This window comes from Achromobacter sp. Root83 (assembly GCF_001428845.1).
Lineage (GTDB): Bacteria > Pseudomonadota > Gammaproteobacteria > Burkholderiales > Burkholderiaceae_B > Achromobacter.
In genome coordinates, this window is record NZ_LMIU01000002.1 from 111,927 (window position 1) to 168,840 (window position 56,914).

Annotated in this window: 47 protein-coding genes (2 of these 47 only partly in view); 32 read left to right on the top strand and 15 right to left on the bottom strand. The window is 66.7% G+C overall.

The window, feature by feature from the left end:
• The 6 genes from coaE to ASE30_RS06005 all read left to right on the top strand — a co-directional run.
• A protein-coding gene (gene coaE, locus ASE30_RS05980) for a dephospho-CoA kinase (protein ID WP_057283380.1) crosses the window boundary here: on the top strand, window positions 1-200 show its 3' portion. The gene continues 418 nt to the left of window position 1, outside the view; 200 of the gene's 618 nt are visible here — the last part of the coding sequence; its start codon lies beyond the left edge, outside the window; its stop codon occupies window positions 198-200.
• Between the two features lie 73 nt (window positions 201-273).
• On the top strand, window positions 274-1,026 hold the full coding sequence (gene zapD, locus ASE30_RS05985) for a cell division protein ZapD (protein WP_057283381.1): 753 nt from the start codon (window positions 274-276) through the stop codon (window positions 1,024-1,026).
• Between the two features lie 130 nt (window positions 1,027-1,156).
• The gene (locus ASE30_RS05990; RefSeq protein ID WP_057283382.1) at window positions 1,157-2,434 is read left to right on the top strand and encodes an MdtA/MuxA family multidrug efflux RND transporter periplasmic adaptor subunit; all 1,278 of its coding nucleotides are present in this window, start codon (window positions 1,157-1,159) and stop codon (window positions 2,432-2,434) included.
• Window positions 2,435-2,446: 12 nt separating this feature from the next.
• Entirely contained in the window at window positions 2,447-5,545 is a 3,099-nt protein-coding gene (locus ASE30_RS05995; protein WP_057283383.1) for an MdtB/MuxB family multidrug efflux RND transporter permease subunit, read from the top strand.
• Window positions 5,542-8,655 (top strand): multidrug efflux RND transporter permease subunit, encoded by a 3,114-nt coding sequence (locus tag ASE30_RS06000; RefSeq protein WP_057283384.1) that lies wholly within the window; start codon window positions 5,542-5,544, stop codon window positions 8,653-8,655. The genes ASE30_RS05995 and ASE30_RS06000 overlap by 4 nt, the downstream gene beginning before the upstream one ends.
• Window positions 8,652-10,130: an efflux transporter outer membrane subunit gene (locus ASE30_RS06005; protein WP_057283385.1), complete on the top strand. Its 1,479-nt coding sequence runs from the start codon at window positions 8,652-8,654 to the stop codon at window positions 10,128-10,130. The genes ASE30_RS06000 and ASE30_RS06005 overlap by 4 nt, the downstream gene beginning before the upstream one ends.
• Window positions 10,131-10,154: 24 nt before the next feature.
• Here the strand turns inward: ASE30_RS06005 and ASE30_RS06010 are convergent, their stop codons facing one another.
• From ASE30_RS06010 to ASE30_RS06040, 7 genes are all read right to left on the bottom strand, one after another.
• Window positions 10,155-11,573: an amidase gene (locus tag ASE30_RS06010; protein ID WP_057283386.1), complete on the bottom strand. Its 1,419-nt coding sequence runs from the start codon at window positions 11,571-11,573 to the stop codon at window positions 10,155-10,157.
• A 185-nt stretch (window positions 11,574-11,758) separates the two neighbouring features.
• A complete protein-coding gene (locus ASE30_RS06015) occupies window positions 11,759-12,721 on the bottom strand; it encodes a Nudix family hydrolase (protein ID WP_057283387.1) in 963 nt (320 codons plus the stop codon).
• A complete protein-coding gene (locus ASE30_RS06020) occupies window positions 12,714-13,580 on the bottom strand; it encodes an ATP-binding protein (protein ID WP_057283388.1) in 867 nt (288 codons plus the stop codon). The genes ASE30_RS06015 and ASE30_RS06020 overlap by 8 nt, the downstream gene beginning before the upstream one ends.
• Before the next feature lie 6 nt (window positions 13,581-13,586).
• A complete protein-coding gene (gene argJ / locus ASE30_RS06025) occupies window positions 13,587-14,813 on the bottom strand; it encodes a bifunctional glutamate N-acetyltransferase/amino-acid acetyltransferase ArgJ (protein WP_057283389.1) in 1,227 nt (408 codons plus the stop codon).
• A gap of 111 nt (window positions 14,814-14,924) precedes the next feature.
• Entirely contained in the window at window positions 14,925-15,965 is a 1,041-nt protein-coding gene (locus ASE30_RS06030) for a hypothetical protein (protein ID WP_057283390.1), read from the bottom strand.
• A gap of 46 nt (window positions 15,966-16,011) precedes the next feature.
• Entirely contained in the window at window positions 16,012-16,506 is a 495-nt protein-coding gene (locus ASE30_RS06035) for a MarR family winged helix-turn-helix transcriptional regulator (protein ID WP_057283391.1), read from the bottom strand.
• Entirely contained in the window at window positions 16,499-17,419 is a 921-nt protein-coding gene (locus tag ASE30_RS06040; RefSeq protein WP_057283392.1) for an alpha/beta hydrolase, read from the bottom strand. Before ASE30_RS06040 ends, ASE30_RS06035 begins: the two co-directional genes overlap by 8 nt.
• 265 nt (window positions 17,420-17,684) lie before the next feature.
• Here ASE30_RS06040 and ASE30_RS06045 point away from each other — a divergent pair, with 265 nt between their 5' ends.
• The 10 genes from ASE30_RS06045 to ASE30_RS06090 all read left to right on the top strand — a co-directional run bounded on the left by ASE30_RS06045 (window position 17,685) and on the right by ASE30_RS06090 (window position 29,121).
• Window positions 17,685-18,851: an ABC transporter substrate-binding protein gene (locus ASE30_RS06045; RefSeq protein ID WP_057283436.1), complete on the top strand. Its 1,167-nt coding sequence runs from the start codon at window positions 17,685-17,687 to the stop codon at window positions 18,849-18,851.
• A gap of 196 nt (window positions 18,852-19,047) precedes the next feature.
• Window positions 19,048-19,968, top strand: a complete 921-nt coding sequence (locus ASE30_RS06050) for a branched-chain amino acid ABC transporter permease (RefSeq protein ID WP_057283393.1) — start codon at window positions 19,048-19,050, stop codon at window positions 19,966-19,968.
• Window positions 19,968-20,933, top strand: coding sequence for a branched-chain amino acid ABC transporter permease (locus ASE30_RS06055; protein WP_156407559.1), 966 nt, complete (start codon window positions 19,968-19,970; stop codon window positions 20,931-20,933). Before ASE30_RS06050 ends, ASE30_RS06055 begins: the two co-directional genes overlap by 1 nt.
• 20 nt (window positions 20,934-20,953) lie before the next feature.
• A complete protein-coding gene (locus tag ASE30_RS06060) occupies window positions 20,954-21,730 on the top strand; it encodes an ABC transporter ATP-binding protein (RefSeq protein WP_057283395.1) in 777 nt (258 codons plus the stop codon).
• Complete coding sequence (locus ASE30_RS06065) at window positions 21,730-22,434, top strand: ABC transporter ATP-binding protein (RefSeq protein WP_057283396.1); 705 nt, start codon at window positions 21,730-21,732, stop codon at window positions 22,432-22,434. Before ASE30_RS06060 ends, ASE30_RS06065 begins: the two co-directional genes overlap by 1 nt.
• 313 nt (window positions 22,435-22,747) lie before the next feature.
• Window positions 22,748-24,733: a biofilm regulation protein phosphatase SiaA gene (siaA, locus tag ASE30_RS06070; protein ID WP_200964393.1), complete on the top strand. Its 1,986-nt coding sequence runs from the start codon at window positions 22,748-22,750 to the stop codon at window positions 24,731-24,733.
• Window positions 24,734-24,755: 22 nt separating this feature from the next.
• Complete coding sequence (gene siaB / locus ASE30_RS06075; RefSeq protein WP_057283398.1) at window positions 24,756-25,295, top strand: biofilm regulation protein kinase SiaB; 540 nt, start codon at window positions 24,756-24,758, stop codon at window positions 25,293-25,295.
• A 38-nt stretch (window positions 25,296-25,333) separates the two neighbouring features.
• Entirely contained in the window at window positions 25,334-25,711 is a 378-nt protein-coding gene (gene siaC / locus ASE30_RS06080; protein ID WP_057283399.1) for a biofilm regulation phosphoprotein SiaC, read from the top strand.
• Window positions 25,708-26,505 (top strand): biofilm regulation diguanylate cyclase SiaD, encoded by a 798-nt coding sequence (gene siaD, locus ASE30_RS06085; RefSeq protein WP_057283400.1) that lies wholly within the window; start codon window positions 25,708-25,710, stop codon window positions 26,503-26,505. The genes siaC and siaD overlap by 4 nt, the downstream gene beginning before the upstream one ends.
• Window positions 26,506-26,544: 39 nt before the next feature.
• Entirely contained in the window at window positions 26,545-29,121 is a 2,577-nt protein-coding gene (locus ASE30_RS06090; protein ID WP_235515190.1) for an EAL domain-containing protein, read from the top strand.
• Between the two features lie 630 nt (window positions 29,122-29,751).
• Here the strand turns inward: ASE30_RS06090 and ASE30_RS06095 are convergent.
• The 3 genes from ASE30_RS06095 to ASE30_RS06105 are packed head-to-tail and all read right to left on the bottom strand — an operon-like array spanning window position 29,752 to window position 34,809.
• On the bottom strand, window positions 29,752-31,320 hold the full coding sequence (locus ASE30_RS06095) for a type VI immunity family protein (protein ID WP_057283402.1): 1,569 nt from the start codon (window positions 31,318-31,320) through the stop codon (window positions 29,752-29,754).
• Window positions 31,317-32,147, bottom strand: a complete 831-nt coding sequence (locus ASE30_RS06100; RefSeq protein ID WP_057283403.1) for a VRR-NUC domain-containing protein — start codon at window positions 32,145-32,147, stop codon at window positions 31,317-31,319. Before ASE30_RS06100 ends, ASE30_RS06095 begins: the two co-directional genes overlap by 4 nt.
• 16 nt (window positions 32,148-32,163) lie before the next feature.
• Window positions 32,164-34,809 (bottom strand): type VI secretion system Vgr family protein, encoded by a 2,646-nt coding sequence (locus ASE30_RS06105; RefSeq protein ID WP_057283404.1) that lies wholly within the window; start codon window positions 34,807-34,809, stop codon window positions 32,164-32,166.
• Window positions 34,810-35,127: 318 nt separating this feature from the next.
• Here ASE30_RS06105 and ASE30_RS06110 point away from each other — a divergent pair, with 318 nt between their 5' ends.
• From ASE30_RS06110 to ASE30_RS06140, 7 genes are all read left to right on the top strand, one after another.
• Complete coding sequence (locus ASE30_RS06110) at window positions 35,128-37,479, top strand: bifunctional salicylyl-CoA 5-hydroxylase/oxidoreductase (RefSeq protein ID WP_057283405.1); 2,352 nt, start codon at window positions 35,128-35,130, stop codon at window positions 37,477-37,479.
• Window positions 37,476-38,267, top strand: coding sequence for an SDR family NAD(P)-dependent oxidoreductase (locus tag ASE30_RS06115; RefSeq protein ID WP_057283406.1), 792 nt, complete (start codon window positions 37,476-37,478; stop codon window positions 38,265-38,267). Before ASE30_RS06110 ends, ASE30_RS06115 begins: the two co-directional genes overlap by 4 nt.
• Before the next feature lie 40 nt (window positions 38,268-38,307).
• Window positions 38,308-39,165, top strand: a complete 858-nt coding sequence (locus tag ASE30_RS06120; protein ID WP_057283407.1) for an enoyl-CoA hydratase family protein — start codon at window positions 38,308-38,310, stop codon at window positions 39,163-39,165.
• A 2-nt stretch (window positions 39,166-39,167) separates the two neighbouring features.
• Entirely contained in the window at window positions 39,168-40,337 is a 1,170-nt protein-coding gene (locus tag ASE30_RS06125; protein ID WP_057283408.1) for an acyl-CoA dehydrogenase family protein, read from the top strand.
• Between the two features lie 62 nt (window positions 40,338-40,399).
• Complete coding sequence (locus tag ASE30_RS06130; protein WP_057283409.1) at window positions 40,400-42,040, top strand: AMP-binding protein; 1,641 nt, start codon at window positions 40,400-40,402, stop codon at window positions 42,038-42,040.
• A 20-nt stretch (window positions 42,041-42,060) separates the two neighbouring features.
• Window positions 42,061-42,486 carry a thioesterase family protein gene (locus ASE30_RS06135; protein WP_057283410.1) on the top strand — a complete coding sequence of 142 codons (426 nt, stop codon included), beginning with the start codon at window positions 42,061-42,063 and terminating at the stop codon, window positions 42,484-42,486.
• A 51-nt stretch (window positions 42,487-42,537) separates the two neighbouring features.
• On the top strand, window positions 42,538-42,945 hold the full coding sequence (locus ASE30_RS06140) for a RidA family protein (RefSeq protein WP_057283411.1): 408 nt from the start codon (window positions 42,538-42,540) through the stop codon (window positions 42,943-42,945).
• A gap of 595 nt (window positions 42,946-43,540) precedes the next feature.
• On the opposite strand, the gene ASE30_RS06145 is transcribed toward ASE30_RS06140, so the two are convergent.
• Window positions 43,541-44,527, bottom strand: a complete 987-nt coding sequence (locus tag ASE30_RS06145) for an AraC family transcriptional regulator (protein WP_057283412.1) — start codon at window positions 44,525-44,527, stop codon at window positions 43,541-43,543.
• A gap of 279 nt (window positions 44,528-44,806) precedes the next feature.
• Here ASE30_RS06145 and ASE30_RS06150 point away from each other — a divergent pair, with 279 nt between their 5' ends.
• The 6 genes from ASE30_RS06150 to ASE30_RS06175 are packed head-to-tail and all read left to right on the top strand — an operon-like array spanning window position 44,807 to window position 50,567.
• Window positions 44,807-45,985: an ABC transporter substrate-binding protein gene (locus tag ASE30_RS06150; RefSeq protein ID WP_057283413.1), complete on the top strand. Its 1,179-nt coding sequence runs from the start codon at window positions 44,807-44,809 to the stop codon at window positions 45,983-45,985.
• A 32-nt stretch (window positions 45,986-46,017) separates the two neighbouring features.
• Window positions 46,018-47,262 (top strand): dienelactone hydrolase family protein, encoded by a 1,245-nt coding sequence (locus ASE30_RS06155; RefSeq protein WP_057283414.1) that lies wholly within the window; start codon window positions 46,018-46,020, stop codon window positions 47,260-47,262.
• A gap of 9 nt (window positions 47,263-47,271) precedes the next feature.
• Window positions 47,272-48,618, top strand: coding sequence for an aromatic ring-hydroxylating dioxygenase subunit alpha (locus tag ASE30_RS06160; protein WP_057283415.1), 1,347 nt, complete (start codon window positions 47,272-47,274; stop codon window positions 48,616-48,618).
• A complete protein-coding gene (locus ASE30_RS06165; RefSeq protein WP_057283416.1) occupies window positions 48,609-49,142 on the top strand; it encodes an aromatic-ring-hydroxylating dioxygenase subunit beta in 534 nt (177 codons plus the stop codon). Before ASE30_RS06160 ends, ASE30_RS06165 begins: the two co-directional genes overlap by 10 nt.
• The gene (locus tag ASE30_RS06170) at window positions 49,139-49,750 is read left to right on the top strand and encodes a cysteine hydrolase family protein (protein ID WP_057283417.1); all 612 of its coding nucleotides are present in this window, start codon (window positions 49,139-49,141) and stop codon (window positions 49,748-49,750) included. The genes ASE30_RS06165 and ASE30_RS06170 overlap by 4 nt, the downstream gene beginning before the upstream one ends.
• Before the next feature lie 13 nt (window positions 49,751-49,763).
• Entirely contained in the window at window positions 49,764-50,567 is an 804-nt protein-coding gene (locus ASE30_RS06175; protein ID WP_057283437.1) for a glucose 1-dehydrogenase, read from the top strand.
• 10 nt (window positions 50,568-50,577) lie between these two features.
• Here ASE30_RS06175 and ASE30_RS06180 read toward each other — a convergent pair whose 3' ends face one another.
• On the bottom strand, window positions 50,578-52,356 hold the full coding sequence (locus tag ASE30_RS06180) for a DUF342 domain-containing protein (protein ID WP_057283418.1): 1,779 nt from the start codon (window positions 52,354-52,356) through the stop codon (window positions 50,578-50,580).
• Between the two features lie 269 nt (window positions 52,357-52,625).
• Here ASE30_RS06180 and ASE30_RS06185 point away from each other — a divergent pair, with 269 nt between their 5' ends.
• Window positions 52,626-53,375 carry a lytic transglycosylase domain-containing protein gene (locus ASE30_RS06185; protein WP_235515191.1) on the top strand — a complete coding sequence of 250 codons (750 nt, stop codon included), beginning with the start codon at window positions 52,626-52,628 and terminating at the stop codon, window positions 53,373-53,375.
• A 33-nt stretch (window positions 53,376-53,408) separates the two neighbouring features.
• On the opposite strand, the gene hemL is transcribed toward ASE30_RS06185, so the two are convergent.
• From hemL to ASE30_RS06200, 3 genes are read right to left on the bottom strand one after another with little or no spacing between them, the layout of a single operon-like run.
• Entirely contained in the window at window positions 53,409-54,686 is a 1,278-nt protein-coding gene (gene hemL / locus ASE30_RS06190) for a glutamate-1-semialdehyde 2,1-aminomutase (protein ID WP_057283420.1), read from the bottom strand.
• A gap of 5 nt (window positions 54,687-54,691) precedes the next feature.
• The gene (gene thiE, locus ASE30_RS06195; RefSeq protein WP_057283421.1) at window positions 54,692-55,357 is read right to left on the bottom strand and encodes a thiamine phosphate synthase; all 666 of its coding nucleotides are present in this window, start codon (window positions 55,355-55,357) and stop codon (window positions 54,692-54,694) included.
• Window positions 55,354-56,163, bottom strand: a complete 810-nt coding sequence (locus ASE30_RS06200; RefSeq protein ID WP_156407556.1) for a hydroxymethylpyrimidine/phosphomethylpyrimidine kinase — start codon at window positions 56,161-56,163, stop codon at window positions 55,354-55,356. Before ASE30_RS06200 ends, thiE begins: the two co-directional genes overlap by 4 nt.
• Before the next feature lie 154 nt (window positions 56,164-56,317).
• Here ASE30_RS06200 and ASE30_RS06205 point away from each other — a divergent pair, with 154 nt between their 5' ends.
• Complete coding sequence (locus ASE30_RS06205; protein WP_003814980.1) at window positions 56,318-56,482, top strand: rubredoxin; 165 nt, start codon at window positions 56,318-56,320, stop codon at window positions 56,480-56,482.
• 149 nt (window positions 56,483-56,631) lie between these two features.
• On the top strand, window positions 56,632-56,914 hold the beginning of the coding sequence (locus tag ASE30_RS06210) for a YqgE/AlgH family protein (RefSeq protein ID WP_057283423.1). It continues 305 nt past the right edge of the window; 283 of the gene's 588 nt are visible here — the first part of the coding sequence; the start codon lies at window positions 56,632-56,634; the stop codon falls past the right edge of the window.

Consider the following 56,914-nt stretch of genomic DNA (forward strand, 5'->3'; position numbering starts at 1 on the left):
CCCGCGTGCAGCAACGCAGCGGGCTGACGGAGTCCGACATCCGGCGTATCATGGCGGCACAGGCTGCGCGGGCAGACCGGCTAGAGGCCGCCGACGACGTCATCGTCAACGACGCATCGACATCGCCGGAACAATTGCGCGTGCGGGCGTTGTCCCTGCATGACCGCTGGCTGGCGCTGGCGAGCACAACGGGCCGGTGAGCCAGCGGCTGGTCCGGCACCCCTGAATACTCTTGGCCCCGCGGCCAACCACTGATAGGGCCTGTAAAAAAGCGTGATCGTTTACGAATATCCCTTCAACGAGCGCATCCGCGCTTATCTGCGGCTGGAATACCTGTTCGACAGGCTCTTCTTCTTTGCTCGCGAGGGTGACTCACGCCAGCATCAGGTCGCCGTCACCTCCCTTTTCGATCTGCTCGACGCGTGTGAACGCACCGACGTCAAAGGCGCGGTCCTGCAAGACCTGGAGCGCCAGCGCATGGCGCTGGTGGGATTGCGCGACCACCCCGGCGTGGCCCAGGACGCGCTGGAAGGGATGCTGCACGAACTGGAAAAAGTGGCCAGCGCGCTGGCCGCGCCCGGCAAGACCGGCCAGTCCCTGCGCGAAAACGAATGGCTGACCAGCCTGCGCGGCCGCCTGTCGGTGCCAGGCAGCGCCACGCAGGTGGACATGCCGTCCTACTACGCCTGGCAGAACAAGCCCGAGGCCGCCCGCTGCGCGGACCTGCAAGCCTGGGTGACGCCTTTCGTTGCCCTTTACGACGGCCTGACCCTGGCGCTTCGCCTGCTGCGCGAATCCGGCCGAAAGACCGATATCGTCGCGGAGCAGGGCGCCTACCAGCAGATGCTGGGTGGCAAGCAGTTCCAGTTGCTGCGCGTCTGGGTGGATCCGGCCCACGGCGCGTTTCCTGAAATCAGCGCCAATAAGTACATGATCTGGATACGTTTTTCCACCCAGGACGGCGAATTCAAACCCCAGCAGGTGGCCCGCGATGTCGCCTTCCAGATGACGCTTTGCAGCTCGTAGGCGCAAGTTACGCTGGGTGTCACTGCCCGGATTCCTGTTGCGGGTAGTTTCAAGTTGACGGCGCGCGGGCTGAAACCGTGACGGTCTAGTAGACAATACGGCTTTCTCCGTCTGTGCCGGAACCGTTTCCATGTCCGAAAGCCGTCTTGTTTCCCCGCCCTCCCGATGGAGCCGCCGCCGTCTCGTCGGACTGGCGCTGTTGCTGCTCGTCGTGGCGGGCATCGCCTGGATGGCGTTGCGGCCCTCGACCAAGCCGGGCGGCGCGGGCGGACCCGGCGCCCGGCCCGGCGGCCGGCCGTCCATGGCCGCGGCCATGGCGAACATGGCCGTTCCGGTGCGCATCGCCACCGCCGCCCAACAGGACATCGACATCTACCTCAGGTCGCTCGGCACCGTCACGGCCTACAACACCGTGACAGTGAGAAGCCGCGTCAGCGGAGAGCTCGTCGACGTCGCCTTCCAGGAAGGCCAGCAGGTCAAGGCAGGCGATCTGCTGGCGCAGGTGGATCCGCGTGCCTACCAGGTAGCGCTGGACCAGGCGCGTGGCACGCAGATGCAGAATCAGGCGCAACTGGAAAACGCCCGCCGCGACCTGCAGCGCTACCAGGCCCTGTTCAAGCAGGACTCCATCGCCAGGCAGCAGGTCGATACGCAAGCCGCCCTGGTGCGCCAGTACGAAGGCGCCGTGAAAAGCGATCAGGCGAACGTGGACAACGCCAAGCTGCAACTGGACTACGCACGCATCACGGCGCCCATCAGCGGCCGCCTGGGCCTGCGCCAGGTCGACCGCGGCAACCTGGTGTCCAGCGCGGATACCAATGGGCTGGTGGTGATCACCCAGACCCAGCCGATCTCGGTGGTGTTCACGCTGCCCGAAACGCAGTTGCCCGAAGTGCGCGCCGAGATCGCCGCCGGCAAGACGCTGACCGTCGAAGCCTATGACCGCGCCGATACGCGCCGCATCGCGACGGGCACGCTCGAGACGCTGGACAACCAGATCGACGTCACGACCGGCACGCTGAAGCTGAAGGCCAAGTTCGACAACACCGACGACGCGCTCTTCCCGAACCAGTTCGTCAATGTGCGGCTGCACGTGCTGACCCGCAAGGACGTCACCGCCATCCCCACGGCGGCGATCCAGCAGGGGTCCGCCGGCGCGTTCGTGTTCCTGGTGCAGGCCGACGGCACGATCGCAGTGCGCCAGGTGAAACTGGGCGCCATCAACAGCGGCATGGTGGCCGTCAACGAGGGCCTGCAGCCCGGCGACCGTGTCGTCACCGAAGGCACCGACCGCCTGCGCGCCGGCGCCAAGGTGGAAATCGTGGGCGGCGCGGAAGTGATCCCCGCCGTTCGCGACAAGTCGCTGGGCGCTGGCGCCCCGGCCGGCACGACCCCGCCGTCCAAGTAAGCAGAGAACGCCGTGAGCCCGTCGCGCCTGTTCATCCTGCGTCCCGTCGCCACCACCCTGTCGATGGTGGCCATCCTGATCGCGGGCCTGATCGCCTACCGGTTCCTGCCCGTTTCGGCGCTGCCCGAAGTGGACTATCCGACGATCCAGGTCGTGACGCTGTACCCCGGCGCCAGCCCCGACGTGATGACGTCCCTGGTCACGTCCCCGCTGGAACGCCAGTTCGGGCAGATGCCGGGCCTGAACCAGATGTCGTCCACCAGTTCGGGCGGCGCGTCGGTGATCACCCTGCAGTTCAACCTGACCCTGCCGCTGGACGTGGCCGAGCAGCAGGTGCAGGCGGCGATCAACGCGGCATCGAATCTGCTGCCTTCCGACCTGCCGGTGCCGCCCACCTACAACAAGGTGAATCCGGCGGACGCGGCGGTGCTGACCCTGGCGATCACCTCGCCCACCATGCCCCTGCCGCAGGTGCGCGATCTGGTGGACACGCGCGTGGCGCAGAAGCTGTCGCAGATTCCCGGGGTGGGCCTGGTCAGCGTGGCGGGCGGGCAGCGGCCCGCGGTGCGGGTCCAGGTGAATCCGCAGGCGCTGGCGGCCAACGGGCTGTCGCTGTCCGACCTGCGCACCGCCATCGTGGGCGCCAACGTGAACCAGCCCAAGGGCAACCTGGACGGCCCGCAGCGGTCCACCACGATCAACGCCAACGATCAGCTCAAGACGCCCACCGACTACAACGACCTGATCATCGCGTACAAGAACAACGCGCCGCTGCGCCTGGCCGATGTGGCGCGCGCCGTGGAAGGCGCGGAAGACACCCGGCAGGCCGCCTGGGCCGGCGACAAGCCCGCCATCCTGCTCAATATCCAGCGCCAGCCCGGCGCTAATGTGATCGACGTGGTCAACCGCATCCAGACGCTGCTGCCGCAACTGCGCGCGGCGCTGCCCGCCACGCTCGACGTGAGCGTCGTGTCCGACCGCACCCAGACCATCCGCGACTCGGTCGCCGACGTGCAGTTCGAAATGCTGCTGGCGGTGGGGCTGGTGGTCATGGTCACCTTCGTCTTCCTGCGCAGCGTGACGGCCACGCTGATTCCCAGCGTGGTGGTGCCGCTTTCGCTGGTGGGCACGTTCGGCATCATGTACCTGGCCGGCTTCTCCATCAACAACCTGACGCTGATGGCGCTGACGATCGCCACCGGCTTCGTGGTGGACGACGCCATCGTCATGATCGAGAACATCGCCCGCCACATCGAGGAAGGCGAAAAGCCCCTCCAGGCGGCGTTGAAGGGCGCGTCGCAGATCGGCTTCACGCTGATCTCGCTGACCTTCTCTCTGATCGCGGTGCTGATCCCGCTGCTTTTCATGACGGAAGTGGTGGGCCGGCTGTTCCGCGAGTTCGCCATCACGCTGGCGGTGTCCATCCTGATCTCGCTGGTGGTCTCGCTGACCCTGACGCCGATGATGTGCGCGCGGCTGCTGCGCGCCGAATCCGAGCAGAAGCACGGCCGTTTCCACCAGGCCACGGGCGCCTTCATCGACCGCATCATCGCTGCCTATGACCGCATGCTGCAGGTGGTGCTGCGCCATCAGCCGCTCACCCTGGTGGTGGCGGTGGCCACTTTCGCGCTGACCGTGCTGCTGTACATGGTGGTGCCCAAGGGCTTCTTCCCGCAGCAGGACACCGGCCTGATCCAGGCCATCACCCAGGCGCCGCAGTCCATTTCCTTCCCGGCCATGGCAGAGCGCCAGCAGACCGCCGCGCGCCTCGTGCTCGAGGATCCCGACGTGCAGGCCGTGTCCTCGTTCATCGGGGTCGACGGCAGCAACGCCACGCTCAGCGCCGGCCGCATGCAGATCGCGTTGAAGCCCCAGGCCGAGCGCAACGGCGACCTGCCCACGGTCATGGCGCGCCTGCAGGACGCCTTGGGCAAGCAGGATGGCCTGACGGTCTACATGCAGCCCGTGCAGGACCTGACCATCGAAGACCGCGTGAGCCGCACGCAGTATCAGATGACCCTGTCCAACCCGGACCTGAAGGTGCTGAGCGAGTGGACACCCAAGCTGGTGGACCGCCTGCGCCAGGTGCCCGGCCTGAAGGACGTGACCGACGACCTGCAGGACGACGGCCTGCAGACCTGGGTCGAGATCGACCGCGACGCGGCCTCGCGCCTGGGCATCACCGCCGCCGTGATCGACGAAGCGCTGTACAACGCCTTCGGGCAGCGGCTGATCTCCACGATCTTCACTCAGTCCAACCAGTACCGCGTGGTGCTTGAGGTGCAGCCGCAGTTCCAGATGTCGCCCGCCGCGCTGGGACAGATCCATGTGCCGACCTCCACCGGCGCGCAGGTGCCGCTGTCTTCCGTGGCGCACATCACCGAAGGCAGGACCGTGCTGGCCGTGAACCGGCTCGACCAGTTCCCCATGGTGACGGTGTCGTTCAACCTGGCGCCGGGCGCGTCGCTGTCCGACGCGGTAGAGAACATCACGGCGGCCGAGGCCGAGATCGGCATGCCGACCGCCGTGGAAACGCGCTTCCAGGGCGCGGCGCTGGCGTTCCAGAATTCGCTGTCCAGCACCTTGTGGCTGATACTTGCCGCCGTGGTCACGATGTATATCGTGCTGGGCGTGCTGTACGAAAGCTACATCCACCCCATCACCATCCTGTCCACGCTGCCGTCGGCGGGCGTCGGCGCCCTGCTGGCGTTGCTGATCAGCGGCACCGAACTGGACATGATCGGGATCATCGGGATCATCCTGCTGATCGGCATCGTGAAGAAGAACGCCATCATGATGATCGACTTCGCGCTGGACGCCGAGCGCAAGCGCGGCCTCTCCCCGCGCGCGGCCATCCACGAGGCGGCGCTGCTGCGTTTTCGCCCGATCCTGATGACCACGCTTGCCGCCCTGTTCGGCGCCTTGCCGCTGATGCTGTCGACCGGCACCGGCGCTGAGCTGCGCCAGCCGCTCGGCCTGGTCATGGTGGGCGGCCTGCTGCTGTCGCAGGTGCTGACCCTGTTCACCACGCCGGTCATCTACCTGATGTTCGACCGCATGGCCCGCCGCTGGCGCGGCACGGGCCAAGCGCCGGCCGGAGACGCGCGATGATATTGTCGGCGCCCTTCATCGTCCGGCCGGTGGCGACCACGCTGCTCAGCCTGGCGGTGGTGCTGGCCGGCATGCTCGCGTTCTTCCTGCTGCCCGTGGCGCCGCTGCCGCAGGTGGACATCCCGACCATCTCCGTGTCGGCCAGCCTGCCGGGCGCCAGCCCGGAAACCATGGCGTCCAGCGTGGCCACGCCCCTGGAACGTTCGCTGGGCGCCATCGCCGGGGTGACCGAGATGACGTCCAGCAGTTCGCAGGGGTCCACCCGGATCACGCTGCAGTTCGATCTGTCGCGCGACATCAACGGCGCCGCGCGCGACGTGCAGGCGGCCATCAACGCCGCCCGCTCGCTGCTGCCGACCGGCCTGCGCAGCAACCCCACGTATCACAAGTCCAACCCGTCGGACGCGCCCATCATGACGCTGGCGCTGACGTCCGACACGCTCAGCCAGGGCCAGCTCTACGACCTGGCCTCGACCATCGTGGCGCAGAAGCTGTCGCAGGTGGACGGCGTGGGCGAGGTCACGGTGGGCGGCAGTTCGCTGCCGGCGGTGCGCGTCACCGTGCTGCCCGGGGCGCTGGCCAACCAGGGCGTGTCGCTGGACGAGCTGCGTGCCGCGCTGTCCAACGCCAATGCCAACCGCCCGAAGGGCGTGCTGGAAAACGACCGCTATCACTGGCAGATCATGGTCAGCGACCAGCTCAGCCGCGCCGAACAATACCGGCCGCTGATCGTCGCCTGGCGCGACGGCGCGCCGGTCCGCGTGTCCGACGTGGCCAAGGTGGAGGACTCGGTCGAGGACCTGTACCAGACCGGCTTCTACAACGACCGCAAGGCCATCCTGATGATCGTGCGGCGCCAGGCCGACGCCAATATCATCGAGGCCGTCGATGCCGTGCGCGCGCAGTTGCCCGTCCTGCAGGCGCTGATGCCGGCGGATGTGAACATGACGGTGGCGCAGGACCGCACGCCCAGCATCCGGGCATCGCTGCATGAGGCCGAGCTGACGCTGGTGATCGCCGTGGGGCTGGTGGTGCTGGTGGTGCTGCTGTTCCTGCGCCGCTGGCGCGCGGCCATCATTCCCAGCGTGGCGGTGCCGGTGTCGCTGATCGGCACGTTCTGCATCATGTACCTGTGCGGATACACGCTGAACACCATCTCCCTCATGGCCCTGATCGTGGCGACCGGTTTCGTGGTGGACGACGCCATCGTGGTGCTCGAAAACATCATGCGCCATGTAGAGAACGGCATGTCGCCGATGCGCGCCGCGCTGCGGGGTTCGCGCGAGGTGGGCTTCACGGTGCTGTCGATGAGCCTGTCGCTGGTGGCCGTGTTCATCCCCATCCTGCTGATGGGCGGCGTGGTCGGGCGGCTGTTCCGCGAGTTTGCCGTGACCCTGTCGGCCGCCATCCTAGTGTCGCTGGTGGTGTCGCTGACCCTGACGCCGATGATGTGCGCGCGCCTGCTGCGCAACGAACCCAGGCAAGAGAAGCCGCCCGGACGCCTGGCGCGCTGGTCCGAGCGCGCCTTCGAGGCCATGCTGGGCGGCTACCGCCGGTCGCTGCGCTGGGCGCTTGAGCACGGCCGGCTGATGATGCTGACCCTGGCGATCGCGGTGGGCCTGAACGTCTATCTGTACACCGTGGTGCCCAAGGGCTTCTTTCCGCAGCAGGACACGGGCCAGCTCCTGGGCTTCTTCCGCGTGGACCAGGGCACCTCGTTCCAGGCGACCATCCCCAAGCTTGAAGCGCTGCGCAAGGTGGTGCTTGCCGATCCGGCCGTGCAGAGCATGACGGGTTACGCGGGCGGGCGCGGCGGCAGCAACAGCAGCTTCATGCAGATCCAGTTGAAGCCCCTGGAAGAGCGCAAGGTCTCGGCCGACGTGGTCATCAACCGCCTGCGGGCCAAGCTGCAGAACATGCCGGGCGCGCGCATGTTCCTGGTGTCGCAGCAGGACATCCGGATCGGCGGGCGCCAGAGCCAGGGATCCTACGACTACACGCTGATGTCGGGCGACCTGCAACTGCTGCGGACCTGGATGCCCAAGGTGCAGCAGGCCATGGCGAAGATCCCCGAGATCACCGACGTCGACACCGACGTCGAGGACAAGGGACGCCAGATCAACCTGGTGATCGACCGCGAGGCGGCGACGCGGCTGGGCATCAGCATGTCCACGATCTCCACGGTGTTGAACAACTCGTTCAGCCAGCGCCAGGTGTCGGTGATGTACGGACCGCTGAACCAATACCACGTGGTGCTGGGGGTGGATCCCAGGTTCGCGCAGGACATCGAATCGCTCAGGCGGGTCGAGGTGATCGCGGCGGGCGGCGCACGGGTGCCGTTGTCGGCATTCACCAAGCTGGAAAACGCCAACGCGCCCCTCAGCGTGCAGCACCAGGGGCTGTTCGTGGCGGATACCGTCTCGTTCAGCCTGGCGCCCGGCGTATCGCTGGGCCAGGCCACGGCCGCGATCGACGACGCCGTGGCGCGCATCGGCCTGCCGTCGGACCAGATCCAGGCGGGCTTCCAGGGCACCGCCGCGGCCCTGCAGCAGACGCTGGCGCAGCAGCCCTGGCTGATCCTGGCGGCGCTGGTCACCATGTATATCGTGCTGGGCATCCTGTACGAAAGTTTCGTGCACCCCCTGACCATTCTGTCGACCCTGCCTTCGGCGGGCCTGGGGGCGCTGCTGGCGTTGCTGCTGGTGCGCTATGACTTCACGCTGATCGCGCTGATCGGGGTGTTCCTGCTGATCGGCATCGTCAAGAAGAACGCCATCATGATGGTGGACTTCGCGCTGGACGCCCAGCGCAACCAGGGCATGGCGCCGCGCGAAGCCATCTTCCAGGCCTGCCTGACCCGCTTCCGGCCCATCATGATGACGACCATGGCCGCCATCTTCGGCGCGCTTCCGCTGGTGCTGGCCACCGGCGCGGGCGTCGAGATGCGCCAGCCCCTGGGCATTACCATCGTGGGCGGGCTGGTGCTGAGCCAGATCCTTACGCTGTACACCACGCCGGTGGTCTATCTTTACCTGGACCGCTTCCGCCTGTGGGCCGCGCGCCGGCGCGCCCCGCGGAACGCTGCCCCTGCTTCCATAGAACCTACATGATGCGCACCAAGCAGTTCTCGAACGCCTTTCTTCCCCGCGCCGCGGCCACGCTGGCGCTATGCGCGCTGCTGGGCGCATGCGCGGTCGGCCCCGATTACCAGCGCCCCGCGCTGGACGTGGGCGAGGCCTACAAGGAAGGGCAGGGCGAAGTGCCCGGCTGGAAGCCGGCGCAGCCGCGCGACGGCGCCGATCGCGGCGCGTGGTGGAAGGTCTACGACGACCCCGTCCTGGATGGCCTGGTGGACCGCCTGAATGCCTCCAACCAGACGATCGCGCAGGCCGAGGCCAACTACCGCCAGGCGCTGGGCCTGGTGCGCGGCGCGCGTTCCGGCTTCTATCCGACCGTGGGCGCGGGCGCCGGCATGACGCGCGCGGGCAGCGGCAACGGCCAGGGCGGCTCGTCGTCTTCGTCGGGCAGCAGTGTGTACAACCAGTATTCGCTGACGGGCAGCGTCAGTTGGGAAGTCGACGTGTGGGGCCGGGTGCGCCGCAGCGTCGAATCCTCGGAAGCCAGCGCGGCGGCCAGCCTTGCCGATCTGGGCGCGACCCGCCTGAGCGCGCAGGCGGCGCTGGCGCAGACCTACCTGCAGTTGCGCGTGCTGGATGAGCAGAAGCGCCTGTTGGACGCCACCGTGGCGGCTTACGAAAAGTCCCTGCAGTTGACGCAGAACCGCTACGAAGTGGGCGTGGCGGGCCAGGCCGACGTGGCCGTGGCGCGCACGCAGGTGGAAAGCACGCGCGCGCAGTCCATCGACCTGGACTGGCAGCGCGGACAGTACGAGCACGCGATCGCGGTGCTGATGGGCCAGGCGCCATCCCAGTTTGCGCTGCCGCCCAAGGTGTTCGGCCTGAAGCTGCCGCAGATTCCCGTGGGGCTGCCGTCCGAACTGCTCGAGCGCCGTCCCGACGTGGCGGCTGCCGAACGCCGTGCCGCCGCCGCCAACGCGCAGATCGGCGTGGCGCAAGCCGCGTGGTTCCCCAGCCTGATGCTGTCCGCCGACGGCGGATTCCGCAATGGGGAGTTCGCCGAGCTGCTGACGGCGCCCGCGCGCTTCTGGTCGCTGGGGCCTGCCCTGGCGCTGACGATCTTCGACGGCGGGGCGCGCGAAGCCCAGGTCGAACAGGCCCGCGCGTCCTACGATGCGCAGGCGGCGGCGTACCGCCAGGCGGCGCTGACCGGGCTGCGCGAAGTCGAGGACTACCTGATCCAGCTGCGCGTCATGGAGCAAGAGCAGATCGTGCAGCGCCGCGCGCTGGAATCGGCGCGCGAATCGCTGCGCCTGATCCAGAACCAGTACAAGGCCGGGCTGGTCGACTACCTGAGCGTCGCGGTGGTGGACGCCACGGCGCTCAATAGCGAACGCAATGCGATAAGCCTGCTGGGCAACCGGCTGGTGGCCAGCGTCAACCTGATCGTGGCGCTGGGCGGCGGCTGGGACGGCTTGCCGCCGGCCGAGACCGCGCGCGCCGACTGACGCCCGGCGATGCCGCTCGAATGACTACAGCCCGACCGCCTTCAGGTCGGGGTGCTGGCGGTGCCAATCGGTCACGGCCTGGAAGGCCATTCCTATCCTGCCCAAGGTGCCTTCGGCATGGGGCTTGCCCAGCAACTGCACGCCCAGAGGCAGGCCGTCGGCGGTGAAGCCGGCGGGCAGGGCCAGTCCGGAGGCATTGACATAGTTGCCGGCGCGCGTAAAGGCGGCCAGCGGCGTGCGCGCTTCGTCCACGTCGTCCAGGTGGCGCGCGCCGAAAGGCGCGCAAGGAGTAAGCACCGCGTCGATGTCGCGCATCCAGTCCAGCCAGTCCTGGCGGGCCTGTGCGTGCGCCTGCAGCGCGGCGATGTAGTCGGCGGCCGATACGCTTTTGCCGGACAGCACGCGGGCGCGGACGTACTGGCCGATGGGCTGGGCGGGGTCCTCGATGTAGCCGCGGTGGACGGCATAGGCCTCGGCGGCGATGATCAGGCCGTTGCGCTGCATCATCTCGCGGAAGTCGAAGGGGAAGGGCGTTTCCGCCACCTCCGCGCCCAGGGCGGTCAGCACGCGGCGCGCGTCATCCAGCGCCGACAGCGCGTCGGCCTCCACGGCGATCGGGTGCTGCGATATCGGCATCAAGGCAATGCGCGCGCCGCGCAGCGGCTGCGCGCCGCTGGCGGGCTCGCGGTACCGGAAGGCGGGCGAGCCCAGCGTAAGCGGATCCTGCGCGTCGGGGCCGGCCATGAGGGCAGTCAGCAGCATCGCATCGCGGGTGTCCCGCGTGAGCGGGCCCAGGGTATCCAGCGTGGTCGACAGCGCCACCGCGCCATGCAGGCTGATCAGCCCGCGCGTGGTCTTCAGGCCGGTGACGCCGTTCAGCGCCGCCGGTATCCGCACCGAACCCCCCGTGTCCGAGCCCAGCGCGGCGGGCGCAAGGCCAGCCGCGACGGCCACGCCGGATCCGCTGGACGAGCCGCCGGGAACGCGAGGCCGGTGCAGGTCCCAGGGATTGCGCGGCGTGCCCATGACGGGGTTGGTGCCCCAGCCGCCGAACGCGAATTCCACCATGTGGGTCTTGCCCAGTATCACCATGCCCGCATTCAGCAGGCGGGTGACGGCGGTGGCGGTGACGCCGCTGCGGCGATCGCGCCAGGCCTCGGAACCCGCCGTGGTGATCTGGCCCTGGATGTCGCACAAGTCCTTGACCGCCACCGGCACGCCGTCCAGAGCGCTGAGCAGCCCGTAACCGGCGCGGCGGCGCGCGTCGGCGGCTTCCGCCAGCCGCAGGGCCCCGGCGCTGTCGACGCTGACGTATGCGCCCAGCGCGGGATTGGCCTGGGCGATGCGGTCCAGGAAATGGCGCGTCAATTCCACCGAGCTGTAGAGCCCCTTGGCCAGGCCGTCCGCCAGTTCGCCGAGCGTGGCAAATGCGATTTCAGACATGTTTTCCTCTGGTTGATGCCATGCGCCCGAGCGCCAGGTTCACGCAAGCCCGCCGCCGCGCGGCGGCTTCGAGAGCAGGTTGCATCGGCGTATCGATTCGGTCTATGCGCGCTTTCCCGCCTGGCATCGGAAATGCAACGGCCCATGCTGGGCATGGGCCGTTGCGTCCTGGCGCTTGCGGGGGCTCAGATTACGCCGCGTATCCCGGCTATGCCATGCGCGCCATGGCGCAGCGCCTGCGATACGGTCTGGGTGGATTGCCCGCCCAGCGCGAACACCGGAATGCCGGCGTCGCGATTGCCTTCCACGAAACCTTCCCAGCCCAGCGCTTGCGCGCCGGGGTGGCTGGGGGTGTCCAGCACGGGGCCCAGCACGGCGAAGTCGGCGCCGATCTCGCGGGCATGCACGACCTGGGCGTTGTCGTGCGCGGACACGCCGACCAGCGCGTTTTTGGGCAGTTCGGGGCGGGCGGCAAGACGCGCCGCATCCGCCGTGCGCAGATGCACGCCGTCGGCTTCCTTCCACCAGGCCGTGGGATGGACGCTGTTGACCAGCACGCGCGCGCCGGCGGCGCGGCAGCGCTTCTGCACCTGCTGCAGGACCTCGTGCAGCGAGCTGGCGCCCACGCCGTCCGGCCACTGGGGTTCGCGGAACTGCACGAGCTTCACGCCGCGCGCCAGCGCCGCTTCCAGGCGGCCCAGGAACGGCGCGATGCCCGCCCGCGAGCCGATGGCGCCGATGCCGTAGGTGGTGGGTAGCTGCAGCCAGCGCAACGGCGGCAGGGTGGCGGGCAGCAGATCGCCCACCGAAGCCGCGTTGGCCGGATTCACCCATTCCAGGCGCTGGTTTTCCAGGCTTTGCGGTTCGCCTTCCCAGCCGGTGACGTGGCAGAACGCCAGCCGTACCGTCGTGTGCGGGTAGACATGCACGTAAGTGACCCAGGGGCGCGACTGCGTCACCCGTATGCCGATCTCTTCGTGGAGTTCGCGGGCCAGCGCTTGCAGCACGGTCTCGCCGGGTTCGAGCTTGCCGCCCGGCAGTTCCCACCAGCCCGACCACGGCTTGCCCTCGGGCCGCTGGCCCAGCAGCAGCATGCCGTCGGGACGCAGGATCAGGCCGGCGGCGACGTCGACGATCTTTTCAGACATGGCGGGCCGCCCAGTCGCGCGCGAACTGATAGGCCACGCGGCCGGACCGCGAGCCGCGTTCGATCGTCCATTGCAGGGCTTCGGTGCGCGACGGTTCGATGTGCGCCTCCGGGCAGCCCAGCTCGCGCAGCCAGTGGTACACGATGTCCAGGTAGTCGTCCTGCTTGAAGGGGTAGAACGACAGCCACAGGCCGAAGCGCTCGGACAGCGAGATCTTTTCCTCGACCGTTTCGCCCGGGTGGATTTCTCCGTCGGGCTGGTGCTTGGCCTGCAGGTTCTCGCTCATGTATTCCGGCATCAGGTGGCGCCGGTTGGACGTGGCGTAGATCAGCACGTTGTCGCCCGAGGCCGACACCGAACCGTCCAGCACCGACTTCAGCGCCTTGTAGCCGGGCTCGCCTTCCTCGAAGGACAGGTCGTCGCAAAACACGATGAAGCGTTCCGGCCGCGCGGCGACCAGCTCGACGATGTCGGCCAGGTCGCCCAGGTCGGACTTGTCCACTTCGATCAGGCGCAGGCCACGGCCGCCGTAGGCAGCCAGCATGGCCTTGACCAGCGAGCTCTTGCCGGTGCCGCGCGCGCCGGTCATGAGCACGTTGTTGGCCGGCTTGTTCTCAAGGAACTGCAGCGTGTTGCGGTCGATGGTGGCTTTCTGGCGCTCGATGTGCTGGAGGTCCTGCATGTCGATGCGCGCGACGTGGCGCACGGCGTCCAGCCAGCCGCGGGCGCCGCGCTTGCGCCAGCGGAAGGCGTGCGCGCTCCAGTCGATCTCGGGAGTGGCCGGAGGCAGAAAGGCCTCGAGCTGCGCCAGCACGCGTTCCGCGCGCTGGATGAGGGTGGAGAACTCGGTTGCCGTCATGGCTGATCAGGAGCGGTAGTCGGCGTTGATCGACACGTACTCGTGCGAGAAGTCGCAGGTGTAGACGGTGTCGCTCACCTGGCCGCGGCCCAGTGCGATACGCACCGAGATCTCGGCCTGCTTCATGACGCGCTGGCCGTCGGCTTCCTGGTAGGCGGGGTTGCGGCCGCCGTCCTTGGCCACCAGCACGTCGTCGAGCCACAGGCGGATGTTGGACACGTCCAGGTCGTCGATGCCGGCGTAGCCGACGGCGGCCAGGATGCGGCCCAGGTTGGGGTCCGACGCGAAGAAGGCGGTCTTGACCAGCGGCGAATGCGCCACGGCGTACGCCACCTTCAGGGCCTCTTCGGTGGTGCCGGCTTCTTCGACGCGGATGGTCATGAACTTGGTGGCGCCTTCGGCGTCGCGCACGATCTTGGTCGCCAGGTCCAGCGCGGCGGCCGTCAGGGCCTCGCGCACGGCCGCGTAGGCGGCGTCGCTTTCGCTATTGACGGTCACGCCGGACTTGCCGGTGGCCGCGATGATGAAGGAGTCATTGGTGGACGTGTCGCCGTCCACGGTGATGCGGTTGAAGGACGCGTCGGCGATTTCCACGGCCAGCTTGCGCAAGAGCGGCTGGGCGATGCCGGCGTCGGTGGCCAGGAAGCTCAGCATGGTGGCCATGTTGGGCCGGATCATGCCCGCGCCCTTGCTGATGCCGGTGAAGGTGACCGTCTTGCCGCCGATCTGCGCCTTGGCCGACGAGATCTTCGGCAGCGTGTCGGTGGTCATGATGCCGTGGGCGGCGCTGGACCAGTGGTCGGCCGCCAGGTCGGCGATGGCGCCCGGCAGGCCGGCGACCAGGCGGTCCAGCGGCAGCGGCTCGAGGATGACGCCGGTGGAGAACGGCAGGATCTGCGCGGCGGGCACGCCCAGCAGCTTGCCCAGCGCTTCGCAGGTGTCCCGGGCTTTCTTCAGGCCTTCCTCGCCGGTGCCGGCGTTGGCATTGCCGGTGTTGATGACCAGCGCGCTGATGGGGCCGCCGGCGGCCAGGTGGGCCTGGCAGACCTGCACCGGGGCGGCGCAGAAGCGGTTGCGCGTGAACACGCCCGCCACGCTGGTGCCTTCGGCCAGCCGGAACACCGTCAGGTCACGTCGGTTGGCTTTGCGGATGCCTGCCTCGGTGACGCCGATTTCTACGCCGGCAACAGGAAAAATTTCGGACTCGGAGGGGATCTGCAGATTAACGGCCATGACTTCGTCTCTTGAAGTAAGCGGGACGGAACCGCCGCCAGGCTAGGCGGCGCGCGGGGGAAAGCTTCGTATTATCCCACCGCTTTGCGGCAGGGACTTGTCAGTGGAAGGTCAGGGGCCGATGCGCATGGCGGCCACGTCCAGCACGCCCGCTTCGCGGTTGCCGAGCACGCTGCGTACCGTGCCGTCCGGCGCCTGCAGCACCGACTTTCCTGCGGGCACGTCTTCGCCGCCGGCCCGGCGCGCGGACCGGCCGCGCGAGGGCGAAAACAGCAGGTCGCCGGGCTGGGCGCCCTTCACGCGGGGGTTGGCGGACAGCACGCGGGTGCCGGGCGGGTAGCTCATGTCGCCCAGTACCGTGTCGCGGGCCATGAGGCCTTCGAAGCCCACCATGCGACGCTGGCCGTCCAGTTGCATGTCCACTTTCAGCAGCGGGATCTTGCCGACGGTCAGGGAGTCGCTGCCCTCGGTGCGCAGCAGCCAGCGCGGGGCGGCCCCGGCCGCGTCCAGCGGCGTGCCGCGCGCGGCCTCCTCGACTTTCAGCCAGGCGCCCGGGGGCACCGGCTGCTGGTCGAGCGTATTGCCGATGGCCAGGTGGCAACTGGCGAAATGGGGTTGCCCGCCCCGCATGACGAATTCGATCCGGTGCCCGTGCGCGCAGAGCCAGCCTTCCAGCGCCTGGTCGCGCGCGATTTCGACGGACAGTGTTTCCGCCTGCCTGCTGGAGGCCGGGTAGCGGAACAGGCGCGAGGCGGAGATGCCCTGGATGGGGGCGGGGTGGGCTTCGGGAAAGACGGCGCGGTCGAACGAGGCCAGCTCGCCCGGAGCGGCCAGGCTGAGCACGGTGCCGGCGGGCATCTCCACGCCCGCCAGGCGGGTGGGCTGGGCCAGCACGGTCTTGCGGCTGTCGTCGGCCCGCGCTTCGCGCTGGGCCGAGAACCACAGGCTGAACTGCTGGTAGGGGAAGATGGCGCCGACGACCGCCAGGCAGGCCATCAGCAGGGTGCCGAAGCGCCGGTGTCCGCCCAGCCACTGGCGGGCGCCGCGGGACGTGGCCAACACGGCCAGCCAGGTCAGCAGCGTAGACAGGCAGGCCAGCGAGGCCGCCATCAGCACGTAGAAATTACCGCCAGGAAGGGAAACCGGAATCATGGCGGCAATTATGCGCCAATCCGCGCGCCGGTTTCCGCTAGGGGGATCAGTCCTTGGCGGATTCCGAGCGGGTGGCCACGACCTGCAGCTTGAGTTCGCCCAGCGCCTGGAACAGGGCGTTGCGGCTGGCCTCGGGCAATTCGACGAACATGGACTTGACCCAGGATTCATGGGCGCGCGCCATGCGGGCGAAGCTCTTTTTCCCCAGGGGGGTCAGCTTGATCAGCGAACTGCGGCGGTCGGACTCGACCTTCGTGCGCACCACCAGCCCTTCTTTTTCGAGCTGGTCGGTGATGCCGGTGATGTTGCCGTTGGTGACCATCATGTGGCGCGACAGTTCTCCCATTTTCATGCCCTTGGGCGCGCGCTGCAATTGCGCCATCAGGTCGAAGCGGGGCAGGGTCGTGTCGAATTCGTTGCGCAGGCGGCTGCGGATCTCGCCTTCGATGAGATTGGCGCATGTCAGCATGCGCAGCCATAGCCGTAGCGCGTGGTGATCGTCGGGCGCGGCGCGGGATTCCAGGTCGGGGGCGTCAGTCATGGCTAGGAAGATTACCGGGAATTCGTTGTGAAGCGGGCGCCAGACCCATCTGATCGAAGATGGCTCGTGTCAGCGGGCTGTGCGGATCGTTGAGCGTCAGGACGATATCGTAATGATTCGTGCCGGGCATGGCGACGTATTGGCCGGGAAAGCCGCGTTCGCGCCACGCGGCCAGGTAGTCGTCGCTTTGGCGCTTGAACTCGTCGGTTTCGGATTCGCCGTAGCTGACCACCAGCGGGCAGCCGGTCTGGGGCAGATGCAGCGTCGGGCTGTTGCGGATGGCGTCCGCCTCGGTCATGCGCATCCATTCGTTGATGTGGGTGTGCACCACCGGACGCAGGTCGAACAGGCCGGACAGGGGCGCGGCGCCCCGGATCACGTCGGGTGGAACCTCGTAGCTGGCGTGCCAGCCGCCGGCCAGCAGCGCGCCGACCAGATGCCCGCCGGCGGAGCTGCCGCAGATGTGGATGCGGGCAGGGTCCCCGCCGAACCTGGCGATGTGGCGGTGTATCCAGGCCAGCGCGCGGCGGTTCTGGTCCACGATGCGGTCCAGCGTCACGGCCGGGGCCAGCGAATAGTTCACCGACACGACCACCGCGCCCGCCTGCGTGAACGCCGGCGCCATGCTGCTGGATTCGTTCTTGGACAAGAGGCGCCAATAGCCGCCATGGATGAACACGAATACCGGCGCGCCGGGCGTGCCGGGCGCGGTGCTGGCGGCGGGGAATATATCCAGCATTTCGTCGGGGTGGTCGCCGAACGGCACGTCCAGCGCGCAATCCAGCGTGCGCCGCGCGGTGGCGCTGTCCTCGGCGTATTTCTTGAGTATCGGCTGGATGTCGGGTACTGTCCCGCGAGCGTTGTACTGGACGTCCAGGCCGGCGCGGTCGTAGTTGCGGTAGAGGGTCGTCATGGCAGTTTGCTGATCATGGCAGTTCGGTAAAAACCCTTTAGTAAAAACCCTAGACTTGTTTTGACGAATACTTTAAACCTAAACTATGAACCACGCCAGCCATCCCGTGCTGCAAAACGGGATCGCGGCGTTGCAGGAAACTTTCTTTGCAAGCACCAGTTTGACGGCGGCGCAATGGCGCCGGCAGGCCGGGCATAGAAGTCTGTCGAATCGCACCTTCAAAAAGAACACCCTCTGCGCGGGCTCGCGCACGGAGCACACCACCATGCGTTTGATCACTTCCCTACTGGCTGCCGCCGCCCTGGTTCCGGCTCTGGCTTCGGCCGATCCCGTCAAGGTCGGCATCGCCAACGATATCTCCGGCCCGTTCGCGGCGCTGGGCGCCGAGGCCCGCGACGGCTTCAATCTGGCCATCAAGCAGTTGGGCGGCAAGCTGGGCGGACAGCCCGCGGAGTTCGTGCAGACCGACATGGGCGGCAACCCCGACCAGGCCCGCCAGCTCGTCACGCGCTACATCCAGCGCGACAAGGTCGATTTCTTCACCGGGCCCATCGGTTCGAATGTGGCGCTGGCCGTCGGCCCCGCGCTGTTCGCCGCCAAGGTGCCCTACCTGTCCAACAACCCGGGCCCCAGCCAGTTCGCGGGCGCCCAGTGCAACACCTACTGGTTCGGCACGTCCTACCAGAACGACGCCTTCCATGAGGCGGCCGGCAAGGTCGCCGCGGACCGCGGCTTCAAGAAGATGTTCATCATGGCCCCGGATTACCCGGCCGGCAAGGATGCCCTGACGGGCTTCAAGCGCGGCTACAAGACCGCGCCCGGCGACGAGGTCTACACCAAGCTCGGCCAGATCGACTACGCCGCCGAAATTGCGCAGATCCGCGCCGCCAAGCCCGACGCCGTCTACATCTTCCTGCCGGGCGGCATGGGCATCAACTTCGTCAAGCAGTTCGTGTCCGCCGGCCTGTCGCAAAGCGTCAAGCTGATCGGGCCGGGCTTCTCCGCCGACGAGGACGTGATCCAGGCCGTGGGCGAACCGATGCTGGGCATGTATAACACGGCGCAATGGGCGCATGACCTTGACGTGCCGCAGAACAAGGCCTTCGTCGAAGCGTTCCGCAAGGAATACAACGGCCGCTATCCGTCGGTGTACGCCGCCCAGGCCTACGACGTGATCATGGCCATGGACGCCGCCGTCAAACAGGCCGGCGGCAAGGCTTCGGACCGCGCTGCCATCGTGAAGGCGCTGGAAAAGGCCGACTACCCCTCGGTGCGCGGCAGCTTCACCTACGGCAAGAACCACTACCCCATCCAGGCCTACTACCAGCGTGTCGTCGACAAGGACGCCAGCGGCCGCATCACCAACAAGCTGGTGGGCAAGGTGTTCGACAAGTACCAGGACGTCTACGTCGGCGACTGCAAAAATATGTGACCCCCCCGGAGCGCTGCGCGCTTCCCCCCGGGGGGCGTCGCAGCGGACCGGAAAAGCCGGATCCGCGCGACCCCGCTTGGGGGCGGACAGGCCATGATTCGAGCGCTGCGATGTTCGTTGCGGGATGCAGGTTGGATAGCTTTGGTGAATTGATCGCGGGGGCCCTTCGGCGACGCGCGGCAAGGGGGAAGTTTTCATGACGTTTACGCTGATCGTCGAGCAATTGCTGAACGGTCTGCAGTTTGGGTTGATGTTGTTTCTGATCGCGGCCGGGCTGACCCTGGTGTTCGGCATCATGGACATCATGAATCTGGCTCACGGCTCGCTCTATATGGCCGGCGCCTATGTCGCCGCCGAAACCATGCAGCGCACGGGTTCGTTCACCGCCGCCGTCCTGGTGGCGGCCGTCGCCACCGGCCTGGTCGGCATCGCGCTGGAACTCACCCTGATCCGCCGGCTGGCGCTGCGCGACCACCTGGCCCAGGTGCTGGGCACCTATGCGGTCATTCTCATCGCCAATGATCTGGTCAAGATGATCTGGGGTCCGGCCCCGGTCATGCTGAACATGCCCGCCGTCCTGTCCGGGCCGGTGCGCCTCCTGCCCGACCTGCTGTATCCCGCCTACCGCCTCATGATCATCGTGTTCGGCGTGGCCGCGGCCGCGGGCCTGTACTGGTTCGTGACGCGGACCCGGGCCGGCGTGCTGGTGCGGGCCGGCGCATCCAACCGCCAGATGGCCACCTTGATGGGCGTGCGCGTGCCTCTGCTGTTCCTGGGCGTGTTCGTGCTGGGCGCCATGCTGGCCGCCGTCGCCGGCGCGCTGCTCGGCCCGATCACCTCGGTGCAGGTGGGCATGGGCGAAGAGATCCTGATCCTGGTGCTGGTGTGCATCGTCATCGGGGGCATAGGCTCGATCCGGGGCGCCTTTGTCGGCGCCCTGCTGGTGGGCATGGTCGACACGGCGGGGCGGGCCTTCCTGCCGATGCTGCTGCGCCAGGTCTTCTCGCCGGCGGTGGCCTCCAGCGTCGGGCCGACGCTGGCCGCCATCGCCATTTATGTATTGATGGCGGCTGTGCTGGTGTTCCGGCCCTCCGGCCTGTTTCCGGCGCGGGGTTGATCATGAGAACCAAACTCTGGACCGTGGTCCTGCTGGCCGCGCTGGCGGTGTTCCCGCTGGTGGCGCCGATGCTGGGCCTGGATTTCTACATTTCTTTCGTGCGGCGCGTGCTGATCTACGCGCTGGCCGCGACCAGCCTGAACCTGATCCTGGGCTACGGCGGCATGGTGGCGCTGGGGCATGCGGCGTTCTTCGGCGCGGGCGCTTACGCGGTGGGCATCCTGGCCATGTCGGGGGTCACGTCCGCGCTGATCGTGTGGCCCGTGGCGATGCTGCTGGCGGGCGTGCTGGCCTGCATCACCGGCGCGATCTCGCTGCGCACGCGTGGCGTGTACTTCATCATGATCACGCTGGCGTTCGCGCAGATGCTGTTCTATATCTTCATCTCGCTGCGCCAGTACGGCGGGGAAGACGGGTTGAACCTGCCCGGCTATTCCACCTTGCCCGGCATCGATCTCGCCAATGACGTCAGCTTCTATTATCTGGTGCTGGTGCTGTTCGCGCTGCTGATGTGGGTGTTCGGCCGCGTGGTCGTTTCACGCTTCGGCACGGCCCTGCAAGGCATCCGCGAGAACGAGTCGCGCATGGAATCCATGGGCTACCCGGTCTACCGCATCAAGCTCATGGCCTTCACCCTGAGCGGCGCGGCCGCCGGCCTGGCGGGCGCCCTGCTGGCCAACCACAACCTGTTCATTTCGCCCAGCCTGATGCACTGGACCCAGTCCGCCAACCTGCTGATCATGGTGCTGGTGGGCGGTATCGGCCTGCGCTACGGCGGCGTGGCCGGCGCGGTGGTGATGCTGACCCTGGAAGAAGTGCTGCGCCTGTGGACGGAATACTGGCACTTGCCGCTGGGCGTGCTGCTGCTGTGCGTGGTGTTTGGCGCGCCGCGCGGTCTGGTCGGGCTGTTCGGCCCGTTGTTCGGCGGACGCGCCGCCCCGCAATCCGGCAAGGTGGGCTCATGACCGTCCCGATGAATGCTTCGATGAACGCCGCCGCGAAGGGCGGGGCGCCCGCCCTGGAGGCCCGCGGGCTGGTGCGCCGGTTCGGCGCGCTGGTGGCCACCGACAATGTGTCGTTGTCCCTGAACCCGGGCGAGATCCACGCCCTGATCGGGCCGAACGGCGCGGGCAAGTCCACGCTGATTCACTTGCTGTCCGGCACGCTGTCCGCCGATTCGGGCTCGCTGACCGTGGGAGGGCGCGACGTTACCGGCATGAATGCGCACCAGCGCGTGGCGGCCGGGCTGTCGCGGTCCTACCAGATCACCAATATCTTCAAACAGTCCAGCGTGCTGGACAACCTGGTGCTGGCCGTCCAGGCCCACTCGGGCAGCAGCTTCCGCTTCTGGCAGGCGCGGGCGGCCGAGTCCGCGCTGTATGAGCAGGCGCGCGAGCTGGCCCGGGAATGCGCCATCGACGCCAGTCTGCTGGAACGCCCGGCCGGCACCCTGCCGCACGGCGAGCAGCGCAAGGTGGAGTTCGCCCTGGCGCTGGCCGCGCGGCCGAGCGTGCTGCTGCTGGACGAGCCCATGGCGGGCATGGGCCCCGACGAGACCGTCCGCCTGACCGAATTGATCGAATCCATGCGGGGGCGCGCCGCCATGCTGCTGGTTGAACACGACATGCAGGCGGTGTTCCGCCTGGCCGACCGCCTGTCGGTGCTGGTGTATGGCCGCGTGATCGCCACCGGCAACCCGGACGAGATCCGCGCCAACCCGGAAGTGCGGCAAGCCTACCTGGGCGACGAGGAGACCGCGTGATGCTGACCATTGAATCGGCCAAGAGCGGCTACGGCGCGAGCCAGGTGCTGTTCGGCGTGGACCTCGAGATCGGCGCGGGCCAGGTCGTGACCTTGCTGGGCCGCAACGGCATGGGCAAGACCACGCTGCTGCGCACCCTGTTCGGCCAATTGCCGCTGCGCGGGGGCAAGATCCATTTCGCGGGGCAGGACATCAGCGGCTGGAGCCCGGACCGCATTGCACGCGCCGGCGTGGCCATCGTGCCCGAAGGGCGTCAGTGCTTTCCCAATCTGACCGTGCGCGAACACCTGACCGCCTTCGTGGCGGCCCGCAATCCCGACATCGGCGCGCCCTGGACGCCGGAGCGCGTGTTCGAACTCTTCCCCAGGCTGGCGGAGCGCGCCCGCAACATGGGTAACCAGCTTTCGGGCGGCGAACAGCAGATGCTGGCGATTGGCCGCGCGCTGGTGACCAATCCCCGGCTTCTGATCCTGGATGAGGCCACCGAAGGCCTGGCGCCGAAGATCCGCGAAGAAATCTGGAACTGCCTGGCGCGCCTGCGCGCGGCGGGGCAGACCATCCTGGTGATCGACAAATATGTCGAAAGGTTGCTAAGCCTGGCGGACCAGCACGTCATCCTCGAGCGCGGCAAAGTCGTGTGGAAAGGCGACTCCAAAGCGCTCGACGCCGACCGCAGCCTCTGGGAACGCTACCTGGGCGTGTAGCAATAAAGCCGCACTGCCGCGGCGCGAGTGGTAACGGTGGCTGATATAAATCGCAATAAATCAAGATTTATATTGCTGCGATGAAACTTAAGGTGTCTACGGCGCATCCAGACGTTTGCACCTGTATCAATTACCCCCGCTGTTCTCTACACTAGCCGCGCCAGCAGCACCGAATCGGTGCGCGGGCGATCAGGCTCATGGCTCAAAAGGCGGGGGCATCAGCGGGCGACGGGCCGATCACGGCCCTGCCGCCGGCCCGCGCCGTCCCCTGCCGCGCACATGACTTCTTATCAGGCTGTCAGGAAGACTTCGCATGGCGAAATGGGGTTTGCGCAGGAAATCACTAATGGCGCTGCTGTTGGCGTGTCTTGTCGCCTTGGCGCCGGCCGCGCTGATCGGCTGGCAGGTGCTGGACGGGGTCCGGGACCACTTTGGCCGCGCCTTTGCCGATAATTTCACGCAGTTGAACCGCCAGCGCATCCTGGCTCCGGTATCGCGCGAACTGGCGCTGTCCCAGCGGCTGGCCGATAGCGAGGTCACGCGCCGCTGGCTGCGCAACGAGAGCGATCCCGCCGCCCGCGAACTGTTCTTCCGTGAAGCCGACGGCTACCGCCGCGACCTGCTCGGCCGCGCTTATTTCATCGCCAGCGCCGCCTCCGGCAACTATTACTTCAACGACGACCAGCCGTTGTCCGAAGAGCCGCGCTATACGCTCAGCCGGAACGCCGCCGATGACGGCTGGTTCTACGCCACGATCGCCTCCCCCGCCAAGTACAACATCAACGTCAATCCGGATCTGAAGCTCAAGACCACGAAGGTCTGGATCAATGTCCAGGTCCGGGACGGCGACAGGGTCATGGGCCTGACGGGCGCGGGCCTGGACGTGGGCGGCTTTCTGCGCGAGTTCGTCAACAGCGGGCAGCCTGGCGTCACGCCCATCATCGTCGACGAAAAAGGCGCCATCCAGGCCCACATGAACCCCGCGCTCATCGCCTACAACTCGGGCGCGGGCGGGGCGGGCGGCCAAGGCATGGTCTTCAGCCTGCTGGACGCCAACGAAGGCCGCGCCGAACTGCTGTCGGCCATGCATGCCGCGCAGGCCGACCCGCAGTCCGTGCAATCGGCCTGGGTGAAGATGGACGGCGTGCGCCAACTGGTTTCCGTGGCCTACATGCCCGAGCTGCACTGGCATGTGCTGACGGTGGTGGATCTGGGCGCCGCGCGCGTGCTGGATACGGATTGGCTGTGGCCGGCCGCGATCGGCCTGGTGGTGCTGTTCGCCGCCATGCTGCTGTGCTTCGGCTACGCGATCGAACGGCTGATGCTGCGCCCCTTGCGCCGCCTGCAGCAGTCGGCGCGCGCCATCGCCGACGGCAGCTATGACGTGCGTCTGCCCCCGGGCGGCCAGGACGAGATCGGCGACCTGAGCCGCGCCTTCGGGGTGATGGCGGACAAGGTGCGCAAGCACACCGCCGAGCTGGAAACCAAGGTCCGCGAGCGCACTTCCGAACTGGAGGACGCCAACCGCGCCATGGCGGCCGCCCACAAGAAGATCGGCGACTCCATCGACTACGCCAGCCTGATCCAGCGCGCCATCCTGCCCGACCGCCAGTTGACCCAGTCGCTGGGCGCGCACCACTTTGTCCTGTGGAAGCCGCGCGACGTCGTGGGGGGCGACTTTTATGTGTTCCGTTCGGACGGCGTCAACTGCCTGCTGGGCATCATGGACTGCGCGGGCCACGGCGTGCCCGGCGCGCTGATGACGATGCTGGCCCGCGCCGCCATCGACCTTGCGATCACCGAGGTCGGGCCGAACGATCCGGCGGGCATCCTGACACGCACCGACAACGCCATACGCGCCATGCTTGCGGATGCGCAATTGCCCCGGGCCCTTGCCACCAACACCGATGCGGGCCTGGTATATATTGACCGCGAAACTGGCCGTCTACTGTACGCGGGCGCGAAGATCAGCCTGTATGCAAGCGATGGCGAGAGCCTGCGCGAGGTCCCTGGTGGCAAGCGCGCGCTGGGCGACAAGCGCACGGGGATCTACCAGAACATTGCACTGCAGATGGAGCCGGGCTGGACGTACTACCTGGCGACCGATGGATTCCTGGATCAGGCGGGCGGCGAGCACGGTTTTGGCTTTGGCAACACGCGTTTTGCCGAAATGCTCAAGACGCACGCCCGGCGGCCGTTAACCGAACAGGCGGCCGCGTTCACTCAGGCGCTCGCCGAATACCAAGGTGGCCGGCCGCAGCGCGACGACATTACCTTGCTGTCTTTCCGTTTCGAATAATCGTTATCAGGGCGATACCCTCATGAATGCCTCCGATCTCTACGCACTGGGCGAGCGGTTCGACCAGAACCGCACCCTGTTGTGTTTCAACGGGCCGATTTCCCGCAGCCTGATCGAAGAAATCGGCAACGCGCTCAAGAATTACCTGAATGCCGAGCATGTGCGGCCCGCGGAAGCCATGGACGTGTTCTCCGTTTATATAGAAATGATCCAGAATATCCGCCAGTATGCGGCGTTGAATGGCGATGTGGACGCGTCGGCCACGGTGGTGATCGGGCGTCGCGACGAAAGCCGTTATGTGGTGTCGGCGGGCAATCTGGTCAACTCGCAAGACGGCCACAATCTCGTCGCCCGGATCCAGGAACTGGCCGCGCTGGACAAGGCCGCATTGAAGGCCGAATACAAGGCGCAGCTACACAAGCCGCGCACCCAGGGCGTTGCTTCGGGCGCGGGCCTGGGGCTGATAGACATCGCGCGCCGCGCCGGCGCTCCGCTGGAAGCCAGCCTGACCCCCGCCGCGCAGGCGGGGAAGGCATTCTTCAGCCTGAGCGTCGTGGTCTGAGGGCGCGCCCGCTTCAAGGATTATTTTCGGAGTATTTGATGAAAGACCTGAACATTCCCGGGACCCAGTCCACGCCCGCCATTACCGCCGACGCAGCCGCCGGCGTGCTGGCGATGCGCGGCGATTCCTATCCCGAGAATTCCTTCGAACTGTTCGGCCCTGTCATCGAATGGGTCGAGGCGTACCTGCAAACCAGTGCCGCGCCCCTGAACCTGGAACTGGAACTGCTGTATCTCAATACCAGCAGCATCAAGTCGGTCATGGACATCTTCGATGTGCTGGAGGCGGCGCATCGCAAGGACCGCCAGGTCAGCGTCACGTGGTTCTACGACATGCGCAACGAGCGCGTCGGAGAGCTGGCCGAGGAATTCAAGGAAGACTGCACCTTTCCGTTTTCGGTTGTCGGCCGCCAATGAAACCGGGCGCCGCCGAACTGGATCAGCGCATCGCCGAGCTGCTGGCGGATCCGGCCTATGCCGGCCATCCGCTGCGCGAGGCGCTCGAGGCGCTGTGGCGGCACACTGGTGAACAGATGACGCGCATCCAGCGCGTGACCCAGCTCTCGGACGCCTACCAGACGATGGCGCACGAGCGTGAACTGGGGCTGTGCGACCAGTTCGACCGGCAGTTGCGCCGCCTGACCCGTATCGCGCGGATCTCGGATCACTATCAGAACATGATGCGCGATCTGAACCGGGCGCTCGAAGAGACGTCCAGCCGTGATCCCCTGACCGGTTTGCTGAACCGGCGCGCGCTGATGGAGATGATCAAGCAAGAGGTCCAGCGCGCCTCGCGCAGCGGCGACAGTTTCGTTGTCGCCATGCTGGACGTGGATCATTTCAAGGCCGTCAACGACCGCCATGGCCACGAAACCGGCGACCGGGCGCTGGTCGAACTGGCCGGCGTGCTGGTGGAAAGCCTGCGCGATTACGATCTCTGCGGCCGCTGGGGCGGCGAGGAATTCCTGGTGCTGCTTCCCAATACCCAACCGGACGCGGCCCAGGCCGTCATGGACCGGCTGGTCGGCGACGTGCGCGGGTTGGCCGTCGCGGCGGGTGGGGATGTCTTGAGACTGACCGTGAGCATCGGGATGGCGTACCACCACTTGGGCGAGACTTTCTCAGAGACGCTCAGCCGGGCGGATCAGGCGTTGTACTTGGCCAAGCAGGACGGACGCGACCGCGTCGCCCTTGGTTTTCCCAAGCGCTGAATGAACCCGGAACGGCTGTTATCCGGTATGGAGCCCCTTATGCTTGATTCTCACCTTGGCGGTTCGAGCGCGACCCCCAAAGGCTCCGCGTGGCAGGTGGACAATTACCTGACGTCGATGAACCGGGCGCTTCTGCTGTTCGACTTCGACGCAACTGGCGCCTTGCTGAACGCCAACGCAAATTTTCTGGCCGCGGTGGGCTATGCCCACGACGAAATCCCGGCCCTGCGCCACGATATGCTGTGCGACAGCATGGACGAGGGCAAGGGCATCGCCAGCGGCGAACGGATCTGGGCGCGGCTGCGCGGCGGGCAGCACTTCTCCGGCACGTGCCGCTACCGCCAGAAGGACGGTAGCTCGCTCTGGATCGAGGCGACCTACCTGCCCATGCTGGACGATGCGGGCGAAGTCGGCCGCATCTCGGTGATTTCGCGCAAGTCGATTGCCGATGCCGAACGGCAGGAAGAAGTCCGCCTGTTGCTGTTGGGCATCAATGAAACCGGCAACGCGGTGGCCGTGTCCGGCTGCGATGGGCGCATCGTTTACGTGAACGATGGCTTCCAGCGCATGCTGGGATTTTCGCGCGGCGACGCGGTGCACCAGGACCTGGGCGAACTGCTGGCCGGCGGCCGGCCCGACGGCGGCACGCGCGAGGAACTGCACAGGCGCATCGCCTGCCGCGAGGGCTACCACAAGGACGTGCTGGTCTACGACCGTGGCGGCAAGCCGCTGTGGGTTTCGGTGATGGCCAATTCGGTGTTCGACGACCGCGGCACGCTGGTCAACATCGTGGATGTGTTGACGGACATCACGCCCACCAAGGTGCATGAGGTTCTGCAGCGCCGCGTGCTGCAGGCCATGGTCAATGAGGCCTCGGTGGTCGAGGTCATGAACATGGTGTGCCGCGAGGTCGAACGCCTGGCGCCCGAGGTGGCGGCCACGGTACTGCGCGTGGACGACGCCGGCCTGCTGCGGCCGTTGGCGGCCCCCAGCCTGCCGCAGGCCTATGCGGATGCGTTGGACGGCGTGGCGATCGGTCCGCAGGCGGGCGCCTGCGGCACCGCGGCGTTTCTGGGGCGTCCGGTGATCGTGCCGGACATCGCGACGGATCCGCTTTGGGACGATTACCGGCATCTGCCGCTGCCCGAGGACATCAAGGCGTGCTGGTCGTCGCCCATCAAGTCCAGCGACGGCCGGGTGATCGGCACTTTCGGTTTCTATTTCCGCGAACGCCGCCTGCCGGATGATTTCCATCACCGGCTGGTGGATGTGTGCGTCTATCTGTGCGCGTTGGCGCTGGAGCGCGAGGAAGCGCGTGCGCGCATTCGCCAGTTGGCGTTCTACGACGAGCTGACGGGGCTGCCCAACCGGAATCTGCTGCTGGCGCAGGCCGAGCAGGCGATCGCGCGCGCCGAACCGGAACGCAAGCGGGTTGCGGTGCTGTTCCTGGATCTGGACCGCTTCAAGCAGGTCAACGATACGCTGGGCCACCCGATCGGCGATGCGCTGCTGCGCGATGTGGCGCAACGTCTGCGCCGTCTGGCGCGTCCGGCGGATATCGTCGGCCGGCTCTCCGGCGACGAGTTCGTGATGCTGATGCCGGAGTTCGAGCACGGCCGGTTGACCGCGGCCGCGGAACACATTCTGCTGGCGCTTGCCCAGCCGTTCTCGGTGGGCGGTATTACGCTGAATCCGTCGGCCAGTATCGGCATCAGTGTCTTCCCGGAGAACGGGCGTGACATGGACACGCTGCTGCGCCATGCCGACATGGCGATGTACCAGGCCAAGACGGCGGGCCGTAACCGCATTTCGTTCTTCAGCGCGGAGATGAACCGCCAGGCGCAGGAGCGGCTGGCGCTGGAAGCCGCGCTGCGCGATGCGCTGGAGGCGAAGGCGTTGCGGCTGCATTATCAGCCGCAGGTGGGGTTGAAGAATGGCAGCCTGTATGGGGTGGAGGCGCTGGCCCGCTGGCGCCATCCGACTCTGGGCGATATTTCGCCGGCGCGTTTCGTGCCGCTGGCCGAAGAGTGCGGCCTGATCGGGGATCTGGGCGACTGGGCGCTGCGCGAGGCGTGTTCGCAGCTTGCGGTCTGGCGCAACAATGGGCTGCGGGTGCCTTCGGTGTCGGTGAATCTGTCGGCGACGAATTTTCATAATCTGAACCTGCCCCGGATGATTGCCGCGACGTTGGCGGAGTTTGGTCTGGCGCCGGCGGATCTGATGCTGGAGATTACGGAAGGCGTGGTGCTGGACGCGACGGCGGGTACGCTGCGGACGATCGCGGAGCTGCACAGGCTGGGCGTGCGGCTGTCGATGGATGATTTCGGGACGGGATATTCGAGCCTGGGGCATTTGCGGCGGCTGATCGTGGATGAGCTGAAGCTGGACCGCAGTTTTGTGCAGGGGCTGGAAAGCGACGATGCGGCCAGGGCGTTGACGAGCGCGGTGATACGGATCGGGGAGAGCCTGAGTCTGCCGGTGGTTGCCGAGGGCGTCGAGAACGAGGAGCAGCGGCGGTTTCTGATCGAGCAGGGGTGTGCGGCGGGGCAGGGGTTCCTGTTTTCGCCGCCTTTGCCGGCGGGGGACCTGGAGGAGTGGCTTCGGGGGCGGTTTTAGGCTTCGATTGTTTGATCGTTTGATCGGTGTTCGATTGCTGCTTGCTTGCTTGGTTGCGGCGGGTGTCGGTTCTTTTGGCGCCTGGCGTGGCGGGGGCCTGGGGTACGCGGGGCTGCGATTGCGGCCCGGAGCCTTCGCTCCGGGCTGCCCCTGCGTCAACCTCGTACGCCTTCGGCTCCCTACGGTTTCCCTTGGGCTTATCGACGCCCCGCGTACCCCAGGCCCCCGCCTCGCCAGGCTCCGGTGATTGAAGCTTCACGGACGCTGGGGCGGATGGGGTTCTTGAGGTTCTTGCCCGCTTGTTTTGAGTGATGGATGATCTTGCGGGGCCTGCCCCCGGCCGGCCGCGCGGGCGGCCTTTGGGGGCTTACGCGTTGTCTTGCGTCTTGCGTTTGCTTTTGCATCCTGCCCGTCGCGTCTGCTTCCTGCGTTGCACATCCGCGTTGCGCCGCATCCCGCATCCCTCGTCCTGCGTCCCCTATCCCAAGTCCCGTATTTCGCGTCCAGCGTTCCGCATCCCGCGTCTCGCGTCCTGCGCAATTTTTGGGGAAGGCGTGTGAGCCGATGGAACGGGAGGGGCGCGTGTGGATTTGGCCTTGCCTGGCGTCGATCGTGCGCGGCGTTTATGGGTTACCCAAAGAACTTGACCACTACCCAGGTGACATCGTGGCCGTTCACCTGAGGCATGATCGACTGATACGTGAAGGTCTGCGGTCCGGTGGGGAATTCCTCGCAGGTCCAGGTGCCGGGGTATGGGCAAGGCTGGCCGGATCGGATGCGGACGGTGCCGGCAGGCGTGTCGTGCATCCAATGCCAGGTAACGGGCGCGCCCTCGTGCGCCGGCAGCGGTTCATGTTGCGCGACCGTGCATAGGATCTCGCCTTTGTCGTCGACTCGCCACCGGCCCGCGCGGGGCGCGAGCTGGCCGGTCGTGGCCATGCGCGCCGGTTCGGGTTCGGGGGCGCGCTGGTCGATATCGCGTTGCCAGATGACGCGGCCGCGGGTGGTGTCGTCCGAGATGGGCGGGGCGAGTTCTCCTGCCTGGAAGTATCGGCGCGAGTTGTTCTTGGCCAGCGTGTACCACCAGCCTTCGGAAGGAATCCGTTCACCGACGACGATGTGGGTGGGCGTGGGTTCCACGGGCGGGGTGCCTGGCGTCCTGCCTCGGGCTTCAGGTGAGGGCCAGTCGCTGTCGTCATCGAAGCGGGCAAGCCAGCGCTGGGTGTCGCGGCGGTTGAAGCGTTCGTTGGGGTCGCCGTCCCACTCGCCGAAGCCGATCAGGTCCAATTGCGGGTGGCGGATGCGGCGCAGCAGGCGGTTGAGCCGGACGGGAAGCTCGGGCACGCCGTCTTCGACGGGATAGAGCTCCGGTTGCGGGCCGAGTTCGATCCATTGCCCGCAACCGAGCGTATCGATGCGGATGCGCGGGTCGTCGAGATGGGCGGCGACGTCTTCGCGGGTGATGGAAAGCTTTTCGCGCCAGGTGTCGGAGAGGAAGAAGCCCCAGGTGGGCGGGCGGATGCCGGAGGGTAGATCTGGCATATAGGTCATGCCGAACGGGTAGTCTGTGTCCAGTCCATAGAAATGTGGAGCAAGCGCGCGATCCCAGACTGTCGTTTCCGAACGCATGCCGAATGCCAGGGGGGTTGCCATCGCGAAGCCGCTGTAGACCTGTGCGGGCTTCAGGCGGCCGATCGTGTCGAGAACCAATCGCCGCCAGGCATCCTTATTGTCGAGCCACCACTGCCAACGAAAATAGAGTTGCAGGGACGAGTAATCTGCTCCGTCGTTGCCTCGATCGGACCTTCGCCATAGATAGGCGGCGGTGGCAGGAGAACTGTTGTGGTTATTTTCGTCGGTGAAGTTAACGGCGAACGTTTGATGAAGAGGGGTTTTCCTGGCCCATTCACGCAGATCCCCGAGCCGCTTCGAGCCATACGGATGAGGCCGCTCGGAGTCGGGGTGTGTGGCAACCGTGTAAGGGTGGCCGAGAAGCTTTTCAAAGGCTTCGTGGACGTCGATCATGGACAGGGTAGTGTGCAGGTAGTGGGCTGGGTCATAGTTGAAGTAGAACGTGATGAACGGCGACACGGACATTTCAAAATCACCATGATTGACCACGTAGTTGGGCCATTCCTTCAATTCCGAAATCATCATGTCGACCATATCCTGGTCGACTAGCGAGTTAACGGTGCTCATCGACGCCTCCCTGACGATCCCTTGTCATGGCCGGCTTGGCCAGGCTTGTAACCCGTGCAGTCTTCCGGTACGCGGACAAGCGCTACTTTATTTTTATCTCTGTTCATGAGGCGAACGTAGTCGTCCATCTGCTTTCCCTTCACCCAATCATTCGGAAACTTGATCTCCACCGCTGCGAAGACATTGCTGACTTCAAACGGCTGCTGGCGATATTCCACGATCACAAGATCCGGCGCCAGGCTGCCTCTGGGCCGTGGCCAGAACGGAAAATACTCGCTGATGCGCTTCGGACGGGTGGACGGCTGGCCGAGCATTGCGGCGTACGTCTTTCCGTCGTAGTTCGGTTCGGCCTTGAGCGGGCTTTGCCATCCCAGCAGATCGTCCACCGCTTCGAACACCAATGAGGCCGTGGTCTGCTTGAGCGTGATATCCACGGTGGTCTCTATGACATCGCCCGGGATCTTCTTGCGTATCCGGCGGGGTACGGTAATGGGAGACTTCAGCGCCCACTGGCATGCGGTGCTGATGACGGGCCGGAACGGGATCTTGCGTTCGATGTAGTGACGGTAAGTCACGTTTTCGTTGCGGCCGCGGGATATCGTGACATTGCCGCCGGTCCGGACGAACGTCGAACTCTTTACGTCGATCTCTTCCTTCATTCCCCTGATGATGTCTTTCAGGACGGTTTCGACTTCCTTCTTGCGCTGAGCGATGTGAGCCAGCGTTTCGGCGGTCTCGATCGCGGTTTGCGCGGTTTCATAGGCGGCGTAGGCGCGATAGGCGCGGACTCCCCAGACGACGGCGGCGGCAGCAGCGGGGGCGACCATCAGGCGTTTTCTTCCATTACGGGTTTCCTTCCATTTGCTCGTCCATGAATTCCTCGTCTCGCGGGCCCGGTTCCGGAAAATTGGGGTTGGCGGCGTCCAGGTCTCCGACGAGCGCGTCGGGATCGTCGGGGATCTTCTGGTCGTCGCGCATGATGGTCTTGTAGGTCTGCACGCTGCGAGCCCCCGGCGTGTCGATGAATTCCGTTTCACCATTCTGGTCGGTCGTGCCTTCCATCAGCAGCGTGCCGCCGGCCTTGATGCGATAGCGGTAGCGCTCGAAAGCGCGCTCGTCCGTCTTGCGTAGCCGAAAGCGGCCGGCGTAATCGCCGGCGGTGACGTCGGGAGACTTGAAGACGGGCAGGGCCGCCCCGCTGCCGGCCGGGCCCGATAGCTCGTGCGAGGCGGCCTTGACGGTGAAGGCGCCGGGCATGCCCAGTTCGATATTTCCCCCGGCCAATCTGATGTAGGCGCCGTCGCATAACAGGGTGATGTGCTTGTCGGCGGCGATCAGCACGTGCTCGTTGCTGGCCGTGATCTCGACGCTTTGATCCGCCTGGAGGCGGATGTGGTTGCGCTGGGCCTGCAGCAGCATTTCTCCCTGATGCGCGATATGGCGCATGCTGCCCCCCTGGCTGAACATGCCCAGGTCGCCGCCGGCATTGAGCACGACCTTTGCGCCGGCGCTGATGTGCTGGTTCTGTTGGGCGATGCTGTCGATGTGCTCGCCGGCCGTCAGCGTGATGGCGGCGGGGGTGCCCGCAGCGATGCCCGCGGGAGCGCTGAGCGCAATCGCGGGCTGGCCGTCGTCCTCCGCGCCAGCGGGCTGGTCATTTGCGCCCCGGCCCAGTCCGCGGATAGCCTCGGTCAGCGAGTGTTGGGGCGTGGCGTCGTGGGGGACCCCCTGGTGTCCGCCCGCGTATTCGCCCAGATTCCGGGCCAGTTCCAACGCCGCTTCCAGCACGCCGGCCAGCTCCGAACGGTCCAGGTGGCCGCCTTGGGCTTGCCTGCGGTCATCGGTGGCAAGCAGCAGGCCCTTGGCCGCGCGCAAGGCCCCGTGCTCGTCTGTGCGCAGTTCAAACCCTTCGCCGCGAGGCGCGCCGCCGGACGGGCGCGGGTGGGTCAGATAGCCCAGGTGCAAGGCCGTCGCGCCGTGGTCGCTCATCAACGCGGCGCTGATCTGGCCGGAGGTATCGTCCAGTCGCAGTTCGTTGGCACGGTCGGCCTTGTGTTCCTTGCTCTTGATGGTGCTGAGGATGTTGTGCCGGGGCAATTCATAGGGAGGCAGGTTGGTTGCGCGGTAACTTCTGCCTACGATCAGGGGATGGTCGCAATCGCCGTTGACGAATTGGACGATGACTTCCTGCCCGATGCGTGGGACGGCCATGTGGCCCCACTGGGCGCCGGCCCAGTTTTGCGACACGCGGACCCAGCAGGAGCTGTGTTCGTCGTTCCGGCCCAGGCGGTCCCAGGGGAATTGCACCTTGACGCTGCCCCAGGCGTCGCAGAAGAACTCTTCGTTCGGCGGTCCAACGACGGTGGCTATCTGGGGACCGTCGATGCGGGGCCTGGGGCAGGGCTCGGGCTTCCAGTCGACCTTGGCGGGAACGAGTTCGGCGGTGTAGCGATACCGGGTGCCGTGTTCGGAGCCCGCAGCCTCTTCTTCCTGGCTGGTGTGCTGTATGCCGTGATGCCGCATGCGCACCGGCCGCCAGCCCTGATTCCATTCGTCACGGGGATGGCCCGCCAGGCGGAAGGCGACGCCGGGGATCAGGCGCGCGTCATCGCCCTCTACAAGCGCCACGCACGCATCGCGGCGCCGGCCCAGCAGACGGGTCTGCGTGAAGGGCGCGCCCGCTTCATCGCGCGTGTACCGGCCAGGATAGTCATAGCGTTCGTAGCGGGGGTCTTGATGGTCCAGGCCGGCGGCGACTGGAGAATGCTCCTGGCCATACCGGGGATTCGTGTAGGCGTAGTCGCGCTGGGTCTGCACGGCGGTGCGTACGCGTTCGGCGTAAGCGAACCTGTGCAGCGCCGGCTCGGGTTGGTCGCCGCCCGGGTTCGGGTTGTACGTGACCGGCCCGCCGTCGATTTCACCCTGGGAGCCGATGTGATCCGCGTGGATCAGACGATGGCCCTTATTGGTGTGCTCGTAGCGGTAGAAATAGCCTTCCTCCGCGGCCAGGCGGTCGAGGAACCGCAGGTCTGTGTCGCCGGCCTGTACGCAGTACTCGCGAGGCAGGTGTTCATGGGCGGTGACCTGCTGGTAGTCGGTGATGCCCTGGCGCTTGACCACATCGGCCATGATCTCGGGCACTGCCAGGTGCTGATAGATGCGCCAGTCGGAACATAGCGCCGCCCGCGCCAGCGACGGTTCGACACGCGCCCGGTAGCGCGTGCGCCGAAACCCGGTATCCGCCTGCTCGAACTCGGAAATGACGCCATGGACATATCGGATGGCCTGCGTTCCGCGCCAGATGGTGAACAGCGCGGATTGGTCCAGCAGCGCGCCGAAATCCACTGCCGGGTCACGGCTGGAGAGTTGCAGCCGCAGGCTGTAAGGCTCGGACAACGCCTCGTCCAGCGTGAATTCAATGACGTCGAACGTCGCGCCGTTGACGGGCTCGAAGGTGAAACTCAGGCCGCGAGCGGTTGGCAGCACCATGCCTCCAGGAGCATCAATGGGATGCCGCGATCTTGAGCAAGGGCCGGCGGGCCGGTCTATAGAATTAATTAGAAAATGAGACCGTTTCTGGGGTGGCTGTGCACCTTTCCGGATTTGAACCCTGGCCGCCGCGCCTCGGGCGAAGAGTGATGTGTCCCCAGTTTGTGCGGCTGGCCGTCGGTCTAATTACTTACCCTCATTTGCACACCCCCGACTTCGGGTATATATTTCAAGCTTAAACTATCCAGACCTAAATATCTGCGGCGCCCCGCTCCAGCAGCAAGAGCGACTGTCGCGTACTTCGGAGCGTATACGGCAATGAAAATAGCGTGCATCGGCGGCGGCCCCGCCGGCCTGTATTTCGGTCTGCTCATGAAACTGCAGAATCCCGCCAACGAAGTCACCGTCATCGAGCGCAACCGCCCGTACGACACGTTCGGCTGGGGCGTGGTGTTCTCCGACGCCACCATGCAGAACCTGCGCGAGGCCGACCCGGTTTCCGCTCAGACCATCGGCGACGCGTTCAATCACTGGGACGACATCGACATCAACTTCAAGGGCCGCAGCATCCGCAGCAGCGGCCATGGCTTCATCGGCATCGGCCGCAAGAAGCTGCTGAACATCCTGCAGGCGCGCTGCGAAGACGTGGGCGTGAAGCTGGTCTTCGAGAACTTCGTTCAGGACGACCAGGCCATCGCGCGTGAATACGACGCCGACCTCGTCATCGCTTCCGACGGCATCAACAGCCAGGTCCGCACCCGTTACGCGGATACGTTCCATCCCGACATCGACCAGCGCCGCTGCCGCTTCGTGTGGCTGGGCACCAAGAAGGTGTTCGACGCGTTCACCTTTGCCTTCGTGCAGACCGAGCACGGCTGGTTCCAGGCGCATGCCTACCGCTACGAGGACGGCATGTCCACGTTCATCGTGGAAACCCCCGAGGAAACCTGGCAGGCCGCCGGCATCGAGCAGATGAGCCAGGAAGAGGGCATCGCCTACTGCGAAAAGCTGTTCGCGCCGTGGCTGGACGGCAATGCGCTGATCAGCAACGCCACGCACCTGCGCGGTTCGGCCATCTGGATCCGATTCCCGCGCGTCATCTGCAACACCTGGGTCCACTGGAATACGCTTGAGACGGCGCGCGGCCAGCGCCGCGTTCCCGTTGTGCTGATGGGCGACGCCGCCCACACGGCCCACTTCTCCATCGGCTCCGGCACCAAGCTGGCGCTGGAAGATTCGATTGAACTGGCGCGCTGCCTGAGCGGGGCGGAAGGCAGCGTCGAGGCCGGGCTGAAGCACTACGAGCAAGTGCGCAGCGTGGAAGTGCTGAAGATCCAGAACGCCGCCCGCAACTCCACCGAATGGTTCGAGAACGTCGAGCGCTACGCCGACCTGGAACCCGAGCAGTTTGCCTATTCGCTGCTGACCCGCTCGCAGCGCATCTCGCACGAGAACCTGCGCCTGCGCGATCCGGCCTGGCTCGAAGGCTTCGAACGCTGGATCGCGGAACGCGCCGGCGCCGCCACGGCGCAGGGCCAGCGTCCCGCGATGCCCATGCTGACGCCCTACCAGGCGCGCGGGGTGCGGCTGAAGAACCGCATCCTGGTGTCGCCGATGGCCATGTATTCGTGCACCGACGGCGTGCCCGGCGATTTCCATCTGGTCCACCTGGGCGCCCGCGCCATGGGCGGCGCGGGGCTGGTCATGGTGGAAATGACCTGCGTATCGCCGGACGGCCGCATCACCCCGGGGTGCCCGGGCATGTGGAACGACGACCAGCAGCAGGCGTTCGCCCGCATTGTGAATTTCGTGCATGGCAACAGCGACGCCCGGATTGGCCTGCAGTTGGGCCACGCCGGCCGCAAGGGGTCCACGCAACTGGGATGGCAGAAGATCGATCACCCGCTGGCCGAAGGCAACTGGCCGCTGGTGTCGGCCTCGGCCCTGCCGTACATCGAAGGCGTGTCGCAGACGCCGCGCGCCATGACGCGCACCGACATGGATCAGGTGCGCGACAACTTCGTCGCCGCCGCCCGCCGCGCGGCCGCCGCCAACTTCGACTGGCTGGAACTGCACTGCGCGCACGGCTACCTGCTGTCCAGCTTCATTTCGCCGCTGACCAACCGGCGTGAAGACGAATACGGCGGCAGCCTGGAAAACCGTCTGCGTTATCCCCTGGAAGTCTTCCACGCGGTCCGCGCCGTCTGGCCCCAGGACAAACCCATGTCGGTGCGGATTTCCGCCAGCGACTGGGTGGAAGGCGGCGTCACCGCCGACGACGCGGTGGAGATCGCGCGCCACTTCAAGGCCGCCGGCGCCGACATGATCGACTGCTCGTCGGGCCAGGTCAGCAAGGAAGAAAAGCCGGTCTACGGCCGGATGTTCCAGACGCCGTTCGCCGACCGCGTCCGCAACGAAGCCGGCATCCCCACGATCGCGGTGGGCGCCATCTTCGAAGCCGACCATGCCAACGGCATCATCGCCTCGGGCCGCGCCGACCTCTGCGCGCTGGCGCGTCCCCATTTGGCCGACGCCTCCTGGACGCTACGCGAAGCGGCGCGGGTGGGCTATCTTGATGTGGCATGGCCGAGCCAGTACTTCGCCGGCAAGCGCCAACTGGAAACCAACTTCGAACGCGCCGCCGCCATGGCGCAACTGGATATCAAATGAACGCAATTCCGCTACCGCTTGCCGGGCGCCATGCCCTGGTGACCGGAGGCGCCCGCGGCATCGGCCTGGCCAGCGCCCGGGCCCTGCTGCAGCGCGGCGCCCGCGTCACGCTGCTGGGCCGCGATGGCGCGGCGCTGGATGCCGCGGCCGACAGCCTGGCCAGCCTGGGGCAGGTGCAGGCCGTCAGCGCGGACATCGCCGACGAGGCCTCGGTGCGCGCGGCTTTCGCGCAGGCCGAGGTCGAATTCGGCCCGGTGCTGGTGCTGGTGAACAATGCGGGCCAGGCGGTCAGCCAGCGCTTCGACCGCACCGACGCCGCCCTGTGGCAGCAGATGCTGGCCGTCAATCTGACCGGCACTTTCCACTGCATCCAGGCCGCCTTGCCCGGCATGCTGCAGGAAAAATGGGGCCGGGTAATCAACGTGGCCAGCACCGCGGGCTTGATCGGCTACGGCTATGTCAGCGCCTACTGCGCGGCCAAGCACGGCGTGATCGGCCTGACCCGTTCGCTGGCGCTGGAAACCGCTCAGAAGGGCGTGACGGTCAACGCGGTCTGTCCCGGCTACACCGAGACCGACATCGTGCGCGGCGCCGTGACGAACATCGTCGACAAGACCGGCATGACGCCCGAAGCCGCCCGCGCCAAGCTGGCCGAGCGCAATCCGCAGGGCCGCCTGGTGCAGCCCGAGGAAGTGGCCGAGACGGTCGCCTGGCTGGCCCTGCCGGCCTCGGCCTCCGTCAACGGCCAGGCGATTGCCGTCGACGGCGGCGAAGTGATGACCGGCTGAAGCCGGCAGCCCATTCCCAGAATTCACGAACGGAGACACCATGAGCATCCAGCCCGAAGTACACACCATGAAGCACCACAAGCGTCCGATTGCCGGTTATCAGGCGAAGACCTTCCTGTGGCAGGTGTCGGACGACGGCAAGATCGGTACCGTCACGCTGAACCGTCCCGAGCGCAAGAATCCGCTGACGTTCGATTCCTACGCGGAACTGCGCGATCTGTTCCGTGCGCTGGTGTATGCCACCGACGTCAAGGTGGTGGTGGTGACGGGCGCGGGCGGCAACTTCTGCTCCGGCGGCGATGTGCACGAGATCATCGGCCCGCTCACCAAGATGAGCATGCCCGAACTGCTGGACTTCACCCGCATGACGGGCGATCTGGTCAAGGCCATGCGCGCGTGCCCGCAGCCCATCGTGGCGGCGGTGGACGGCGTCTGCGCGGGCGCGGGCGCCATGGTGGCGCTGGCTTCCGACATGCGCCTGGGCACGCCGGCCGCGCGCACCGCATTTCTGTTCACCCGCGTGGGACTGGCGGGCGCCGACATGGGCGCATGCACGCTGCTGCCCCGCATGATCGGCCAGGGCCGCGCGTCCGAGCTGCTGTATACGGGCCGCGCCATGACGGCCGAAGAGGGCGCGAGCTGGGGTTTCTTCAACGCGCTGCACGAATCCGCCAAGCTGGGTGAAGCGGCGCAGGCGCTGGCGGCGCAATTGGCCGCGGGCCCGACCTTCGCCCACGGCGTTACCAAGAAGCTGCTGCACCAGGAATGGAACATGGGCGTGGACGAGGCCATCGAGGCCGAAGCCGAGGCCCAGGCCATCTGCATGCAGACGCGCGACTTCCATCGCGCCTACGAGGCCTTCGTGGCCAAGCAGAAACCCGTCTTCGAGGGGAATTGACGATGCGCGATTCAAGCTGGCTGGACTGGCCATTTTTCGACGGCGCGCACCGCAAGCTGGCGCATGAGGTCGATGCCTGGTGCGAGCAGTCGCTGGCCGACGTCGACCACCACGACGCCGACGCCGCATGCAAGAAGCTGGTCAAGGCCATGGGCCAGGCCGGCTGGCTGCGCTACGCGGTCGCGGGCGGTCCGGGCGGGGCCTGGGGCGGCGCGCTGCCCGAGGTCGATTCCCGTGCCGTATGCATCCTGCGCGAAACCTTCGCCCGCCATGAAGGCCTGGCCGACTTCGCCTTTGCGATGCAGGGCCTGGGCAGCGGCGCGATTTCGCTGATGGGCTCGGACGAGCTGCGCCGGCGGTATCTGCCGCGCGTGGCGCGGGGCGAGGCGATCGCCGCATTCGCGTTGTCCGAACCCGACGCCGGCTCCGACGTGGCCGCGTTGTCGTGCGAGGCGCGGCAAGACGGCGACCACTACGTGCTGAACGGCGCCAAGACCTGGATCTCCAACGGCGGCATCGCCGACTTCTACTGCGTGTTCGCCCGTACCGGAGAAGCGCCGGGGGCGCGCGGCATCAGCGCCTTCGTCGTGGATGCCGATACGCCGGGATTCGAGGTCAGCGAGCGCATCGAACTGATTGCGCCGCACCCCCTGGCGACCATCACCTTCGATAACTGCCGCATCCCGGCGACGCACCGGTTGGGCGATGCGGGCCAGGGATTCAAGCTGGCCATGATGACGCTCGACATCTTCCGCGCGTCGGTGGCCGCGGCCGCGCTGGGTTTTGCGCGGCGGGCGCTGGACGAAGGGCTGGCGCGCGCCAAGTCGCGCCGCATGTTCGGCCAGACCCTTGCCGACCTGCAACTGACGCAAGCCGCGCTGGGCGACATGGCAACCGCCATCGATGCGTCGGCGCTGCTGACGTACCGCGCCGCGTGGATGCGCGACGTGCAAAAGCTGCGCACCACGCGCGAGGCCGCGATGGCAAAGATGACGGCCACGGAATCGGCGCAGACCGTCATCGACCGCGCCTTGCAGATGTTTGGCGGCGCGGGCGTGGTGTCGGGGATGCCGGTGGAAAAGCTCTACAGGGAAATCCGAGCGCTGCGCATCTATGAAGGCGCTACAGAAGTGCAGAAGTTGATCATCGCCCGTGAACTGCTGAAGGCGTAAAGGGCCACCGAGCGCTTGTCTTCGGCAACGTAAACCGCACCGCACTAGCCAAGGGGAATTTCATGGAAGTATCCGCCCACATCGACACCTTCACCCGGGACAATCTGCCCCCGGGTGAACAATGGCCTGAATTCCTGCTCGACGGCCCCGACGTGGCCTATCCCAAGCGCTTCAATTGCGCCGTGGAACTGGTGGACGCGATGGTCGAACGCGGCCACGGCGACCGTGTGGCCCTGCGCTGGCGCGAGGACGGCAAGCCGGCCGCGATGACCTACCGCGAACTGGCTGCGCTGACCAACCGCATCGCCCATGTGCTGACCGAAGACATGAAGCTGGTGCCGGGCAACCGCCTGTTGCTGCGTGGGCCCAACAATCCCATGATGGCGGCGTCCTGGCTGGCCGCGATCAAGGCGGGGCTGGTCACCGTGCCCACGATGCCGCTGCTGCGCGCCAAGGAACTCAAGCAGATCATCGACAAGGCGCAGATCCAGGCCGTGCTGTGCGATGCCCGCCTGAAGGAAGAGGCGCAGTTCTGCGCCCAGCCGGATCACGAACATCACTGCCCTGGGCTGTCGCAGGTCATGTACTTCAACGATGCGGCGCCCGACGCGCTGGACGTGCTGGCCGCGGCCAAGCCGGACGCCTTCGAAGCCTGCGATACGGCGGCCGACGATGTCTGCCTGATCGCCTTCACCAGCGGCACGACGGGCTCGCCCAAGGGCTGCATGCATTTCCATCGCGATGTGCTGGCGATGTGCGACCTGTTCCCCAAGCATGTCATCAAGCCAGGACCGGACGATATCTTCTGCGGCACGCCGCCGCTGGCGTTCACGTTCGGCCTGGGCGGCCTGTTGTGCTTCCCGCTGCGGGTGGGTGCGAGCACGGTGCTGGCCGAAAAGCTGTCGCCGGAAAGCCTGCTGGAACTGATCCAGGACTTCCGAGCCACCATTGTGTTCACGGCGCCCACCTTTTATCGCCAGATGGCGGCGCTGGTGGGCAAGTTCGACCTGTCTTCCCTGAAAAAGAGCGTATCCGCCGGCGAGGCCCTGCCCGACGCCACGCGCCAGCTCTGGAAGCAGGCGAGCGGGCTCGAGATGATCGACGGCATCGGCGGCACGGAAATGATCCATGTGTTCGTGTCCAGCCCGCCGGAGTCGGTGCGCCGGGGCGCCATCGGCCGGGTGGTGCCGGGCTATGTGGCGCAGATCGTTGACGACGACATGAACCGCGTGCCCAACGGCACGGTGGGGCGGTTGGCGGTCAAGGGGCCGACGGGGTGCCGCTATCTGGCGGATGACCGCCAGCTCCGCTTCGTGCAGCAGGGCTGGAACCTGCCTGGGGATACCTTCACGCAGGACGACGACGGTTATCTGTTCTATCAGGCCCGCAATGACGACATGATCGTTTCGGCCGGCTACAACATCGCGGGGCCGGAAGTCGAGGACGCGCTGTTGCGCCACGAGGCCGTGGCGGAATGCGGGGTCGTGGGCGCGATGGACGACGAGCGCGGGCAGTTGGTGAAGGCGTTCGTGGTGCTCAAGCCGGGCTATGCGCCCAGCGGTGAGCTGGTGGCCGCGATGCAGGCTTTCGTGAAGGCCAATATCGCGCCCTACAAGTATCCGCGCGCGATCGAGTTCGTGGAGGCTTTGCCGCGCACGGAAACGGGCAAGCTGCAGCGCTTTGCGCTGCGCAAGATGGCCTGAGCAGGCAATAAGGAAACATCATGGCAGCACCCTTCATCAGCCAGGTCGAAGTCCGGTTTCGCCATTGCGACCCGGCGGGCATTGTGTTCTACCCGCGCTATTTCGAGATGATCAACGATTTTGTCGAGGAGTGGTTCGACAAGGGGATGGGGCTGCCGTTCCATGCGCTGCACGTGGACCGGCACATCGGTACGCCGATGGCGTCGGTGACGTGCGATTTCAGTGCGCCGAGCCGCTGGCATGAAAAGCTGCGCCAGACGTTGGAGGTTCAGCGTATTGGCGGCGCGTCGTTCAAGGCGCTGGTGCGATTCGAGGGGCCGGATGGGCAGTTGAGGCTGTCGGCGGTGTTGACGATCGTGACGGTGGATCTGCGGACGATGAAGTCGATGCCGCTGCCTGCGGATCTGCGGGAACGCATGCAGGATTATCTAGCGCCCGCGGCCTAGGCGGCGGGCGCCTCCCTGTGGTTTTTTTATTTATCAATAGGATGAGACGTTATGAAGATTCTGCAACCGCCGGATTGGATGGCGCCCCGGGGCTATTCGAATGGTGTGCTTACCGAGATGCAGGTGGGCAGCAAGCTTGTGTTCGTGGGGGGGCAGGTGGGGTGGAACGGGCAGCAGCAGTTCGAGTCGGACGATCTGGCTGATCAGGTTCGCCAGACCTTGTCGAACATTGTCGCCATCCTGGCCGAAGGCGGCGCGAAGCCCGAGCATATTGTCCGGATGACGTGGTATCTCACTGACAAGGATGCGTATGTGGCGGCATTGCCGGCTATCGGCAAGCACTATCGTGAATTCATCGGGCGGCATTTTCCGGCGATGACGGCGGTCGAGGTGGCGGATCTGGTTGAGGATCGAGCCAAGGTGGAGATTGAAGTGACGGCGGTTGTGCCGGCGGGTTGATCGCTGGCGGTAACGGTGTATCGAGGGTTCGCTGCCTTTGCTTTCTGGCCGGCACTGGGTGGCGGGGTGGCGGGCCTTCGGTGCTTCGTTTTTTTTTGGATGCCTGAATTCCTGAAGCGTTGCTTTTTTTGGGTTCGGGCGTTTTGTTTGAGTTCTTTAGACGCCTGGCGTGGCGGGGGCCTGGGGGGTGCGGGGCTGCGATTGCGGTCCGGAGCCTTCGCTCCGGACTGCCCCGTTGTCATCCTCGTCCTCGCCTTCGGCGACTCCTTCGGATTCCCTCGGGCGCATCTGACGCCCCGCACCCCCCAGGCCCCCGCCACGCCAGGCTTTGGTGTTTGAATCGTCACGGGCGCTGGGGCGAGTCGGGTTCTTTAGGTTCTTGCCCACGTTTGGGGGTAGGGGAATAGCTTGCGGTGCCCGCCCCCGGCCGGCCGCGCGGGCGGCCTTGGGGGGCTTACGTGGTGTCTTGCGTCGTTGTTGTGACGCTGCGCGGGCTTTGCGCGGCTGTGCGCGTGCTGTGCCCGTAGCCTTGCGTGGCGGTGTCTGTCGCTTTGAATTTTCCATGTGCCATACATGGCGGCTAGAGCACGGTGCGTCAGTTGCCGGTGCGCCGGGTTTCTCTTGGCAGTTCTCCGAAGCGCTCGCGGTAATACTCCGAAAACCGTCCCAGGTGGCCGAAGCCCACGCTCAGGGCGACTTCGGTGACGCTGGCGTCCACGTCTGTCTTCAGCCTGTTTCTTGCGGCGTCCAGCCGGAATGCGCGTAGCGCGTTCATGGGGGTGGTGTTTCTGTGTTCCTGGAACAGGCGGGTGAGGGCGGTGGCGCTGGCGCCGGCGTGGCGGGCGATGTCGGTCAGGGTCAGGGGGGCGCCCAGGCGGTCGCGCATGTAGGTTTCGGCGATGCCCAGGCGGCGCGGGATGGTGGAGGCGTCGCCGGCGTGGGCTTGCCAGGTGTTGGGCTGGTTGTAGAGCAGGTGCAGGACCAGGGTGTCTTCCAGGTGTTCGAGCCAGGCGGCGGGCGGGCGGCGGGCGCCGTCGTCCAGGGTGGGCAGCAGTTGGATCAGGCTGGTCATCATGCTGCGCCATGCGGCCCCGATGGGGGTGTCCAGGCGTAGCGCGGGGCTGAAGTCCAGGGGGCGGCCGGCGGCGTCGCCGAAGGCGCGCTGGCCGATGGCTTCGAGCTTGCCGCGGGGAATCTTCAGCAGCAGTTGCTCGCAACCGGCCTCCCAGTGCAGCCGCAGGGGGCGGTTGGGCGCGATGACGGCGGCGCAGTCGGGGTTGGCGTCGACGCGTTCGTCGCCGCATTCGATGCAGGCGCGGCCGCGCAAGGGGACCTGCACCAGCATGAAATCCTGGAGGCGGTCGGGTTCGATGCGGACTTCGGCGCCGTAGCGCAATGTACAGACCGTCAGCGAGCCGAAGCGGCCCCGGTTGAGCTGCGCGTCCACGCGGCCGCCCTTCCAGGTCAGTCGGTGTTCCTTCAGGGCTTCGGACACGCGGGCGCGGGTCTCGTCCTGATGGGTGGAGCTGAAGACGCGCTGCTTGAACAAGGGCGCGAGCGCAAGTCGGGACCAGCCGTGCATGGATGTCTCCGGGACGGGACCGATCCCGTATCCGGGTCAGCGTAAATTAAACGGACCGCATTGGGAATTAAGTGAATCCCGGATAAGACTGGCGGTATTCGGATAGAGCGGACGGGGCCGGCGGCCTACTCTTGCCTGCAGGCCCTTCAAGTGTTCACCGGAGGGCGGCGCTGCGGCGCGTACGCTGGGCGACGGTGATCGGCGGCATGCGCGAACCGACGGCAGACGGGTTCTGTCAGCTTTCCGCCGGCATGGCTGGCGGTGAAAACGGGGTGGCTCATGGTTCGAAATCTCTGGAGCCGGCGCGCGCTGGCGGCGCTGGTCTGCATGACAGTCGTGGCGGGCGCGTCGGCCGCCGACAAGGTCAAGGTGGGCCTGCTTACCACCCTGTCCGGCCCGGGCGCGGCGCTGGGCAACGAGATCCGCGACGGCTTCAATCTGGCGTTGCTGCATACGGGCGGCAAGCTGGGCGGGGTGGCGGCGGAGGTGGTGGTGGCCGATGACCAGCAGAAGGCGGATACGGGGCGTCAGGCGGTCGAGCGTCTGCTCAAGCGCGATCGCGTGGATGTGATGACGGGCATCGTCTTTTCCAATGTGCTGCTGCCGGTGATGCCGGCCATCCTGCAGTCCGGCACGATCTATCTCAGCACCAATACCGGCCCGGAAAACTATGCCGGGGCGGGCTGTAATCCCAATTTCTTCGCGGTGGCCTGGCAGAACGAGGACATTCCGGCGGCCATGGGCAAATATGCGGCGGACCAGGGCTACAAGCGCGTGGCGCTGATCGCGCCGGACTATCCGGGCGGGCGCGAATCGCTTAATGGTTTCAAGCGCCTGTACAAGGGCGGGCTGTCCGAAGAGATCTACACCCAGCTCGGCCAGTTGGACTATGGCGTGGAGATCACGCGGCTGCGCGCCAGCAAGCCCGACGCGGTGTTCTTTTTTCTGCCGGGCGGGATGGGCGTGAACTTCATCAAGCAATTCAACGGCGCGGGGCTGTCCAAGGAGATCGCGCTGCTGGCGCCGGGTTTCTCGGGCGACGAGGACACGATCGGCGCGGTGGGCGCGCCCATCGCGGGCCTGCGCAACACGTCGCAGTGGGCGGTCGACCTGGACAACCCGGCCAACCGGAAGTTCGTCGAGGATTTCAAGAAGACGTACAACCGCAGCCCGACGCTGTATGCGTCGCAGGGCTATGACGCCGCCATGCTGCTGGACAGCGCGGTGCGCCAGACGGGCGGCAAGCTGGATGCGGACGCCTTGCGTCCGGCGCTGCGGCGCGCGGACTTCAAGTCCGTGCGTGGCGACTTCAAGTTCAACCGCAACCAGTATCCGGTCCAGAACTACTACCTGCGCGTCGTCGAGGCGGGCGCGGACGGCAAGCTGGCCAACAAGTTGTCGGGCACGGTGCTGACCCAGTACCAGGATCCTTTCGCGGCCGCCTGCCAGATGAAATAGCGGCGGCGGGGCGGGCATTACAGGAGATACGCATGACTCAGAACGTAACGACGCGCGAGGTGACGGTCGCCTCGCACGATGGCAGGTCCTTCGGCGCCTATCTGGCCGTGCCGGCCGCCGGCCGCGGGCCGGGGCTGGTGCTGTGCCAGGAGATTTTCGGCGTCAATGGCTTCATGCGCCGCACTGCGCAATTGCTGGCCGAGGAGGGCTACGTGGTGCTGGTGCCCGATCTGTTCTGGCGCCAGCAGCCCGGCATCCAGCTGACGGACGGCCCCGCCGACATGCCGCGCGCCTTTGAGCTCTACAAGGGGTTCGACGTGGAGCTGGGGGTCAAGGACATTGCGTCGACGCTGGCCGCGTTGCGCGCCCTGCCGGAACAAGAGGGCGGCGCGGGCGTGCTGGGCTACTGCCTGGGGGGCAAGCTGGCTTTTCTTGCCGCCTGCCGCACGGATGCGGACGTGGCGGTGGGTTACTACGGCGTGGGCATCGAGGACAGCCTGGAAGAGGCGTCCGCGCTGCGGGGCCGGCTGGTTCTGCACATCGCCGAGCAGGACGGCTTCTGTCCGCCGCAGGCCCGCCAGCGCATCCTGGAGGCGCTGGGAGGCAAGCCGGGGGTGGAGCTCTATGTCTACCCCGGCATGGATCACGCCTTCGCGCGCACGGGCGGCGAGCACTACGACAAGCCGTCGGCGCTGATGGCGCACCAGCGCAGCATGGCCGCCCTGCAACGCGCGATCGGACCGGAATTCGATTATTCGTATCTGTGGGACAAGCATTGCGAATATGAGTTCGGCACGCGCGATGTGGCCGCCACCATGGCGACGATGGTGGCCGAGCCCTATGTGAATCACATTCCCACCATGACGGGCGGCGTGGGCCACAAGGAGCTTGCGCGCTTCTACCAGCATCATTTCGTCAATAGCAATCCGCCCGACACGCGGCTGGTGCCGTTGTCGCGCACGGTGGGCGCCACGCAGATCGTCGACGAACTGCTGTTCTGCTTCACGCACACCACCGAGATCGACTGGATGCTGCCCGGCGTGCCGCCCACTGGCAAGTATGTCGAGATCCCGCTGGTGGCCATCGTGAAGTTCCGCGGCGACAAGCTCTACCACGAGCACATCTACTGGGACCAGGCCAGCGTGCTGGTGCAAGTGGGCCTGCTGGACCCCAAGGATCTGCCCACGGCCGGCCGTGAGACCGCGGCCAAGCTGCTCGACGAGACCCTGCCGTCCAACACGCTGATGGCGCGTTGGAAAGACAGCGAGAACAAATAGGAGGGCGGCATGAGCTACAGCGACGAACAACTGGCGTCCATGGTGCGCGGCGACAGCGTGCACCGGGGCCTGTATACCGATCCGGCGATCTTCGATCTGGAAATGCGGCGGATCTACGGGCGCGCCTGGATCTACGTGGGCCATGAGAGCCAGGTGCCCAAGACGGGGGACTATCACACCACGCGCGTGGGCGACCAGGACGTGCTGATGGTGCGCGCCGCCGACGGCCGCGTGCATGTGCTGTACAACCGCTGCCCCCACAAGGGCGCGAAGGTGGTGGCCGACGGCGAAGGCTGTGTCGGCAAGTTCTTCCGCTGCCCCTATCACGCCTGGACCTTCAAGCTGGACGGCAGCCATCTGGGCGTGCCGCTGAAGCAGGGCCTGGAAGGCACCTCTTATGACCCGGCCGATCCGTCGTTTTCCATGCGGCGCCTGCCGCGCGTGGAGAGCTACCGGGGTTTCGTGTTCGCCAGCCAGTCCAGGGATGGGCAGGCGCTGGAAGATTTCCTGGGCGGTGTGCGGTCGTCCATCGACAACCTCTGCGACCGTTCGCCGGTGGGCGAGGTGGAAGTGGCGGGCGGCATCTTCCGCGTGATGCAGCGGTCAAACTGGAAGGTGTTCTACGAGAACCTGCACGACACCATGCACGCCCGGGTCACCCATGAGTCGTCCTATGCCGCCGCGCGCGACGAGGCCAAGGAAATGGGCGAAATGCCGCTTGAGCTGCACATCATGGACGGCAACGGCGAACCCTACGAGTTCTGGGAAAAGCTGGAACTGCGCGCCTACGACAACGGCCATGGCTACATGGAAGGCATCTTCAACCCGGGCGCCGCGGAACGCGATCCCGTGTCGCGCGCGCATTTCGAGACGCTGACGGCCGCCTATGGCGAAGCCCGCGCCCGCGAGATCCTGGGCATGAACCGGCACAACACGGTCATCTACGGCAGCGGTTCGCCGCATACCGTCTTTCAGCAATTCCGCGTGATCCGCCCGATCGCGGTCGACCGGACCCTGATCGAGATCCAGACGTTCCGCTGCAAGGGCGCGCCGGACGGCGTGTTCAAGCGCGCCATGCTGTACGCCAACGTCATCAATTCGCCGTCGTCCAATGTGATGCCGGACGATATCGAACTCTACAACCGCTGCCAGGAAGGCAACGCCACCCGGGGCGGCGAGTGGGTAAGCATGCACCGCTATCACGGCAGCGACCGCAGCGACGCCGACGGCATGGTGTCCGTGAATGGCACGAGCGAGCTGCCCATGCGCAATCAGTTCCGCGCCTGGAAGGCCTACATGGAGGCCGGGGCCCCGGCCGTGGATGCAACGGCCAAGGGAGACGGCGCATGCTGCTAGATCTTGATTTCGACGTGGGCACGGCGGATCTGTCCGCGGCGGAGGTGCCGGCCGACACCTGCCATCGCATCGCCCAGTTCCTGTACCGCGAGGCCCGGCTGCTGGACGAGCGGCGCTACGACGACTGGCAGTCGCTCTGGACGCCCGACGGCATGTACTGGATGCCGCGGGTTCCCGGCCAGCAAAGCCCGTATGACCACATCTCGCTGTTCTGGGAGGACCGCATGCTGCGCGACGTGCGCATCCGGCGCCTTGAACATCCGCGCAACTGGTCGCAGCAGCCGCCCACGCGCAGCGTTCGGCTGGTGGGCGGCGTCCAGGTAGACGGTGTGGACGCGGGGGGCAACCTGGTGGTGCATTCGGTCTTCCAGATGACCGAATGGCGCAAGCGCCAGCCGCGCCAGCTTGCCGGCCGCTACACCCACAAACTGGCCGCCGAGGGCGACGGGTGGCGCATCCGCATGAAGCGGGTGGACCTCGTCAACTGCGACGATGCACATGACGTTTTCGAGGTCTTCGTGTGAAAGAGGACGACGTTGCGGTGCTGGCGCTGCACTATCAGAACGATGTGCTGCATCCGGACGGTAAGATCCGTGTCGGACTGGACGCAGACAGCGGCGCGCGCCAGCGCCTGCTGGATAATGCGGCGGCCTTGCTCGACGGGGCGCGCGCCCATGCGCTTCCCATCGTGCACGTGCGCATCGCGTTTCGCCCGGACTACGCGGACCTGCTGCCCAATTGCGCCATATTCCGCAACGTGGCCAGGATAGGCGCCGTCCCGGAAGGGCAATGGGGCAGCGCGTTCTATGACGGGCTGCAGCCGCTGCCCGGCAGCGTGCGCGAGTTTGTCGTCAAACACACGCGCATCAGCGCCTTCTATGGCACGCCGCTGGAGGAAACCTTGCGGCTGCTGGGCGCGCGGCGGCTGGTGGTGGCCGGCGTGGCGACGCATTCGGTGGTGGAAGGCACGGTTCGCCATGCCGCCGACATCGGCTTTTCCGTGATGGTGGCGCAGGATGCCTGCGCGTCCGCCGACCCCGCGGTACACGAGGCGTCGCTGGCCAGCATGCGCTTGATTGCGCAAACGGGCTCGGTGGCGGAAGCGGTGCGCTGGGCCGCCGCGCCCTGTTGATCAAGGAATGTTCATGGACTTCACAGGCTTTCCCGGCCTGGCGGGCAAGACCGCCATCGTCACCGGCAGCACCCAGGGGCTGGGCGCGGACATCGCGCGCGGGTTCGCCGCGGCCGGGGCCAACGTGGTGCTGGTGGGGCGCGGCGCCGAAGCCGGCCAGGCCCTGGCGCGGACGCTGGGCGCCCAGGCGCTCTATTGCGAAACGGATATCGGCCACGACAGCCAGATCCAGGGCTGCATCGATGCCGCGCTGGCGCGCTTTGGGCGGCTCGATATTCTGGTCAACAACGCCTGCCAGTACTCGGACCGCGGGCTGGCGTCCACGCGCGAGGAATGGCACCGCACGCTGGACACTAACCTGGTGTCGGCGGCGATCTTCACACAGCTCGCGGCGCCGCATCTGCCGCGTGGCGGCGTGGTGGTGAACATGGGCAGCACCGGCGGCAAGTTCGGCGCGGCCGGACGGGCGCTGTACCCGGCGTCCAAGGCGGCGCTACTGCAGATCACCAAGAATTTCGCGGTGGAGCTGGCGCCGGGGGGCGTGCGCGTGCTGGCCGTGTCGCCGGCGTGGACCTGGTCGCCTTCGGTCGAACAACTGGCGGGCTCGCGCGAGGCCGCCGATACCGTGGGCGCGCACTTCCATCCCTTGGGACGGGTCGGCTCGGGCGAGGAGATCGCCGCGGCCGTATGCTTCGCGTGTTCGGACGCGGCGTCCTGGATGACCGGCGTGGATATCCCGGTCGATGGCGGGTTTTCCATCCTGGGCCCGGACCGGGGCATTTCGCCCCGCGCCTGGTTCAAGGAACTTGCGCCCTGACCCGCCCGGGTCAGCGGATGACGATTTCGCCTTCTTCCAGGCCGGCCTTGCCGCCCACCTGGTCTTCCAGGAACTCCTGCATCTTGTTGCCCAGTTGAATCGTCGCGCCGCTGCAGAAGCGCCGGGTGGCGGCGATGGTGGCGTTCTGCTGGGGCAGCAGATCGCGCACGAGCTGGGCCTCTTCTTCTTCAAGCGCGGCCAGATCCCCGATGAGCTTGGCGTGGGTGTTGCGCGCGCGTTCGACCACGTCACCGGTGGCGCGCTGGGGATTGGCCTGCAGGAACATCAGCAACTGTTCCAGCTTGGCCTTTTCTTCGTTCATCTTCAGGCGTTTGCGCGTCAACGCCGTGCGCTTGATGTCCGCGTGTGGATCCAGGCCCACCTGGACCAGCGTCGGGATGCCGGAAGGCGAGCCGATGGTGCCGGCGCGTATCGCCAGCAGGGCCCGGGTTTCGCCGCCGGTGATGGCGCTTTGCTGCGTATTGGGAGGGCCGACGTTGACACTGCCGCCGGCGGCGATGCTGCTTTGGCGGATTTCGCGTTCGACGTCGATATCCAGGCCCGCGCTGATGACGGCGTTCTCGATGAACTTCGCGCGCAGCGCGCCGCCACAGACGATGTGGGCGGTCCGGGCGGTGGCCGTGGCGTCGTGCAGGGTCTCGGCCATGCCGATGATGCCGCCCTTGACCGTCACGCTGCCGCCGGCTTCGACCAGGGCCGCTTCGATGGTGCCGTTGACGACCACGTCGCCCGTCACGCGGACTTCCATGGTGGCGCTGATATCGCCGCGCACCTGCAGCGACCCCTCGAAGGTGATGTTGCCGGTGGACAGGTTGACCGCGTCCACCTCCACCATCGGATTCACCTGCACGCCGTGGGTGATCAGCGTGGGCGTGCCGGCGATGGCCGCGCGCAGCAGCAGCGGATCTTCCGGGTCGACCGCGACGCCGGACAGCTCTTTTGAGAAGGGCGTGTCGGGCAGCTCGTCCGGAAGCACGGCTTCGCCCAGCACGTTGGTGCCGTCCACGCCGGGTAGCGGCGGGATCCTGCGCATCAGCGGCGTGCCGGGCGACACCAGCAGCAGGCTGCCGAGATCGCGGTAGTCCACCTGCGCCAGTTCGTCGATGTCTTCGGCCCGGGGCTTCAAGCGGTCCAGCAGGCTTTCGAAACGGGTCGGGGTGCCGCGCGTGGGCGGCGTGCCCTGGGCGGCCAGGATGGTCTCGGCACGCCCCAGCGCCACGGCCTCGGCCAGCGCCTGATCCAGCACGCCATGGACGATGCCTTGATCGGCGAGGGCCTGGCGTACGGCCTCCAGCGCGACGGGCTTGCCGCCCTTGGGCGGGTGCAGCGTCAGCGTCGCGGCCATGCGGGTCGCGTTCAGTTCGATTTCGAAAGCGCCGTCCACGACCTTGCCGACGGGGCTCTGGACCGGCTCCGCGGCAGTCCGGCACAGATCGATGAAGGTCAGGATCGCGTGGCTGTCCAGCGCCTCGGCCGCCCAGCCCTGCGCCACGGCCGCGGCGACGAGGGTGTCCCAGTTGGGCAGATCGGCATTGAGGATGGGGGCATCGGTATCGCCACCGTCGGCTTCGTCGGCGACGGCGATGTCGGCTTGCTCGTCCGCTGTCTCGGTTCCGGCCGCGGAAGCGACGGCCTCCGGCGCGCGTTCCACCGCTGCGGCACCGTCTGGCGCCGTAACGTGGTCGGGCCGGGGAGGCGGCGTATAGACCGCCGTCAGGATGTTGGTCTCGGCATCCAGCAGCAACTGGAGCGTGTTTTCTGCGCCCATCTCACCCTCTCTCCTGCCTGGCACGAAGCGGCCAGGTTCAATCATTTAGTAATTCAACGAAATATTACGTCATATTCTTGACGGCCATGCGGGTTACTGGCGAGTAAGGCCAAAAATATCAACCGCATGGCGTAGGTCTGTCCCTGTTTGCCTTGGGGAAGCGGGGCCCTTGAGCGGTACTAGGGCATAGGCAGGAAAGACAAACCGGCAGGGCGGCAGCAGCATAGGTGCTCGCCAACGCGTCTAACGACGCCGCCGGAGCCCCCTCCATGTCGTCATCCCCCCCTCCCATTCTTTCGGCCATGCGCGCCCTCCTGGCGCGCGCCGGCGGGATGGCGGCGGCGGCTGCCCTGATGGCGGGTGTGCTGGCGCTGGCGCCCAGCGCGCCGGCGCACGCCGCCGAGACCTACCGCTACAAAGATCCTTTCGGCGTCTGGCGGGCGATGAAAGTGCCCAGTGGCTCTGGCAAGTACTACAAGCGGGCGCAGGCACGGACCGCGGTCAGCGGCGCGGGCAAGCTCTGTCTTGCCTGTGACCCCGAGCCCGGCGATGGGGCGCGGCGGGCGTCGATGGCGTCCCCGGCCCCCGCGCTGCGCTGGGGGGCGGTCAAGCCCACCACCAAGCACGACAACCTGATCGCCCGCGCCGCGCAGGATTCCGGCGTGGACCAGGCATTGCTGACGGCGATCATCGCGATCGAATCCGGCTTTCGCAGCGATGCCCGCTCGCCCAAGGGCGCGCTGGGGCTGATGCAGCTCATGCCGGCCACGGCCGCTCCGCTGCTGTCGGTGGACGACATCGAGCGCGCGCTGGTGGATCCGGCGACCAATGTGCAGGCGGGATCGCGCCATCTGCGCCGGCTGATCGACCGGTATCCTGGCCGGCTGGATCTGGCCCTGGCCGCTTACAACGCAGGCGAGGGCGCGGTGCGCAAGTACGACGCGGTGCCGCCCTATGCGGAAACCCAGGCTTATGTGAAGAATGTGACCGCCCTGTACGAGCAGTACAAGGCGCCTTGAAGGAAGCGGCCGAGAGCCGCCTCCCTGGGCCGGTCAGAGCGTCGCGAAGACCTTCTCGGCGATGTCCAGCGTGGACTGGATCACGGCGTCGTCGTGCGTGGCCGAGACGAAGCCGGCCTCGAACGCGGACGGCGCGAAATGCACGCCGTGGTCCAGCATGGCATGGAAGAATCGGTTGAACGCCGCCGTATCGCAGGCCGAGACCTGGGCGAACGAGGCCGGGACCGTGTCGCTGAAGTAGATGCCGAACATGCCGCCCACCGAATCGGCCGAGAAAGCCAGGCCGGCCGCGCGGGCGCGTTCCTGCAGACCCTGAGCCAGCTTGGCGGTCTGGGCCGACAGCTTGTCGTAGAAGCCCGGCGCGGCGATCAGGCGCAGCGTGGCCAGGCCGGCGGCCACGGCCACCGGATTGCCCGACAGCGTGCCCGCCTGGTAGACGCCGCCCAGCGGGGCGATGTGCTTCATGATCTCGGCGCTGCCGCCGAAGGCGCCCACCGGCATGCCGCCGCCGATCACCTTGGCCAGCGTGGTGATGTCCGGCTTGACGCCGGTCAGCCCCTGCACGCCCTGCGGTCCGACGCGGAAACCCGTCATGACCTCGTCGAAAATCAGCAGCGCACCGTGCTGCGTGCAGACTTCACGCAGGCCCTCGAGAAAGCCCGGCGCCGGCTTGATCAGGTTCATGTTGCCGGCGACCGGCTCCACGATGATGCAGGCGATGTCGGCGCCGTGCTGGATGAAGGCTTCGCGCACCGCGTCCAGGTTGTTGTATTCGAGGGTCAGCGTGTGCGACACGAATTCCGGCGGCACGCCGGCCGAGCTGGGATTGCCGAAGGTCAGCAAACCCGAGCCGGCCTTGACCAGCAGGCTGTCCGAGTGGCCGTGATAGCAACCCTCGAACTTGACGATCTTGGCGCGGCCGGTGGCGCCGCGGGCCAGCCGGATGGCCGTCATGGTGGCTTCGGTGCCCGAGCTGACCAGGCGCACCTGCTCCAGCGACGGCAGGCGCGAGATCAGCACTTCGGCCAGTTCGATTTCCGCTTCCGTGGGGGCGCCGAAGGACAAGCCGTTGACGGCGGCTTCCTGCACCGCGCGCACGACTTCAGGGTGCGAATGGCCCAGGATGGCGGGGCCCCACGATCCCACGTAGTCGATGTACTGCTTGTCTTCCGCGTCCCACACATAGGGGCCTTGCGCGCGCTTGATGAAGCGCGGCGTGCCGCCCACGGAGCGGAAGGCGCGCACGGGCGAATTGACGCCGCCGGGGATGCTGCGGCAGGCGCGTTCGAAAAGCTGAGCGTTACGGGACATGGCGTTCAAGGCTTGCGGTTGGGGTTGGCGGAATAGGGCGCGGAGCAGGCCGCGGCGGCGGCCCGGATGCTGGGCGCTTCGAAGAGGCCGGTGATGACGGCGATGGAGTCGGCTCCTGCCTGGGCCACCAGCGGGGCATTGCCGGGCGTGATGCCGCCGATGGCGACCACCGCGGGCCGGGGGGCGTCACGGTCTTCCACCAGGCGGCGGGCTTCGGTCAGGACGGACAGCGGCGCGCGCACGGTGTCGGGCTTCACGGTGGACGCGAACATGGCGCCGAAGGCGATGTAGTCGGCGCCCGCGTCCAGCAGTTCACGCGCCCGGTTCAGGTCGTCGTAGCTGGATCCGCCCAGGATCAGGTCGGGGCCGGTTTCCTTGCGGATTCGCGCCAGGCTGTCGTCGTCGCGGCCCACATGCGCGCCGTCGGCGCCCACGTCCAGCGCCAGGCGCCAGTCGTCATTGATCAGGAACACCACGCCCAGTTCGCGGCACAGCGGCGCCAGCGCGCGGGCCTGCGCGGCGCGCAGGGCATCGGGCACGTTCTTGCGGCGCAGTTGCAGCGCCCGCATGCCGCCTTCGGCGGCCTGGCGCACCGCCTGGAGCAGGCGATCGGTATCGTCCCATTCGGGGGTGACGCCATACAGGCCGGCGGGAAAACGCAGCGGCTTCATTGCGGCACGATCCGGTTGGGAATGCGCCGGCCCATGCCCGGCAGGAAGCTGGCGGCGACGGACGCGTCCGCGTGCGCCAGGCCCAGTCGAACGGCCTCGGGCATTTCCAGCCCGCGCGCCAGATGGGCGGTGATGGCGGTGGCGGCCAGGCCGCCGGCGTCGCCGTTGCGGTCCGGGGGCGCCTGCCACGGCCAGGTGTGCGTCTGGCCGCCGGGTCCCAGCAGCACATTGGCGAAATGGCCAGGCCGCTGGGGGCTGCCCAGCACCAGGACCCACTCGGCGCCCGCCGCCACCAGGGCATGCATGGGCGACGGTGCGTCCCCGATATCGATGTCGCCGTCGGCGTGCCACTGCGCCAGGCGCAGGTGCTCGATCACCAGCAGATCGGTCTGCGGCAGCACGAGCTCGAGCGTGGCGGCCAGCAGGTCGTCGGCCTCGTCCTCGTCGGCGGCGTCGGCCGGCATCTGGGCGCGCTGGCCCAGGTGCAGCACCAGCGGCACCTGGCTGTAGTCGGCGGCGACCTGCGCCGTAACGCTTGCCGTTTCCGCGGTGTATAGTCCGCCCACCTTGATGGCCTGCACGGACATGTCTTCGAGCAGGCAGCGCGCCTGGTCGTCCAGCAGGTCAGGCGAAACGGGGTGGATTTCTTCGATGCCGGCGGTGTCCTGCACGGTCAGCGCGGTAACGGCCGCCAGGCCATGACAGCCCAGGCGGGCGCACGTGACGGCGTCCGCGGGCAGGCCGTCCGAGCCCGAGGGATCGAGCGGACCGAAGACCAAAACGAGAGGGGGAGTAACGGGGGCCACTTGACTGCGCTTGAGTGGAGGTTCCCGGACTCATTTGGGATGAATCAGGGGAACCCCTATTGGGTTTCGGTAAGATTGTCCCCATTCTAATGGAAGCCCCCCACCTTTGCCCCGCCGCGGGGACTCCGGTGGGGAATTGATGTAAGAGAGAACTATGCGTACTTGGATGTGTCTTATTTGTGGCTGGGTCTATGACGAAGAGGCCGGCCTGCCCGACGAAGGCATCGCGCCCGGCACCCGCTGGGAAGACGTGCCGCCGAACTGGGTCTGTCCTGAATGCGGCGCCCGCAAAGAGGACTTCGAACTGATGGAAATCTGAAGCACCCGTACCGCCGACATATTCCGCCAGGGCTCGTAAGATGGGGCATGCCCCATCCCTCGTAACCGTCGGACTGCCGCCAGGCATGACGAACCGCGTTCGCGCGATCTCCCCAACGGTTCTTTCAGATTACCCATGAAGGGGTTGCCATGACGGAAAAACACCACGAAGACGCCACGACGCAGGCGGCCAACTTCGCCAATCAGTTCCTCATCGCCATGCCGGGCATGGTGGAAGGAAGCCTGGCGGGGTCCGTCATCTATGTGTGCGAGCACACCGAACGCGGCGCGCTGGGCCTGGTCATCAACCGGCCCACCGACCTGACGCTGGGCACGCTGTTCGAGCGCATCGATCTGACGCTGGAGATCGGGCCCGTCAAGGATACCTACGTCTTTTTCGGCGGTCCGGTACAGACCGACCGGGGTTTCGTTT

Excerpts from the sequence above, each read along its gene's own strand:
- siaA (WP_200964393.1), top strand. The coding sequence starts at position 22,748 with ATGGCGAAATGGGGTTTGCGCAGGAAATCACTAATGGCGCTGCTGTTG.
- ASE30_RS06045 (WP_057283436.1), top strand. The coding sequence starts at position 17,685 with ATGCGTTTGATCACTTCCCTACTGGCTGCCGCCGCCCTGGTTCCGGCT.
- ASE30_RS06090 (WP_235515190.1), top strand. The coding sequence starts at position 26,545 with ATGCTTGATTCTCACCTTGGCGGTTCGAGCGCGACCCCCAAAGGCTCC.
- siaC (WP_057283399.1), top strand. The coding sequence starts at position 25,334 with ATGAAAGACCTGAACATTCCCGGGACCCAGTCCACGCCCGCCATTACC.
- ASE30_RS06135 (WP_057283410.1), top strand. The coding sequence starts at position 42,061 with ATGGCAGCACCCTTCATCAGCCAGGTCGAAGTCCGGTTTCGCCATTGC.
- ASE30_RS06030 (WP_057283390.1), bottom strand. The coding sequence starts at position 15,965 with ATGATTCCGGTTTCCCTTCCTGGCGGTAATTTCTACGTGCTGATGGCG.
- ASE30_RS06130 (WP_057283409.1), top strand. The coding sequence starts at position 40,400 with ATGGAAGTATCCGCCCACATCGACACCTTCACCCGGGACAATCTGCCC.
- ASE30_RS06110 (WP_057283405.1), top strand. The coding sequence starts at position 35,128 with ATGAAAATAGCGTGCATCGGCGGCGGCCCCGCCGGCCTGTATTTCGGT.
- ASE30_RS06205 (WP_003814980.1), top strand. The coding sequence starts at position 56,318 with ATGCGTACTTGGATGTGTCTTATTTGTGGCTGGGTCTATGACGAAGAG.
- ASE30_RS06185 (WP_235515191.1), top strand. The coding sequence starts at position 52,626 with ATGTCGTCATCCCCCCCTCCCATTCTTTCGGCCATGCGCGCCCTCCTG.
- ASE30_RS06050 (WP_057283393.1), top strand. The coding sequence starts at position 19,048 with ATGACGTTTACGCTGATCGTCGAGCAATTGCTGAACGGTCTGCAGTTT.
- ASE30_RS06145 (WP_057283412.1), bottom strand. The coding sequence starts at position 44,527 with ATGCACGGCTGGTCCCGACTTGCGCTCGCGCCCTTGTTCAAGCAGCGC.
- ASE30_RS06115 (WP_057283406.1), top strand. The coding sequence starts at position 37,476 with ATGAACGCAATTCCGCTACCGCTTGCCGGGCGCCATGCCCTGGTGACC.
- ASE30_RS06005 (WP_057283385.1), top strand. The coding sequence starts at position 8,652 with ATGATGCGCACCAAGCAGTTCTCGAACGCCTTTCTTCCCCGCGCCGCG.
- ASE30_RS06100 (WP_057283403.1), bottom strand. The coding sequence starts at position 32,147 with ATGGTCGCCCCCGCTGCTGCCGCCGCCGTCGTCTGGGGAGTCCGCGCC.
- ASE30_RS06035 (WP_057283391.1), bottom strand. The coding sequence starts at position 16,506 with ATGACTGACGCCCCCGACCTGGAATCCCGCGCCGCGCCCGACGATCAC.
- siaB (WP_057283398.1), top strand. The coding sequence starts at position 24,756 with ATGAATGCCTCCGATCTCTACGCACTGGGCGAGCGGTTCGACCAGAAC.
- ASE30_RS06020 (WP_057283388.1), bottom strand. The coding sequence starts at position 13,580 with ATGACGGCAACCGAGTTCTCCACCCTCATCCAGCGCGCGGAACGCGTG.
- ASE30_RS06155 (WP_057283414.1), top strand. The coding sequence starts at position 46,018 with ATGACTCAGAACGTAACGACGCGCGAGGTGACGGTCGCCTCGCACGAT.
- siaD (WP_057283400.1), top strand. The coding sequence starts at position 25,708 with ATGAAACCGGGCGCCGCCGAACTGGATCAGCGCATCGCCGAGCTGCTG.
- ASE30_RS06010 (WP_057283386.1), bottom strand. The coding sequence starts at position 11,573 with ATGTCTGAAATCGCATTTGCCACGCTCGGCGAACTGGCGGACGGCCTG.
- ASE30_RS06160 (WP_057283415.1), top strand. The coding sequence starts at position 47,272 with ATGAGCTACAGCGACGAACAACTGGCGTCCATGGTGCGCGGCGACAGC.
- ASE30_RS06120 (WP_057283407.1), top strand. The coding sequence starts at position 38,308 with ATGAGCATCCAGCCCGAAGTACACACCATGAAGCACCACAAGCGTCCG.
- ASE30_RS06095 (WP_057283402.1), bottom strand. The coding sequence starts at position 31,320 with ATGAGCACCGTTAACTCGCTAGTCGACCAGGATATGGTCGACATGATG.
- ASE30_RS06125 (WP_057283408.1), top strand. The coding sequence starts at position 39,168 with ATGCGCGATTCAAGCTGGCTGGACTGGCCATTTTTCGACGGCGCGCAC.
- ASE30_RS06175 (WP_057283437.1), top strand. The coding sequence starts at position 49,764 with ATGGACTTCACAGGCTTTCCCGGCCTGGCGGGCAAGACCGCCATCGTC.
- ASE30_RS06105 (WP_057283404.1), bottom strand. The coding sequence starts at position 34,809 with ATGGTGCTGCCAACCGCTCGCGGCCTGAGTTTCACCTTCGAGCCCGTC.
- argJ (WP_057283389.1), bottom strand. The coding sequence starts at position 14,813 with ATGGCCGTTAATCTGCAGATCCCCTCCGAGTCCGAAATTTTTCCTGTT.
- ASE30_RS05990 (WP_057283382.1), top strand. The coding sequence starts at position 1,157 with ATGTCCGAAAGCCGTCTTGTTTCCCCGCCCTCCCGATGGAGCCGCCGC.
- ASE30_RS06015 (WP_057283387.1), bottom strand. The coding sequence starts at position 12,721 with ATGTCTGAAAAGATCGTCGACGTCGCCGCCGGCCTGATCCTGCGTCCC.
- ASE30_RS06060 (WP_057283395.1), top strand. The coding sequence starts at position 20,954 with ATGAACGCCGCCGCGAAGGGCGGGGCGCCCGCCCTGGAGGCCCGCGGG.
- thiE (WP_057283421.1), bottom strand. The coding sequence starts at position 55,357 with ATGAAGCCGCTGCGTTTTCCCGCCGGCCTGTATGGCGTCACCCCCGAA.
- ASE30_RS06150 (WP_057283413.1), top strand. The coding sequence starts at position 44,807 with ATGGTTCGAAATCTCTGGAGCCGGCGCGCGCTGGCGGCGCTGGTCTGC.
- ASE30_RS06165 (WP_057283416.1), top strand. The coding sequence starts at position 48,609 with ATGCTGCTAGATCTTGATTTCGACGTGGGCACGGCGGATCTGTCCGCG.
- hemL (WP_057283420.1), bottom strand. The coding sequence starts at position 54,686 with ATGTCCCGTAACGCTCAGCTTTTCGAACGCGCCTGCCGCAGCATCCCC.
- ASE30_RS06040 (WP_057283392.1), bottom strand. The coding sequence starts at position 17,419 with ATGACGACCCTCTACCGCAACTACGACCGCGCCGGCCTGGACGTCCAG.
- ASE30_RS06000 (WP_057283384.1), top strand. The coding sequence starts at position 5,542 with ATGATATTGTCGGCGCCCTTCATCGTCCGGCCGGTGGCGACCACGCTG.
- ASE30_RS06180 (WP_057283418.1), bottom strand. The coding sequence starts at position 52,356 with ATGGGCGCAGAAAACACGCTCCAGTTGCTGCTGGATGCCGAGACCAAC.
- ASE30_RS06140 (WP_057283411.1), top strand. The coding sequence starts at position 42,538 with ATGAAGATTCTGCAACCGCCGGATTGGATGGCGCCCCGGGGCTATTCG.
- ASE30_RS06065 (WP_057283396.1), top strand. The coding sequence starts at position 21,730 with ATGCTGACCATTGAATCGGCCAAGAGCGGCTACGGCGCGAGCCAGGTG.